The sequence below is a fragment of the uncultured Methanobrevibacter sp. genome (assembly GCF_902788255.1).
GTDB lineage: Archaea > Methanobacteriota > Methanobacteria > Methanobacteriales > Methanobacteriaceae > Methanocatella.
In genome coordinates, this window is the sequence record NZ_CADAJR010000024.1 from 1 (window position 1) to 57,671 (window position 57,671).

At 32.9% G+C, this 57,671-nt stretch carries 69 protein-coding genes; 60 read left to right on the forward strand and 9 right to left on the reverse strand.

Annotated features, from left to right (window positions below):
* Nucleotides 1–274: 274 nt before the first annotated feature.
* The 3 genes from QZV03_RS07355 to QZV03_RS07365 all read left to right on the forward strand — a co-directional run bounded on the left by QZV03_RS07355 (nt 275) and on the right by QZV03_RS07365 (nt 2,364).
* On the forward strand, nt 275–1,225 hold the full coding sequence (locus QZV03_RS07355; protein ID WP_296875413.1) for an SAP domain-containing protein: 951 nt from the start codon (nt 275–277) through the stop codon (nt 1,223–1,225).
* 1 nt (nt 1,226) lies between these two features.
* Entirely contained in the window at nt 1,227–1,814 is a 588-nt protein-coding gene (locus tag QZV03_RS07360) for a DUF998 domain-containing protein (RefSeq protein WP_296875415.1), read from the forward strand.
* A gap of 301 nt (nt 1,815–2,115) precedes the next feature.
* Nucleotides 2,116–2,364 carry a hypothetical protein gene (locus tag QZV03_RS07365; protein WP_296875417.1) on the forward strand — a complete coding sequence of 83 codons (249 nt, stop codon included), beginning with the start codon at nt 2,116–2,118 and terminating at the stop codon, nt 2,362–2,364.
* Nucleotides 2,365–2,446: 82 nt separating this feature from the next.
* Here QZV03_RS07365 and QZV03_RS07370 read toward each other — a convergent pair whose 3' ends face one another.
* A complete protein-coding gene (locus QZV03_RS07370) occupies nt 2,447–3,127 on the reverse strand; it encodes a reductive dehalogenase domain-containing protein (protein ID WP_296875419.1) in 681 nt (226 codons plus the stop codon).
* Between the two features lie 100 nt (nt 3,128–3,227).
* On the opposite strand from QZV03_RS07370, the gene argB reads away from it, so the two are divergent.
* Nucleotides 3,228–4,091, forward strand: coding sequence for an acetylglutamate kinase (argB, locus tag QZV03_RS07375; protein WP_296875421.1), 864 nt, complete (start codon nt 3,228–3,230; stop codon nt 4,089–4,091).
* A gap of 21 nt (nt 4,092–4,112) precedes the next feature.
* Here argB and QZV03_RS07380 read toward each other — a convergent pair whose 3' ends face one another.
* Both QZV03_RS07380 and aksF read right to left on the reverse strand, forming a co-directional pair.
* A complete protein-coding gene (locus QZV03_RS07380; RefSeq protein WP_296875423.1) occupies nt 4,113–5,579 on the reverse strand; it encodes a class I adenylate-forming enzyme family protein in 1,467 nt (488 codons plus the stop codon).
* Entirely contained in the window at nt 5,580–6,569 is a 990-nt protein-coding gene (gene aksF, locus QZV03_RS07385) for a homoisocitrate dehydrogenase (RefSeq protein WP_296875425.1), read from the reverse strand.
* A 183-nt stretch (nt 6,570–6,752) separates the two neighbouring features.
* Between aksF and QZV03_RS07390 the strand changes: the two genes are divergently transcribed.
* A complete protein-coding gene (locus QZV03_RS07390; RefSeq protein ID WP_296875427.1) occupies nt 6,753–7,217 on the forward strand; it encodes a HEAT repeat domain-containing protein in 465 nt (154 codons plus the stop codon).
* 243 nt (nt 7,218–7,460) lie between these two features.
* On the opposite strand, the gene QZV03_RS07395 is transcribed toward QZV03_RS07390, so the two are convergent.
* Complete coding sequence (locus QZV03_RS07395; RefSeq protein WP_296875429.1) at nt 7,461–7,619, reverse strand: hypothetical protein; 159 nt, start codon at nt 7,617–7,619, stop codon at nt 7,461–7,463.
* A 72-nt stretch (nt 7,620–7,691) separates the two neighbouring features.
* On the opposite strand from QZV03_RS07395, the gene QZV03_RS07400 reads away from it, so the two are divergent.
* On the forward strand, nt 7,692–8,225 hold the full coding sequence (locus QZV03_RS07400; protein ID WP_296875431.1) for a flavodoxin family protein: 534 nt from the start codon (nt 7,692–7,694) through the stop codon (nt 8,223–8,225).
* 1 nt (nt 8,226) lies between these two features.
* Here the strand turns inward: QZV03_RS07400 and QZV03_RS07405 are convergent, their stop codons facing one another.
* From QZV03_RS07405 to QZV03_RS07415, 3 genes are read right to left on the reverse strand one after another with little or no spacing between them, the layout of a single operon-like run.
* Nucleotides 8,227–8,868: a hypothetical protein gene (locus QZV03_RS07405; protein ID WP_296875433.1), complete on the reverse strand. Its 642-nt coding sequence runs from the start codon at nt 8,866–8,868 to the stop codon at nt 8,227–8,229.
* Between the two features lie 30 nt (nt 8,869–8,898).
* Nucleotides 8,899–9,426: a TIGR00730 family Rossman fold protein gene (locus QZV03_RS07410; protein WP_296875435.1), complete on the reverse strand. Its 528-nt coding sequence runs from the start codon at nt 9,424–9,426 to the stop codon at nt 8,899–8,901.
* A gap of 10 nt (nt 9,427–9,436) precedes the next feature.
* Nucleotides 9,437–9,988 (reverse strand): DUF2115 domain-containing protein, encoded by a 552-nt coding sequence (locus QZV03_RS07415; RefSeq protein WP_296875438.1) that lies wholly within the window; start codon nt 9,986–9,988, stop codon nt 9,437–9,439.
* A 69-nt stretch (nt 9,989–10,057) separates the two neighbouring features.
* Here QZV03_RS07415 and QZV03_RS07420 point away from each other — a divergent pair, with 69 nt between their 5' ends.
* From QZV03_RS07420 to QZV03_RS07495, 16 genes are all read left to right on the forward strand, one after another.
* A complete protein-coding gene (locus QZV03_RS07420) occupies nt 10,058–10,702 on the forward strand; it encodes a hypothetical protein (RefSeq protein WP_296875440.1) in 645 nt (214 codons plus the stop codon).
* Nucleotides 10,703–10,767: 65 nt separating this feature from the next.
* Nucleotides 10,768–11,235, forward strand: a complete 468-nt coding sequence (locus QZV03_RS07425) for a hypothetical protein (protein ID WP_296875442.1) — start codon at nt 10,768–10,770, stop codon at nt 11,233–11,235.
* A 117-nt stretch (nt 11,236–11,352) separates the two neighbouring features.
* The gene (gene nikR, locus QZV03_RS07430) at nt 11,353–11,802 is read left to right on the forward strand and encodes a nickel-responsive transcriptional regulator NikR (RefSeq protein WP_296875444.1); all 450 of its coding nucleotides are present in this window, start codon (nt 11,353–11,355) and stop codon (nt 11,800–11,802) included.
* A 23-nt stretch (nt 11,803–11,825) separates the two neighbouring features.
* The gene (locus tag QZV03_RS07435; protein ID WP_296875446.1) at nt 11,826–12,593 is read left to right on the forward strand and encodes a methyltransferase domain-containing protein; all 768 of its coding nucleotides are present in this window, start codon (nt 11,826–11,828) and stop codon (nt 12,591–12,593) included.
* A gap of 66 nt (nt 12,594–12,659) precedes the next feature.
* Nucleotides 12,660–13,085, forward strand: coding sequence for a hydrogenase maturation peptidase HycI (gene hycI / locus QZV03_RS07440; RefSeq protein ID WP_342764233.1), 426 nt, complete (start codon nt 12,660–12,662; stop codon nt 13,083–13,085).
* Nucleotides 13,082–14,176: an acetyl-CoA carboxylase biotin carboxylase subunit family protein gene (locus QZV03_RS07445; RefSeq protein ID WP_296875450.1), complete on the forward strand. Its 1,095-nt coding sequence runs from the start codon at nt 13,082–13,084 to the stop codon at nt 14,174–14,176. The genes hycI and QZV03_RS07445 overlap by 4 nt, the downstream gene beginning before the upstream one ends.
* Before the next feature lie 64 nt (nt 14,177–14,240).
* Nucleotides 14,241–15,323, forward strand: coding sequence for a glycosyltransferase family 4 protein (locus QZV03_RS07450; RefSeq protein ID WP_296875452.1), 1,083 nt, complete (start codon nt 14,241–14,243; stop codon nt 15,321–15,323).
* 21 nt (nt 15,324–15,344) lie between these two features.
* Nucleotides 15,345–17,090: a Mur ligase family protein gene (locus QZV03_RS07455; RefSeq protein ID WP_296875454.1), complete on the forward strand. Its 1,746-nt coding sequence runs from the start codon at nt 15,345–15,347 to the stop codon at nt 17,088–17,090.
* 82 nt (nt 17,091–17,172) lie between these two features.
* Nucleotides 17,173–17,619 (forward strand): hypothetical protein, encoded by a 447-nt coding sequence (locus tag QZV03_RS07460; RefSeq protein WP_296875456.1) that lies wholly within the window; start codon nt 17,173–17,175, stop codon nt 17,617–17,619.
* Nucleotides 17,616–18,881: a hypothetical protein gene (locus QZV03_RS07465; protein WP_296875458.1), complete on the forward strand. Its 1,266-nt coding sequence runs from the start codon at nt 17,616–17,618 to the stop codon at nt 18,879–18,881. Before QZV03_RS07460 ends, QZV03_RS07465 begins: the two co-directional genes overlap by 4 nt.
* 4 nt (nt 18,882–18,885) lie before the next feature.
* Complete coding sequence (locus tag QZV03_RS07470) at nt 18,886–19,317, forward strand: DUF356 domain-containing protein (protein WP_296875460.1); 432 nt, start codon at nt 18,886–18,888, stop codon at nt 19,315–19,317.
* Nucleotides 19,318–19,638: 321 nt separating this feature from the next.
* Complete coding sequence (locus QZV03_RS07475; RefSeq protein WP_296875462.1) at nt 19,639–20,637, forward strand: hypothetical protein; 999 nt, start codon at nt 19,639–19,641, stop codon at nt 20,635–20,637.
* Between the two features lie 215 nt (nt 20,638–20,852).
* Entirely contained in the window at nt 20,853–21,686 is an 834-nt protein-coding gene (locus tag QZV03_RS07480; RefSeq protein ID WP_296875463.1) for a hypothetical protein, read from the forward strand.
* 6 nt (nt 21,687–21,692) lie between these two features.
* Nucleotides 21,693–21,953: a hypothetical protein gene (locus QZV03_RS07485; protein WP_296875465.1), complete on the forward strand. Its 261-nt coding sequence runs from the start codon at nt 21,693–21,695 to the stop codon at nt 21,951–21,953.
* A 16-nt stretch (nt 21,954–21,969) separates the two neighbouring features.
* Entirely contained in the window at nt 21,970–22,425 is a 456-nt protein-coding gene (locus QZV03_RS07490) for a hypothetical protein (protein WP_296875467.1), read from the forward strand.
* A gap of 176 nt (nt 22,426–22,601) precedes the next feature.
* Nucleotides 22,602–23,018, forward strand: a complete 417-nt coding sequence (locus QZV03_RS07495) for a hypothetical protein (protein WP_296875469.1) — start codon at nt 22,602–22,604, stop codon at nt 23,016–23,018.
* A gap of 248 nt (nt 23,019–23,266) precedes the next feature.
* Here the strand turns inward: QZV03_RS07495 and QZV03_RS07500 are convergent, their stop codons facing one another.
* Nucleotides 23,267–23,440 (reverse strand): hypothetical protein, encoded by a 174-nt coding sequence (locus QZV03_RS07500; protein ID WP_296875471.1) that lies wholly within the window; start codon nt 23,438–23,440, stop codon nt 23,267–23,269.
* Between the two features lie 177 nt (nt 23,441–23,617).
* On the opposite strand from QZV03_RS07500, the gene QZV03_RS07505 reads away from it, so the two are divergent.
* From QZV03_RS07505 to QZV03_RS07675, 35 genes are all read left to right on the forward strand, one after another.
* A complete protein-coding gene (locus QZV03_RS07505; RefSeq protein WP_296875473.1) occupies nt 23,618–23,836 on the forward strand; it encodes a hypothetical protein in 219 nt (72 codons plus the stop codon).
* Complete coding sequence (locus tag QZV03_RS07510) at nt 23,833–24,168, forward strand: hypothetical protein (protein ID WP_296875474.1); 336 nt, start codon at nt 23,833–23,835, stop codon at nt 24,166–24,168. The genes QZV03_RS07505 and QZV03_RS07510 overlap by 4 nt, the downstream gene beginning before the upstream one ends.
* On the forward strand, nt 24,165–24,566 hold the full coding sequence (locus QZV03_RS07515; protein WP_296875476.1) for a hypothetical protein: 402 nt from the start codon (nt 24,165–24,167) through the stop codon (nt 24,564–24,566). Before QZV03_RS07510 ends, QZV03_RS07515 begins: the two co-directional genes overlap by 4 nt.
* Before the next feature lies 1 nt (nt 24,567).
* Nucleotides 24,568–24,726 (forward strand): hypothetical protein, encoded by a 159-nt coding sequence (locus tag QZV03_RS07520; RefSeq protein ID WP_296875478.1) that lies wholly within the window; start codon nt 24,568–24,570, stop codon nt 24,724–24,726.
* Between the two features lie 5 nt (nt 24,727–24,731).
* On the forward strand, nt 24,732–25,595 hold the full coding sequence (locus QZV03_RS07525; RefSeq protein WP_296875480.1) for an AAA family ATPase: 864 nt from the start codon (nt 24,732–24,734) through the stop codon (nt 25,593–25,595).
* Between the two features lie 2 nt (nt 25,596–25,597).
* Nucleotides 25,598–25,843 carry a hypothetical protein gene (locus QZV03_RS07530; RefSeq protein WP_296875482.1) on the forward strand — a complete coding sequence of 82 codons (246 nt, stop codon included), beginning with the start codon at nt 25,598–25,600 and terminating at the stop codon, nt 25,841–25,843.
* Nucleotides 25,844–25,863: 20 nt separating this feature from the next.
* Nucleotides 25,864–26,370, forward strand: coding sequence for a hypothetical protein (locus QZV03_RS07535; protein WP_296875484.1), 507 nt, complete (start codon nt 25,864–25,866; stop codon nt 26,368–26,370).
* Between the two features lie 198 nt (nt 26,371–26,568).
* Nucleotides 26,569–27,129, forward strand: a complete 561-nt coding sequence (locus QZV03_RS07540) for a hypothetical protein (protein WP_296875486.1) — start codon at nt 26,569–26,571, stop codon at nt 27,127–27,129.
* Complete coding sequence (locus QZV03_RS07545) at nt 27,126–27,638, forward strand: hypothetical protein (RefSeq protein WP_296875487.1); 513 nt, start codon at nt 27,126–27,128, stop codon at nt 27,636–27,638. The genes QZV03_RS07540 and QZV03_RS07545 overlap by 4 nt, the downstream gene beginning before the upstream one ends.
* Before the next feature lie 136 nt (nt 27,639–27,774).
* Nucleotides 27,775–27,984, forward strand: a complete 210-nt coding sequence (locus QZV03_RS07550) for a hypothetical protein (protein ID WP_296875489.1) — start codon at nt 27,775–27,777, stop codon at nt 27,982–27,984.
* A gap of 5 nt (nt 27,985–27,989) precedes the next feature.
* Nucleotides 27,990–28,346, forward strand: coding sequence for an ASCH domain-containing protein (locus QZV03_RS07555; protein ID WP_296875491.1), 357 nt, complete (start codon nt 27,990–27,992; stop codon nt 28,344–28,346).
* Nucleotides 28,347–28,625: a hypothetical protein gene (locus QZV03_RS07560; protein WP_296875493.1), complete on the forward strand. Its 279-nt coding sequence runs from the start codon at nt 28,347–28,349 to the stop codon at nt 28,623–28,625.
* A 133-nt stretch (nt 28,626–28,758) separates the two neighbouring features.
* Nucleotides 28,759–28,950, forward strand: coding sequence for a hypothetical protein (locus tag QZV03_RS07565; protein WP_296875495.1), 192 nt, complete (start codon nt 28,759–28,761; stop codon nt 28,948–28,950).
* Nucleotides 28,951–29,109: 159 nt separating this feature from the next.
* On the forward strand, nt 29,110–29,400 hold the full coding sequence (locus QZV03_RS07570; protein ID WP_296875497.1) for a hypothetical protein: 291 nt from the start codon (nt 29,110–29,112) through the stop codon (nt 29,398–29,400).
* A 34-nt stretch (nt 29,401–29,434) separates the two neighbouring features.
* Nucleotides 29,435–29,737, forward strand: a complete 303-nt coding sequence (locus QZV03_RS07575; protein WP_296875499.1) for a hypothetical protein — start codon at nt 29,435–29,437, stop codon at nt 29,735–29,737.
* An 18-nt stretch (nt 29,738–29,755) separates the two neighbouring features.
* Nucleotides 29,756–30,079, forward strand: coding sequence for a hypothetical protein (locus QZV03_RS07580; protein WP_296875501.1), 324 nt, complete (start codon nt 29,756–29,758; stop codon nt 30,077–30,079).
* A gap of 530 nt (nt 30,080–30,609) precedes the next feature.
* Complete coding sequence (locus QZV03_RS07585; RefSeq protein WP_296875503.1) at nt 30,610–30,801, forward strand: hypothetical protein; 192 nt, start codon at nt 30,610–30,612, stop codon at nt 30,799–30,801.
* A complete protein-coding gene (locus QZV03_RS07590; protein WP_296875505.1) occupies nt 30,791–31,135 on the forward strand; it encodes a hypothetical protein in 345 nt (114 codons plus the stop codon). Before QZV03_RS07585 ends, QZV03_RS07590 begins: the two co-directional genes overlap by 11 nt.
* A gap of 15 nt (nt 31,136–31,150) precedes the next feature.
* The gene (locus QZV03_RS07595) at nt 31,151–31,672 is read left to right on the forward strand and encodes a hypothetical protein (protein WP_296875507.1); all 522 of its coding nucleotides are present in this window, start codon (nt 31,151–31,153) and stop codon (nt 31,670–31,672) included.
* Entirely contained in the window at nt 31,659–32,945 is a 1,287-nt protein-coding gene (locus QZV03_RS07600; RefSeq protein WP_296875509.1) for a PBSX family phage terminase large subunit, read from the forward strand. Before QZV03_RS07595 ends, QZV03_RS07600 begins: the two co-directional genes overlap by 14 nt.
* Nucleotides 32,946–32,951: 6 nt before the next feature.
* A complete protein-coding gene (locus tag QZV03_RS07605) occupies nt 32,952–34,394 on the forward strand; it encodes a phage portal protein (protein WP_296875511.1) in 1,443 nt (480 codons plus the stop codon).
* A 12-nt stretch (nt 34,395–34,406) separates the two neighbouring features.
* A complete protein-coding gene (locus QZV03_RS07610; protein WP_296875513.1) occupies nt 34,407–36,092 on the forward strand; it encodes a hypothetical protein in 1,686 nt (561 codons plus the stop codon).
* Nucleotides 36,093–36,096: 4 nt separating this feature from the next.
* Nucleotides 36,097–36,348 (forward strand): hypothetical protein, encoded by a 252-nt coding sequence (locus QZV03_RS07615; protein ID WP_296875515.1) that lies wholly within the window; start codon nt 36,097–36,099, stop codon nt 36,346–36,348.
* A gap of 347 nt (nt 36,349–36,695) precedes the next feature.
* A complete protein-coding gene (locus tag QZV03_RS07620; RefSeq protein ID WP_296875560.1) occupies nt 36,696–37,040 on the forward strand; it encodes an XkdF-like putative serine protease domain-containing protein in 345 nt (114 codons plus the stop codon).
* Between the two features lie 2 nt (nt 37,041–37,042).
* A complete protein-coding gene (locus QZV03_RS07625) occupies nt 37,043–37,735 on the forward strand; it encodes a hypothetical protein (RefSeq protein WP_296875517.1) in 693 nt (230 codons plus the stop codon).
* 47 nt (nt 37,736–37,782) lie between these two features.
* Nucleotides 37,783–38,787 carry a major capsid protein gene (locus QZV03_RS07630; RefSeq protein ID WP_296875518.1) on the forward strand — a complete coding sequence of 335 codons (1,005 nt, stop codon included), beginning with the start codon at nt 37,783–37,785 and terminating at the stop codon, nt 38,785–38,787.
* Complete coding sequence (locus tag QZV03_RS07635) at nt 38,769–39,062, forward strand: carboxypeptidase-like regulatory domain-containing protein (RefSeq protein WP_296875519.1); 294 nt, start codon at nt 38,769–38,771, stop codon at nt 39,060–39,062. Before QZV03_RS07630 ends, QZV03_RS07635 begins: the two co-directional genes overlap by 19 nt.
* 20 nt (nt 39,063–39,082) lie before the next feature.
* Nucleotides 39,083–39,448, forward strand: coding sequence for a hypothetical protein (locus QZV03_RS07640; protein WP_296875520.1), 366 nt, complete (start codon nt 39,083–39,085; stop codon nt 39,446–39,448).
* Nucleotides 39,449–39,454: 6 nt separating this feature from the next.
* Complete coding sequence (locus QZV03_RS07645; RefSeq protein WP_296875521.1) at nt 39,455–39,886, forward strand: hypothetical protein; 432 nt, start codon at nt 39,455–39,457, stop codon at nt 39,884–39,886.
* A 32-nt stretch (nt 39,887–39,918) separates the two neighbouring features.
* The gene (locus QZV03_RS07650; protein WP_296875522.1) at nt 39,919–40,440 is read left to right on the forward strand and encodes a hypothetical protein; all 522 of its coding nucleotides are present in this window, start codon (nt 39,919–39,921) and stop codon (nt 40,438–40,440) included.
* A gap of 4 nt (nt 40,441–40,444) precedes the next feature.
* Nucleotides 40,445–41,779 carry a carboxypeptidase-like regulatory domain-containing protein gene (locus tag QZV03_RS07655; RefSeq protein WP_296875523.1) on the forward strand — a complete coding sequence of 445 codons (1,335 nt, stop codon included), beginning with the start codon at nt 40,445–40,447 and terminating at the stop codon, nt 41,777–41,779.
* Between the two features lie 4 nt (nt 41,780–41,783).
* On the forward strand, nt 41,784–42,227 hold the full coding sequence (locus tag QZV03_RS07660; RefSeq protein WP_296875524.1) for a hypothetical protein: 444 nt from the start codon (nt 41,784–41,786) through the stop codon (nt 42,225–42,227).
* Between the two features lie 200 nt (nt 42,228–42,427).
* The gene (locus QZV03_RS07665; RefSeq protein WP_296875525.1) at nt 42,428–46,885 is read left to right on the forward strand and encodes a hypothetical protein; all 4,458 of its coding nucleotides are present in this window, start codon (nt 42,428–42,430) and stop codon (nt 46,883–46,885) included.
* Nucleotides 46,886–48,220, forward strand: a complete 1,335-nt coding sequence (locus QZV03_RS07670) for an Ig-like domain-containing protein (RefSeq protein ID WP_296875526.1) — start codon at nt 46,886–46,888, stop codon at nt 48,218–48,220.
* Between the two features lie 16 nt (nt 48,221–48,236).
* The gene (locus tag QZV03_RS07675; RefSeq protein ID WP_296875528.1) at nt 48,237–49,247 is read left to right on the forward strand and encodes a hypothetical protein; all 1,011 of its coding nucleotides are present in this window, start codon (nt 48,237–48,239) and stop codon (nt 49,245–49,247) included.
* Here the strand turns inward: QZV03_RS07675 and QZV03_RS07680 are convergent.
* Nucleotides 49,242–49,751: a hypothetical protein gene (locus QZV03_RS07680; protein ID WP_296875530.1), complete on the reverse strand. Its 510-nt coding sequence runs from the start codon at nt 49,749–49,751 to the stop codon at nt 49,242–49,244. The two genes, QZV03_RS07675 and QZV03_RS07680, sit on opposite strands and share 6 nt — an antisense overlap.
* Nucleotides 49,752–49,881: 130 nt before the next feature.
* Between QZV03_RS07680 and QZV03_RS07685 the strand changes: the two genes are divergently transcribed.
* From QZV03_RS07685 to QZV03_RS07695, 3 genes are read left to right on the forward strand one after another with little or no spacing between them, the layout of a single operon-like run.
* Nucleotides 49,882–53,244: a hypothetical protein gene (locus QZV03_RS07685; protein WP_296875531.1), complete on the forward strand. Its 3,363-nt coding sequence runs from the start codon at nt 49,882–49,884 to the stop codon at nt 53,242–53,244.
* A 5-nt stretch (nt 53,245–53,249) separates the two neighbouring features.
* Nucleotides 53,250–56,417 carry a hypothetical protein gene (locus QZV03_RS07690; RefSeq protein ID WP_296875533.1) on the forward strand — a complete coding sequence of 1,056 codons (3,168 nt, stop codon included), beginning with the start codon at nt 53,250–53,252 and terminating at the stop codon, nt 56,415–56,417.
* 9 nt (nt 56,418–56,426) lie between these two features.
* Nucleotides 56,427–57,107: a cysteine peptidase family C39 domain-containing protein gene (locus QZV03_RS07695; RefSeq protein WP_296875535.1), complete on the forward strand. Its 681-nt coding sequence runs from the start codon at nt 56,427–56,429 to the stop codon at nt 57,105–57,107.
* The last annotated feature ends 564 nt before the right edge of the window (nt 57,108–57,671 follow it).

The window sequence follows — 57,671 nt, forward strand, 5'->3', positions numbered from 1 at the left end:
GTGCCCCGGGGATTGCCTAGAAAGCACTCAATAAACGATTGAGCAAATAAACATGAAAAATCTAGGAATCCTCGCCTTCTTCAAGGCGAGGTTGTTCAAAGGCAAAGTATTAAATTAACTAAAAAAGATATATTACAAATGATGACGGTGACAGTTTTCGGAATTGTCGTTATCCTGATATTTATTTCAAACTTATATGCTTTCCTTATCGGAAGCTTAATTATAACATGCGGTAATTTTTTAGTATTGCTGAGCAAACAAAAAAGGTGTTTAAGTGAGTGAACAAAAACTAGAAGTATTTAACGTTTTAAATTTTTTAAATAGTGGTTATGAACTTGAAGATATATTGAATGAAGGTCAATTCGGAACATTTCCTTCCGCAAATGACTGCATAAGCTATTTGGTAAAAGAAGGATATCTTGAAGGTGATTTCAAACCGGTTAAAACTGATGATGATTCTAAAGAGGAAGTGACTGCTGAAGAAGTGTCCAAAAAATATACAGTAGTGGAACTGAAGGATATTTTAAGAGAAAACGGTTTAAAAGTATCCGGTAAAAAACAGGAATTGGTTGAAAGAGTATTGCCTGTATTTAATGGTGAAAACGACGCTTCAGAAGAATCCCAATCCTTAGATGACTTTGACAAATCCAATAATTTAACATTAACAGACAAGGCACAGGAATTCATAAATGAAAATGACTGGATGGATTTATACATGTTTGCTCTTGTAGCATTCAGATTTGAAGATTATGAAACATATGTGGCAAATTCATCTGAGGGCAAGATTGAAACAGCTTTGAAATTCTGTGATGAAATCATTTCAAGGGCATTGGTGAGAAATCAGTTCCTCGTATTTATTGATGCATTGTCTGCAAAGGCACACGTTTATGCATATGATGGAGATTATGATTCATTCCTCGATTACGACTTGCAAAGATACATTCTGGGATTAAACCCAATCGTAATGGATGCGCAAACCTATGCAACTTATGATGTGATCAATGAAGCTAATGTTTTAAATCTTAAAAATGTAACTGAAAAATTGGAAATGGGTAGCTTAAAGAAAAGATTTGATAAAATCTGGAATAAATCCCATATCAAACATACTTATGTACCTAAAAAGACTGCCTTTAAAACATTGCAAAAGGCAATCAACGGTGCCAACATTGAGGAGTTAAACTTTGATTTGAAAGAAAAATTCTTCAATAAACGATTCGGTATTTAAAATGAAGTCTAGAGTTGCGGGATTCGTATTTATAATTGGCAGTCTATTTTATATAGTCGCTGAAGCCGTTTCTGCAACTTTATTTAATGCTTCTTTTGTAAACACCTATCTGTTCCATACCATTTCCGAGTTGGGGATTCCAAATTCCAACTCTCCACTATTCTGGCTGATGGATGCCGCTTTTATTTTAATAGGTCTGGCTGTAATATTCAGTAATTTCTATAGTTTTAAGGATTTCATCTCAAAAAATAAGACCGTTTTTTACATTTTAACTTTGATAACTGGAATTGGGGTCATTATTGTAGGTCTGATACATGGAGGAAACCCGTTAACATCTGGTTATCACACCCTTGGAGCCGTAATGGCCATTTTGGGCGGAAACATTCTGATTGTCCTGGTGTCAAGGTCCATGGATGAATTTAGGAATTATCAAAAAGGGACTTTAGTTTTGGGAATACTCGGTTTGATTGCGTTTTGGGTAATGTTTTTCAATGTTCAAAGTATTTACATGCCTATCTTTGAAAGGCTTTCTGTGTATACCCTTATACTTTGGAGTTTTTTAACAGGCGTGTTCCTCGTCAAAGCCTAAACTTTCAAGATATATTTTCCTTGAATCTTACTTTATTTATTCGATGTAAATTTTATTTGCACTGTCATTTGCTATGGCGAAACTCTTCAATTCTTAAAAGATATTATTTAATTAAGGTTCCTCGTCAGTTAGATGTATCTCATTTTCAACAATATTCCAGATTATCTCATTTTTCTATGGTTTTCAGACATCTTGCCAAGACTTTTACCTATCAATGTGATTGGAAATGAGGGGCATTGTGTAGAAAAAAATTTATAAAAATATAAATAGTTGCTAAAATAACTATGATTAAGGTGATATTATGACCGAGTTAGATAAAGATGTAGAAAAACAAATTTTGTCTATAGTTGAAAAATATCAGAAAGAAGAAAACAAAAACTTGAATTACCTTATCACCGGTGATGAAATAACCTTTTTCTCACCAATATCCAATGGTAAGGAAATCAAAGTAGAGGATTTGCAAATTATTGCACATATCCTTGAAGGATCTTTTGAAGGAATTGAACTTGTCAACCAGGAATACAGGTTCAAATTTAAAATGGGCATCTAAATGCTCATTTTAATTCCTTTTCATATAAGTTTCTGGTAAAATTTCAATAAATAATGAACCTCTTTTTTAGCTTTTCTTAAAATCATATTGATCTTTTCAGATATTCCTGGGTCATTTTACACTCGAGCATGCATTTTGTGCATCCTAGCCCCGCTCTGTACTGGTCAATTATGTATTCGCTGCATGTTTCAATATCGATGATGTCTGAACGGTTTAATCTATCATTCCACTTTTGAGGGTTGATTGCATCAACAGGGCATGCATCCTGACAGTTTGTACACTCATCGCATTCCGAATCGGTAATTGGTGTGTCAAATTCAAGGGGCATGTCAGTCAGTATTCCTCCTAAGGCTATTGCTGAGCCATATTCGGGAGTCACAAGAAGTGCTGACCTTCCAATCCAGCCCATTCCTGATTTTGTAGCAATGGTTTTGTATGGAAGAATGCTTAAAAGTTTTTTCATGTCACATTCATTGCGGGTCATTGTAAGGCCAAATGCGTCATATCCGAGATTTTTAATATATTCCTCGCCTTTAAGTGAAATTTCAGTTAGTTTGTCAATCTGTGCATGAAAACATTTCCAGTATGATTGGAAATCCTCTTCTTTTAGAAATTCCATCGCTTCCAGAGGTAGCTTTAAAACAAGGCTTATTCCGTTGGGAAGGTCGATAAATTCGCTTGCAAGACCTTTGACATCAGCAAATCCCACTTTGCTGGCACCTAATTTTTTCAAGTAATTTTTAACATCATTCATCTCAGACATAATAATGATTATAATTTATGAATTATTTAAATGTAGAGTAATCTATTTCTGACTTAAAAGCTTATAAGTAATTAAATTAAATATTATGTTTAGTGATAAAATGAAAGATATTGATGTTTTAATTGAAGCTTTGCCATATATCAAAAAGTTTCATGATAAAAAGATTTTAATTAAATATGGTGGACATGCAATGGTGGATGATGAAGCAAAGTCCTCCACAGCTCGTGATACAGTTTTACTTAAATATGTTGGAATGAAACCATTGATTGTACATGGTGGAGGTCCGGAAATCTCAAGATCCATGGAAAAATTAGGAAAAGAATCCAAATTCATCAAGGGTTTGAGAGTAACTGATGAAGAAACCATGGAAATCATTGAAATGGTGCTTGTAGGAAAAATAAGTACCGAAATAGTATCAGAGCTCATCAAACATGATGGTGACGCAATCAGCTTGTCCGGTAAGGATTCAAGTTTGATATATGCTCATAAAAAAGGAGCAAGTAAAATCGATGAGGAACTGGTTGACTTGGGGCTTGTTGGTGAAGTCGACTGTGTAAACACTGATTTGCTTGAAATGTTTATAGATAATGATTATATTCCGGTCATATCTCCAGTAGGTATCGCTAAGGATGGAACAAGTTTGAATTTAAACGCTGATACTGCAGCCGGTGAAGTGGCAAGTGCTATTGATGCGGAAAAATTAATCATATTGACTGATGTTCCAGGTGTTTTAAGAGATCCTTCCGATTCGGATTCACTGATACAAAAAATTAGAATTTCAGAAGTTCCTGATTTAATAGAGCAGGGTATTATCACTGGTGGAATGATTCCAAAAATTGAAACATGTGTAAAGGCAATTGAAAATGGTGTTAAATCCTGTCACATCATTGATGGACGTAAAAAACATTCATTGCTTCTGGAAATCTTTACCACTAATGGCATTGGAACTATGATTTATAAATAATCATAGTCAACTCTTTTTTTTTTAATTTTTAAACATTTTTCTTAACTCTCTTCTTAGAAGTTTCCAACCGTTGACTCTTGGAAGTTCATCCAAATCATAGATTTCACGGGGAACCTTATATCTTGAGAGGTTTTCACGTGCATATTTTATTAATCCCTCAGCATCATTTTCATCTTCCCAGACAACTGCTGCAACAGGAATCTCTCCTCTGTGGCAGTCATTGACACTGAAGATGGCAATCTCTTTAACGGCAGGATATTTGATCAATACTTCTTCCACTTCTGTTGGGTAGATTTTCCATCCGCTCATTACAATCATGTCCTTTTTACGGTCGGTAATGAATAAACGGTTGTCGTCATCAAGATATCCTATATCTCCTGTCAAAAACCATCCGTCATCCAAAAAGGACGCTTTTGTTTTTTCTTCATTTCCCCAGTATCCTTTTGCAACTGCAGGTCCTCTAAGTGCAATTTCGCCCTGTTCATATTTAGGCAAAATTTTATCTGAATCCGCTTCATCAACGATTTTAACTTCTGAAAAACAAACCGGGTGTCCGACACTTTCAAAACGGTCAGCCTCACGATAGTCTTCAGGTCTGATGACGGTTCCGGTACCGATTACGATTGTTTCGGACAATCCATATGCGTTGATAATAGGTATTCTATAGGTTTGGTGGAAATCCTTCCATATTTTCTTGTGCAGAGGTCCTCCGCCTGAAATGATTTCCCTGACAGTCTTCAATTGCTTTTGTGCATTGATTGTTGTAAGTGAGTGTATTACCGGTGGCATTCCGGTAAGTACGGTTACCTTTTCATTTTCACATAATTCCAGGTATTTGTCCAATTCAAATCTTTCAATTAAAATATAATATGCTGCTGCTCTCAAGGCGGATATTGCCCAGGACAGACCTACATGCGCCATAGGATAGATTCCCAAAAACACGTCGTCCTGTTTTAATGTCAGCACATCACATTCGTTGTGTATTGCTGTGAAATAATTTCCATGGGTAAGCATAGCTCCTTTTGGTTGGCCTGTGGTTCCTGATGTGTATTGCAGTTGACATAAGTCGTCCCAGTCAGTGTTTTCGGCAGGCAGCACTTCACAGTTTTTGTATTGTGAAATATTTTTTGGAATGTAAGTGTCAATATCAATTGAAGGCGCTTCATCATCTGTAATCATCAATGTCGCTTTTGAATCGCTTATGATATATTCAAGTTCTGTTTTTGTCATTATTCTGTTTGTAGGAATTGCTATTGCACCGATTCTCCATATTGCAAACAATGACAGAAGATATTCTTCGGAGTTATTCAGATAAATCAATACACGATCTCCCTTTTGGATTCCCAAATCCTTTAATGTTCTTGCGATTTCAGAAACTATTGACAGCAGTTCTGAGGAATTGTATTTGTTTCCGTTTGATGGGTTGTAGAGAACGTTTTTGTCCAGTCTTTTTGAATTAGCGTCTAAGAATGTAGTAATGTTTAGCATTTAGATTAACTCCTTAACAATAGCTTTTGTGACATCCATTGTGCAGGCGTCTCCGCCTAAATCAGGGGTCCTGATTTTACAGTCGGCTATTACCTTTTCAACAGCATTTTTAATGTCATTGGAGGTTTCCCATTCTCCAAGGTAATCGAGCATCATTGCGGCTGACAGTATCATTGAACATGGGTTTGCAATGTTTTTTCCTGCAATGTCTGGTGCTGAACCGTGAACCGGTTCAAACAGTCCGTTGTGGTCTCCTATGTTTCCTGAAGGTGCAAGGCCTAATCCTCCAACCAGTCCTGCACTTTCATCTGAGATTATGTCTCCGAACAGGTTTGTTGAAACGATAACATCAAAATTTTGAGGTTGGGTAATCAGATACATTGCCATTGCATCAACATAGTAGTCTTCAGTTTTAATTTGAGGGTAATCCTTTGCGACTTTGTAGAAACTTTCCTTGAAAACACCGTCTGTCTTTTTCAATACGTTGCTTTTGTGGACACATGTCACCTTGCTCTGACCTCTTTTGATGCATAAATTGAATGCTGCCTTTGAAATTCTTTCAGAGGCGTTTCTTGTGATTACTCTTTCGGCAATCATCTTTTCGCTGTCTCCATATTCGTTCTGTGAGTACAGGCCTTCGGTGTTTTCACGCACGATTACAAAGTCTATGTCATCACGAATGCAGTTAACTCCCTTGTATGATTTTATAGGCCTTATGTTTGCATATACATTCAATGCTTTTCTTAGATTTATTATCGGACTTGGCTGTCCGGGGGTTGATGTTGATGCGCCGAACAAAACTGCATCGCTTTTGTTTGCTGTTTTAATTGTTTCTTCGGGAAGTGTTGTTCCATTTTTATTGAAACATTCAAAACCGGCTTCACCATATTCAAAACTAAATTCCAAATCCAATTTGTCAAGCATATATTCGCAAGCGGCCATTACCTCTTGGCCTATTCCATCTCCACTAATTATCGCAAGTTTGTACATTTAATTACCCATAAAATTTTTCGTATATTAATAATTTGTTTTCACTCTATATATGCAATTTTGTTTTTGCATTGAAATTTTGTTCGTATGTTATCGAAATACTTTTATAGTACCAAAGTTATAATTATATATTAATTACATAAATAAGGTTAGAATTCCTTATTGGATTTGTGAGGGATAAAAATGGAAAGAAGCATTGATGAATTAATACAATTATTAAATGATAAAGATGACTTTGTAGTTGAAGATGCTGTTGGAGAATTAGAATTAAGGGCTGATGAAGCACTTGATCCTTTAATTGAAGCATTATCCAGTAGAAAAAAACAAATCAGGTTAAATGCAGCAACACTTTTAGGAGCAATAAATGACCCTAAAGCAATTCCAGCATTAATCGACACATTACATGACAACAACAAATTGGTTAGAAGGGAAGCATCCACTTCACTTTCCCGTATGGGTGAACCTGCTGTAGAACCTTTAATTGAAATCCTAAACGATGAGGACTGGAAAATCAGAGGAGCTGCTGCATGGGCTTTAGGAAACCTTGGTGATGAAAAAGCTATTCCTGCACTTGAAAAACTGCTCGATGATGAAAGCGGTTTTGTAAAACAAGGTGCACAAAGTGCAATAAACTCTATTAATAAATAAGCACTTTGCTTATTTCTTTTTTTTAAATTTTAGATATAGTAAAAAATATATTTCTTTATATGAATTTTAATTTTCGTAAAGCCAATAGATATGTCATATATCTAATTTCATTATTCATTATTTCTCTTGGAGCCTCTCTTTCAATCAAGGCCAATTTGGGGACCTCTCCCCTGATTTGCATTCCTTATGTTTCAAGTTTGATATCAAATTTGAGTGTGGGGACAACAAGCTTCTTTTTTAACATTATTCTGATTGCAATTCAGGTAATCCTTTTAATACATTATAATCCTTTGGAACTTCAAATGTATGCCCTGAAACACTCACGTCTTCTGCGGCAATTGCTGTAATGCTGCAGGCTAAAACAAGCAGGGCTATTGAAATTGTTATTGTTTTGATTTTCATTTTAATCCCCCATTTGTGGTTAAAGTTATATTTTTTTCATTGTTAAATTATTATTCATTGTGAGGTGAAATCATGAAGATTTTGGTTATTAAGGGAAGTCCCAATAAGAAAGGCTCTTCAAATTTGCTTGCTGATAATTTCATCAAGGGAGCAACTGAAGCCGGTCACAGTGTCAGTGAGATTGATGCTGCGCATGCTGACATTTCACCATGTGTGGGATGTCTGAACTGTGGTTATGAGGGTGAGTGCATTTTGCATGATGATATGGATGAGTTCAGGGATTTGATTTTTGATTCCGATATGCTTGTTTTTGTAACTCCACTTTACTACTGGGGAATGACTGCACAGTTGAAAACATTGGTGGACAGGTTCTGCTCAAGGAATTTTTCCATTCAGCAAAGGCATTTCAAATCTGCACTTTTAAGCGTTGCATATAACAGTGATGACTGGACATTCGATTCATTGGAATCCCATTATGATACATTAATCCGCTATCTGAATCTTGAGGATAAGGGAAGAATCTTAGGTTATGGCTGTGGAACATTGTCAATGACTCAATATTCCAAATATCCGAAAGAGGCTTATGAATTTGGTAAAGGTTTGTGAATTATTTTAAAACTATTGTTTCATCAATCATTTCAATCAGGAGTTCATTGATCGGATTTTTTAGGGATAACGGATGTTCCTTTTGATAATCCCAACTGAATGGAAGCACTCTGAAACTTGACATGCACTGGTCTGTTGAGCGAAGTGCAAAATAGGCCTTGTATTCTCCATCAATAATATTTATCATCAAACCAGTATCTTCTGTACGTTCATGACCTGCAATGCCCTCTTCGGCATACACCTTAAATTTTTTCACACTATCTGCGGTAATCAGAACATGTTCCATCATATATTCCAATTCGTCTTCATCCAGATCGTAGTCGTCATATTCGATGATTTCATCGCAGTCTTCATCGGGCACCAGCAATCTGGATGTGGAATATGCCAGAGAGATGTAGATGCCGTCATGGTCCAGTGCCTTTGAGATGATGTCGAAATACAGATTGTCCAATGGCTGTGATTTGTACATGTTTCCCAAAATTTCAGGTACTGTATGTGTCAGGCCGCCATCCTCGATAACTGTGCAGTAAAAATGTTCTTCGCCAAGATAACCTGCAGTGGCTGCCTTTTCAATTGTCTTTTTAATGTCAATATTTTCTGCATTTTCTACTTTTTCGACAATTTGCAGTGTTTTTTCATTCATTTACATTCCCCAAAACATTTCATATAATCATTATTCAAGGTATTCAAAGATTTCGTCAATGCTTGTCGCTATTTTGAATGTCTCTGTTTGTTTGTATAGAAAACCATTTTCTTCCATTTCATCCAGCATTTTGAGCATGGTGTCATAGAAATGATTGATGTTAAAGATGATTATCGGTTTGTCATGCTGTTTTAATTTTTTAAGTGTTATTATTTCAAAAAATTCATCTAGGGTTCCTATGCCTCCTGGAGATATGATGAATGCATCTGATTTTTCCAGGAACTTGTTTTTTCTCTCATCCATTGTATCGACATAAACGAACTCGCTGCATATTTCACACAATGGTTCAAAGTCTCCAATCCATTCCGGTGCAATTCCTATTGATTTTCCGCCATTGTCATGAACTCCATGTGCACATGCGCCCATCATTCCGGTGTCTCCACCACCAAAAACAAGGGTATGGCCTTTCTGTGCCATGGTCAAACCTAATTTATAGACTTCATTTGTATATATCTCATCAATTTTTCTACTTCCGGATCCGTATAAACAAATATTCATCAAATCACCATTAAATGTCGGGGGTCTGTTCGGCAAGGCATAAATGGCATATTGCATTTATGTTGTCCTTCTGATTGTCCTTAACCGGACAGAAAAATTCACCGTTTTTTTCTTCAACAAACAAGCTGCCGGGAAATTCACTTCCAACAGGGTGTATAGGTTCTTCTAAAATGAATGTGGTGTATAATGCTGTAATGACATAAATCAATGGGAATTTATCCTCATCACTATCGGATAACCTTTCCTTTTCAAAAGTTCTCTCAAGCATGGGAAATGAGGTGTCGAAAGACTCCTTATCGATTTCAGTATCGTTGTAGTCTTCTTTTTCCTTAACCTCCTTCATTCTCATGATAAAATATTTTATGTATACTTTCAGGTATTTTTCACGATAGTTCTTTTGGACATATTCTCCATCTTTTCTCATACGTGCTGTAGCCATCATTAAATCCTGCACTGATATTATACGAGCATATTTTTTAAGTATTTCCAACAGTTCGTGTTTTTTAATTGCAGTATTTGATGATAATTCCTTAAGTTCGATTAATATGTCTTCAGCATCCATGGTTAAATTATGTTCATGAACAAATAAATACTTTTAATATGAATATCTAAATAGTAATAGGTTGATAGAATGGCTGATGAATTCATGGAAATTTCTAAAGAGGATATTGAAAGTGTTGAAAATGCACTTAAAGTTAATGCTGACTATAAATTAAAAAATACTACATTTTCCACTAAAACTTTTGAAAAGGCTCAGGATATAATTTTAATTCAATATGTGGCTAATGTAGAAAACGAACTGGTTTTCGCCACCAAGGAAGAAAACGGCAAATATTATATCTCAAACACTTTTGATTTATTCATTGACAATATTGTAAACGGCAATGTTTCAAGGGATGTTTTCCAATCCGTAAGCAGTTATTTCTGGGATGTCATTGAAAATGAAGATAAGGATTTTGAAGATGAAAAGGATGAACTGATAACTTTCTTACTTTTAACTGAAGAATATGATGAAGATGACTTGAAAAATGATTTGGATCCTGCAAAAATACGTGCCGACTATCAAAGCGACTATGATAAGATTTATTCTGATGAGTCCATGAATCGTGTTGAAAAAAGTTTGGCTGTAAAAGAATTGGTGCACATGTCCATCTGTCAGGTTGTTAACGATTTGGAATTGTTTTTCACAAGACCTGCCAATTTAACCCCTGAAGAAAATGCAGAAAAAAACAAACAGGAAGCTAAGGCACTGGAAAATGAAATGCAATTATCCTGATGCAAAAGATATAAGTAATATTAAAATAATAATTTGTATTATATAATTAATTGTCTGCTGATATAATGATTAACATTACTAGAAATGAAGAAGTGGTATTGGACCAAATAAAGATTTATGCTATTGAATATCCTGATGGAGTGCCTATCAAGATACTTCGTAAGGAATTGGGATTTCATGAGTATGATTTAGTTCAAATCCTGGAGGAACTTCAGGGTAAGGACTTGGTAATCTTTAAGGATAATAAAGCCCGCTTGTCCGATAGTGAAAAAGAAATAAACACTGTAAATTCTAGAAAGGACCTTGAAGAGTTGGAGTTAAACCAAAAGGAAAAGGATTCCCTTAAATTAATTCAGGAATTGGTGGACGATAAAAATCTTATTTCTAAATATACATTAGAAGGTCATTTGTTGTATGGAGATTTAAAATTAAGTAATTTTAGAATGTACCATATCATTTTGTCCCTTCAAAACAAAGGGCTATTAAAAACCATCGACAAGGATGATGGGGAATATTACCTTTTAGTTGAATAATATTTTTTACACTATTTTTAATATTGAAGTATTATTATTTTTCAAGTTAATCATAATATTTATATAATTTAAAAGATTATATAGTAATATAAATATTGAAATTATGATGTGTTTGTTATGATGAGAATTAGTATGTCTTTACCTAAAAAATTACTTGCTGATTTTGATGAAGTATTAAAAGAAAGAGGATACCAATCTCGTTCAAAAGGAATTCGTGATGCACTTCAAGATTATATTGTTAGATATCAATGGATGAATTCCATGGAAGGCCAAAGGATAGGTATTGTAACCATTATTTATGACCACCACTACACAGGAGTAATGGAAAGCCTCGCTGAAATCCAGCACAGTTTCAGAAATGAAATCAATACAAGTATGCACATTCACATGACTGATAAATACTGTATGGAAATCGTTGTAGTGAATGGTGATATTGTAGAGATACGTGATTTGACCGAAAGGATCATGAGACTTAAGGGTGTTGAACACGTAAAACTTACAAGTACTGCTAACGGAGAAGATTTTAAGGAACCTGGTCACTCACATGACCATTCTCACGCTCACTAAAATCTTTTTTTACTATTTTTTTTATGAAATTCAAAACCACTCCCTATCATCACGATTTATTAAAGGATACTGATAGGTTATCTGTTTTTTATGAAGCTATTGAGGAATATAATTCTGATTGCGGTTTGGCATATGATTTAGGATGCGGAAGCGGGATTCTGTCCTATTTTTTAAATGAAAAGTTTGATGAGGTTGTCTCCTTGGAAATTGAGAATAAGGCATTTCAATGCGCTGAGGAAAATCTGTCCGATTTTAAAAACGTTCAAGTGATCAATTCGAACGTACTGGACTATGAGTTTTCAAAGGAAGCAGACCTGATAGTATGTGAAATGCTTGATACTGCACTCATTGACGAGGAAGAAATTCCCGTGCTTAACTATGCAAAGAAATTCCTGAAACGGGATGGCAAAATCATTCCTCAGGGGATTATTAACACTGTCCAGATGGTGAATATGGAAAGGCATCATGTTCACTGGGATGAAGATGCAACATATGAGACATTGTCCGATGAGATTTCCTATTCCGAGTTTGACTTTTTAGATGAAATTTCACCTGAATTCAAAGCACAGATAAAATTGAAATCTAATAAGGACTCAACAGTAAATGGGTTGAAAATCACAACCTATACCAAGCTCAATGACAATATTATTGCAGGGCCACTGCCTATGCTAAACCCTCCATTGATGATTCCATTAGATGAAAAACATGTGAATGTAAATGACTTTATAGTTGTTGAGATAAAATATATAATGGGGGAAGGTATCGAAAGTATTGAAAGTAGATACCTGTAGGTGAAATTTATGTCTTTTAAGTCTCAATTAACAGATTTTCTAAACGATTGCGAGAAATTGATAATATTGGGAGTGGGCAATGAACTTAAAAGTGATGATGGCGTAGGGCCCTATATCATCAAAAGGCTGACTGAAGAGGTCACCCAAAATGAGGGTTTGATGTTCATTGATGCACAGACCGTTCCGGAAAATTTCACTGGAAAGATTAGAAAGGAAAATCCTACTCATGTGATTATTGTTGATGCCTGTCTGATGGATAAAAAACCTGGTGACATGCAAATTGTAGACAAATATGATTTTGCAAACATCGGCATTTCAACCCATTCCATGTCTTTGTCCTACTTTGTAAAGTATCTTGAAAAGGACACGGATTTTAAAATCATATTCGTAGGCATAGAGCCTGAAACTATGGATTGGGGTGATGAGCCAACATCCGAAGTTAAAAAGGCAGCATTTGAATTTATCGAATTATTAAAAGGAATTATATTATGAAGTTATTATTTATAGGTTCAAGATTATATGATGATTTAGATTGGTATGTGAAATCTAAGGGAATTGAAAGTATATTGACCGAGTCTAATGAAAATGCAATCAACCTGGATTTGCCGGATCAGGTATTTATAGTCCCCCGTGGAATGGACGGTCCAAAACAGGTTGCATTAATGCAGAATGTGGATGCAGTTGTGCCATTAATCGGTATTGACCCTCCATTGATTGATGTCGCTCATATGAAGGAGGAACTTGAGGAGGAGTTTGGAATACCTGTTATTGCAGCTAATGTACGTGCAGTTGAACTCACATCAAACAAGATCAAAACAAAGGAGTTTTACCAGGAAATTGGGGTTGTGACTCCAAAATATCAGATATTGAACAGTCCAAAAGATTTGGAAATTGATTTTCCTGTAGTGCTGAAGCAGGGTGAAGGACAGGGCGGAAAGGACATCATGGTTGCAAGTTCAATGGATGATGTTGATGAATATTTCAATCAATTTGACCAGGCATTATGCGAAGAGTTTATTGAAGGGGCCGAAATATCAATTGAGGTTTTAGGCTATAACGGTGAATTTGTGGCATTGCCTCCAATATATAAGGGTGAAACCACCCTGGAGGGAACCCATCCGTTAAACAAAACAAAAACCGGACCGTGTATGGTTGAAGGTTTGGACAATAATCTGATTCAACATGTTGCATATAAAGTTGCAAAGAATCTGGCTTCAGATGGAATTTTTGAAATGGATTTCATGTTTTCACGTAAAAACAATCAGCTATATGCCATTGAAGTAAATACCAGACCTAACGGTACAAGATATTTGACAACAGCTACTTGCGGAATAAATTCATTATGTGAATTGGTAAATATGGCATGTGGTGAGTTCAGTCTGGCTAATATCTCCGATAATCTGCAATATTATTACTCTACTGAAATTCCTGTGGGAAACTACAATGGACCGAATCCTAATGAACCGGTCAAGTCTTTTGAAGCCAATGATTTTATTGTTCATGGTCCTGAAGGATATCAGAGGATTACTGCAAGAGCGAAATCAAAAGAAGATCTTGAAAAGTTAATTCAAAAGTTGATATAGCTTTTGGTTATAAGTTATAATTATATAGTATTGTTGACAAATAACTATATAATTTAATAATTTATTGTGTGGTAAAATGACTAATATTGAAATGTTAATTCTTTTTTTAGTGACTATATGTGCTTCTATATTTTTCACATGGTATGTTAGAAGAATATTGTTGCAAGCAAAGATTACAGATAATCCTATAGTTAGTGAACATCGATTTAAAAGGGGTACTCCTACAATGGGAGGTATTGCATTTTTATTTACTATTTCCCTTATTATTGCACTTAATTTCAAGAATGGTCCAATAGTCATTGTGTGCTTTATGATGCTTATCGGTGGAATAGTTGGACTTGTCGATGATTTAATAGGACTTAAGGTAAAGGAAGTTCAAAAACTTGTAGTTAACGTTTCAAATGAAGTGATAACTTTAGGAAGATTGGAAGTTGAACCTAATGAAGAAGTTCGTGTTGCAACTCCAAAGGCAAAAGCTGAAGTTGAAGATTTGCTTAAAGATGGAAAAGTTGAAGTGATTGGAGAAGTTCCAATTAAGACAGAACCTGAGGAACTTGAAAAAATCATTTGTCAAATAGTTATAGGTTTATGTTTGGGAATAACTGGAGGAGTAACAACATTAGCCGGATTCCCATTAGGATGGTTGGCTGTTCCGGTATCTATTATAGCAATACTTGGTTGTATAAATTCAGTCAATCTTATCGATGGTATGGATGGTCTTGCAGCGGGAATTATAGCTATCGCATCACTTGCATGTTGTCTTTATGGAGATTTATTCGGACTGTCAAGCATTATTCCACCATTTTTAATTTTGGCGGGAATCTCTTTAGGATTTTTAGTGTTCAACAAATATCCTGCATCAATTTTCATGGGTGATACCGGATCATTTGTATTGGGAGTAGGTTATGCTTCAGCAGTATTGATTGGTGATATTCCGGTCTTTGGTGTTATTGCATTGGGTGTACCGATTCTGTCTGTAGTTGTAAGTTTACTGCATAGGGCACATATTATCAAATTGCCTGTGGAACCTTTACATCACACATTAAATCATTATGGTATGTCTGAAATTAAGATTGTTTTAACTTACTGGGGAACTACTGTTTTACTTTGTGCTGTAGGCATATTGGTAAAAATGTTCTTCTTCTAATTACTTTTTTTGGTGATTTTTATGGATATTCAAGAATTGGCCAGTTCTATAAATGGAAAACTTGTAGGAAACGATGATTTTTTCTCAATTGACGGATTTAGTGGGAAATTTACATTTTTGCATGATGCTCATACTGGAGATATTGTAATAAGGGAATGGGTTGATGAAACTGGTGTTGAAATGGCTTTCAATCAGAATATTGCCTGTTTGATAACACCTGAACCTAGAGGAAATGCTATTGAAACCGCAAACAGATTGGATTTTCCAATGATTATTATTGATGACATTGAACTTGCAAGGGAATATGTTTTGCAGCATACCAAACCTGATACCGGGGTAGATTTCTGTGATTTGGTAAAAGCTGTTGAAGGTAAAGTTATAGGTAACGACGAGTTCTTTTCCATTGACGGATTCACCGGAAAATTCACATTTTTAAATGATGCTCATACAGGGGATATTGTAATTAGGCACTGGATTAATGGAACCGGTATTGAAATGGCTTTCAATCAGAATATCGCATGTCTCATAACACAAAATCCAAAGGATGGTGCAATTGAAGAGGCTGAAAGACTAAACTTCCCGTTAATCATCACAGACAAGATTGAACTGGCTAATGCCTATGCGCTTTCACATACAATAAAGAAATTCTCACCCGCTTCCACTAATATAGTAATTACCGGAACAAACGGGAAATCTACAACATCACATTTAATTTATCATATATTGAACAATGCGGGTTATCATGTATTGACAAATACTGACAGTGAATCAGAATTCAATACACTAATTGATCCTATGGTGTCCAAACTGATTTCGGACGAAGTGGAAAAAAACGGCAAACTTGATTATCTTGTCATAGAGGTGTCTGAAGTGCAGGGTTGGCTTGAAAAGCTGATGGAGAATCATGCCGCATTGATGAGTAATGCAATTGAGCCAAAAGTTGGCGTAATAACAAACATTGCAATGGACCATATCGGTCTTGTAAACTCCATAGATGATGTATTTGATGAGATAAAGGCTGTTCCGGAAGCTATTGGTGATGGAATAACTGTATTGAATTATGATGACGGGCTTGTAAGAAAGCTTGAAGCCAAAAATCCGTTTTATACATCAATGTCCAGACAATCTATGGACAATGGCGTTTACTTTGACGATGATGCGATAATATATGACGGCAATGTGATAATGACAATTGATGAGCTGCCGTTTACTGGTAGCCATTTCATCCAAAACATTCTGTCTGCCATTGGAGCATGCATCTCTTTGAATATTGATATGGATAAGATTGTTGATGGGGTTAAAACCTACAAGGCATTGAATAGAAGATTTGCAAAACTGCATGATGAACCATTGATTTTTGATGATTTTGCACATAATCCTGATGGAATAAAAGCAACAATATCTGAAACCCTCAAATTACTTCCAGAAAATCAGAAATTGCATGTTGCCTGTGCAATAAGGGGTTCAAGAGGTGTTGAAATCAATCAGCTGAATGTTGATGCAATTGTTGAATCTATGAACGACAACATTGAGCTGTACCTGTCTTCAAGCAATGATGTGGTAAATGATTTGAACTTTGTTGAAGATGATGAAAGGGAAGTGTTCTTCAATACTTTGAATGAAAATCATGTAGAATATATGCATTTTGATAATTTAAAGGACTGTTTGAGTGAAGTTTACCAGAATGCGGATAAAAAAGATATTATTTTATTAATTGGTGCTCAGGGAATGGATCCTGCTGAGTCACTTTTATCAGACATTATATAAATTTAAATATCATATTGATTTAATATAATAAATGTATAAATCTATTCTTTTTAAAAGAATAATGTACTAAGAGGATATAAACATGTTTATAAAGATTAGAAGAGACACATTAATTATTTTATTATTAGCGTTTATTTTAATTCTTTGTGGTCGTTTAATCACTTATGTGGCATTTGCTTCATCAGATGATATAACTGATGGTACTCCTATTTCTGGGGTAATTATAAAAGGTAATGATATTGTTCCGGTAGATACTATCCGATCTAATGTTATGCAAGCTGGTTTTAGGGATGGTAGTGTAATTTACGGAGATATTTTAAAAACTTCCAAAAGGGAAGTTTCACTGCAGGATGCGATACAAACGGCTCAAGAATTTGCAACACGGTCGACTGTGCCTGGTACATCCGTTCAGCCTATTACCGCTGCAGATGTGCAGGTGGATAAGAATACCGGTGTTGTAACAGTAACTGTTATTGAAGACTTTTCTTCTGTTGAATTGAAGAATCAAACTACTGGGGTGACTGGATGAAAGTAAAGCCATTCCATATGTTAATTGTATTTTTAATAATATTTCTAATGACTATGAGTAGCGTTGCAGCTACCTGTAACATTATAGTCATTACTGACCCGTCTGGAAACGATCCGAATGGTGCAGCTGCTGGAAGTATGTCATTTGCGGAAAACATGTTTCAGTCAACATTCTTAATGTCTAAGAACAATCATTTTGCGGTACTCTCCGGGGGTACAGGTAGTTCAGATACAAGGCTGGATTCCATTATTGATGCTGTTGCTAATCTTGAAAATAATGCATCTACCGCTTCTGCCGCATCTCTTGCTTCACAATTTAAGGGGGCCCGTCTGTTAGTTGGGGGTCCTAATATTGGAGCCGCAATTGGTGGGTCTTTCAATGCTTATGTGATTACTGTGGATGATGCAAGTAATGATATTAAGGTTACTCCTTACTCCAGTGGTGTAGCTACCCTACAGCCTGGTCAAAAAGGAGCAATTATTCACTTAAGGAACACTGCTGGAAACCCATTATATGGTACTGCAGATACTGTAAGGAAAGAAACTGCAATGAACATAGGTAAAATGATTAGGGACGGATATCCTGCTACCACAATTCTTTCAGAAGCAATGGGAGAAGTTGCTCGTGATTCTGGAGAAAAATACGGTGGTGGTGGAGTCAATTTAATTTCAGGTATTTCAACTGATGATATGTTTGTTCCTAAGGACATGAATCAGACCGGTTATCCTATGGATGAGGAATATTCGAAGGTCTGTGATGATTGTGGATGGGCTATGGGTTATCCTGCGGCTGAAGCCAATGACCGTTGTCCAATATGTGGCAGCGAGTTAAGAATCGTGCATGCATATGAGGCGTTAGGTTCTGCGTTAACTATTAGCCAAAATGCGGTAAGTGTTTCTACTTATGGAAGTGACAAGCCTGGATTGGCATCCACTACTTCAGAAATTGTTGAAGCATCCGTTGCAAAATATGGATACGATGCATCTTCAATTGCAGGTTCAATCAACAGAGGTATTAACAACGGACTTTTAATGGGAGTTGACCATGTCGAACCTAAAGACATCAATGTTAAACAGGGTTCCAAAGCGGTCGGTGTTTATTACACTGCACTTCCAGGAGACAGGTCCGCTCCGGCATGGGACTTGCCAATTGATGGAAACATATTAAATATCTTAGGAAGTATTCAGACTGCTGTAGGTATTATCCTGATATTGTTAGTGGTATTCAGGTCAAGATTATTGAAATCTTTCCAGAACAGGTGATAATGTGGCTTTAATATTAATCAGAGGAGAAAATAACTCAAAATTATTCAGTGCAATTGCTGATATGGAAAGACATGGCAATTTGAATTTAACCACCAAACCTAAGGTGGTTGATCCTGCATTTGCCGATTCACTTGTTGAAGGAATTCTAAATTCAAAACTTAGAACAAAATCTAATGTGGCCACTGCATTTTTCGTAAAGGAGGATACTACCTTAAGCATCATGCAGGTTAAAAAGATTCATCCTCCGGCACACGTTGTGGTTGTCAGTGATGAATATGGTGCATATTCCAAGTTGGAATATGTATTAAACAAATCTCCTAAATTAAAAGGATATCATTCCAATAAAGCTATTAATGATGGGATGATTGATTATAAAATAAATAAAAAAGAAAGGCACATAAGAAATGATAAATTGAATAGCTATGTAAAATAAGTTTCATAAAATTGTAAGGGCTATAAAAAAATAATAGTTTTCAAATGCTCTCTCGCTCAACATTAATTTATAGCGAGGAACCAAATAAATATGAAAAATATGAGTACCGAATCCTTACTGCAAACTTATTTCATAGAACGAAACAGCTCTAAAAATACACAAAGAATATATCGTCAAGTTGTGAAAATATTTGAAGAGCACACAGGTAAAACATTACCTGAAATCCTAGAGATTGCTGAAGTTGAAGAACAAAAAGTAAAGTGGACCAAATCCACTTTATACTATTTTTTAATAAGTTTTAGAAAATACTTATACGATAATTTGCAACCATCTACAGCACAGATGAAATTCACTGTTATTAAAACAATTATTAAATATTTTGATATTACTGTGTTGCCTTTAAAATCATTCAGTACCAAAAAATACCATAAGGTGGAATTAACTCCTGAAGACATTATCACACAAGATGAATTACAAACCTGTGTTAATGTTAAAAATCCTTTAGTCAAGGCAATTGCAACATTCATGTCCAGTAGTGGATGTTCTTTAATTGATACCTTCAACTTAACTATTTATGACTATGTTTATTCTACCAGGGAATATCATAATCTACCCTGTGATGATTCCAAGTATATTCATGAGATCTTGGATGTGTTGAATAGTCGTAAAGATATTGTACCGGTATTTGAGAAATTAAGGAGGCAGAAAACTGGTGTGCAGTATACTACTTTTTGCAGTCCTGAAGCGGTAATCTCTATTAACAATTATTTAATATACCGTGAGAAAAAGGAACATGAAAGTATGGGTAGGTATAATAAGAAGCATCCGGATAATCCTAAATTTTATCCTGGTCTGCAATTAACTGATCAGTTATTTAAAGGTAGTCATGGGAGTATTGAAAGAATGTTCCGGCAGGTTAATGAGGCTGTGGGTTTGGGTAAGGCTGGTAATTATGTTAAGTTTGCTCCTCATATGATGAGGCGTTATCATACCAGTCAGTTATATGCTGCTGGCTTAAGTGAGTATGAGATTAATTTGTTGCAGGGTCGTAAAACTCATGATGTTATTCATACAAGTTATTTGCGTGTTAAAGTCGAGGATTTGAAAGAGAAGTATATTAAGGCTTTGCCGTTCCTTGTTGTGGATGATGTTTATCGTGTTAAAACGGAGTTGGAAGTTGTTAGGGATGAGAATAAGGAGTTGAAGGAGGCTAATTTGAAGTATAAAGAAGTTGTGGATAGTATTGATGAGCGTATTGAGAGTAAGATTCAGGAGGCTATGGATAGTAAGGATGATGTGTTTGATGATCTGTTTTCGTGATTGTGTTTTTATGTGTTTGGTTATTGTTTAAAGTGTTTTGTTGAACGGTGATTTTTCAAACACATTGTGCTTCATTTTTTACTACTGAACAAACAAGCAATTATATTATTATAATATTGAACAATAGTATTTTAAATTAAAAATTAAATGAATAGAAACATTTATAAATATTTTCAACAATAAATAAAACTAACCAAAAAGGAGTGTAGAAAAAATTGTATTATAATTTATATGATGATTATAAAAAATTTGAAAGAATCGCAAAGAATTATGCGGAAGGATCTACTAAGTTGGATTTAAGTGATGAAAGATTTATAGCCCCAACCACTATGTTGCCTTTACTGTGTTTTGCAGGAGAAAAGAACATAGAAACTTTTCTAGTTAATTCAAATACTGAAGAATATATCAAAAGAATACTGAATAGAAAAGAAACAAGTACAACCGTACCTTATCAGATATTGCCTTTCTCCGAAAAAGAAAGACAAGACCATGAATTAAGCTTAAAAATTACTCAAAAAATAGATTCAGGATATGGGGGTCATTATACATTATTACATTTATTTTCGGAATTAACTAATAATATTTATAATCATACTCCATTTGAAGAAGAATTGGCTAGTCAAGGTTTCACTTATGCACAAGAATATCCCCATCCTCAAAAGTTAGATATTTCGGTTATGGATGATGGATTGGGTATACCTGGGAGATTTAAAAAATCTGGAATACCTTTTGAAGATGATTGTCATGCTATAGAAATAGCGATTAGTAACAATTCCACAGTATCTGATGATAAAGATGAAAGAGGTAATGGTTTATGGTCCACACTTAGATTAGTAGTTGAAGCAAATAAAGGTCAAGCATTAATTGTTTCAGGTACTGGTTGTTTACATATTCGAGGAAAAAATAGGTATAAATATTATCTATTAGATAACAAAAATATATTTAAAGGTACTTTAATCTCATTAAGATTAAATCATGATGAAGTTCAAAATTATTATGATTGGATAGAATTTTATAAAGGAAATCCGTATACATATGAAAGGAGGTAGTTAAAGTTGACAGAAACAGTTGTAATAAAAGACAAAATTAATTCATCATTGGAAATGAATTCGGCAGCTGTTGAATTCTTAGATGATGTTGATAAAATTAATGATAAAGATATTTTAATTGATTTTACTGGTGTTGTTTTTGTTAGTCGATCATTTGCACAATCGTACTTCACTAAGAAAAATAAACTAAATAAAAATATCAGTGAAATTAATATTTCTGAAGAGGTAAAACCCTTAATGGAAATGATTCAAAAAAAATTTGAATGAGAGTGTGATTAAAAATATGAATGATGATGTTTACATAAATGACTTAAAACAATCATATGAAATTATCAATAATACTAATACTGAAATAGATAATAAATCATTATCAATGATTGTTATAATAGGTGCAATGATAACTATACAATTATCATTTCTACTACCAACATTTAAAAATAATCCAACAGGAACCAGTATTTGTATCTGGGCATCTGTAGTTTATATTGTATCCATTTTATTATTCACTATTTCACTAATCAGTAGAAGATTTAAATATTATCCTGATATGGAAAGTATTATTGATAATTATGAATGTGACATATCTGAGTCAGAGTATATTACTTCCACTATTGGGATGTATGGATCCACAAATAAGTATAATTTGGAAGTAATAAATTTTAAAGGAATAATTAGTAGAATTGGATTTATTGCATTTATAATTGCAATTGGATTAACATTAATCTCAGTAATAATATAATTTTTGATAAAGCATGTCGGATAATAAAAAAGAAGAGAATAAAAAAAGAGAATTCCCAGAAGTTACACGAGATAACTTTGTAATAAAATCATTAGATTTAAAACATAATAAATTGATTAAAAAACTAGATGAAAAATAATGTTTGTAAAAAAAAGAATATGGGGTAGATGGGTTAAATGGAACTTAAAAAAATTATTTTAATAATTGGAATTATATGTGTAATCATTATCGGTGTAGGATATTTATATACTGCTAATAATCATAATGATAATTCTACACAAATCAATAATACTACTAATATTACAAAAAACATTACTAATACTACAAATAATACATTAAATAATTCTAATTCAGATGATGATGAAAAAGCATCTTCTAGTAAAAGTGAATCCGTAAATAATGAACCGGAATCCAGTTCTAAGAGTTATGTTGAAAAATGGGATGAATCTCAGCAAGGTGATGATGATTGGGCGTATACTCATGATCAACCTGTAAAAAAAGGAGATGATGGTAAAGAATATAAAAGAGTTTATGATGAAGACTCTGGAAAAAGTAGTTGGCAATCAACGGATTCAAGTGATTATGAAAATTGAATTGTTTCAAAAAATAATATTATGATGAATAAACATTAGAAATTGTTTGTAAAAAAAGAGTGTGGGGTCGTGGAAGTTGCAGCTTCTCACCCACAAACTCTGGCTACAAAAAAATAGTTCACCAGGAAAGTGATTAAAATTTTAGTAACCAATATTATATTAGAGAATAAGAATTATTTAATACTTACTAATTTTATAAAAATGGTATGTACTTTAAAAAAGATGGGAGTAATGGTTGGTAAAGGTATTTATTCTTCTGTTTTCTTTAATGTTACTGTTACTCCATTTGAATCTACTTCAGCAACCCAATCTACTAAGTCTCCTCTATTTAATTGTAATAAATCAACAATTGTTTCTGGAATTCCTACTCTTAATGAGTTGCCTCCTGCTGTTCCAATTTTACTTTGTTTTATAATCATCATATCACATACTTTATATTTGATTACTAATATATTTGATTTTAAACTACTTAAATGTTACCTTTATAATTACTTAATAAAAACATTTATATAGTAGATAATTCTACTATTATATATAGAAATTATCTCTGTGTTGCAGCACAGTAGATAATTCTAATATTATACCAGGAAAGTGTTAAAATGCTAAATAAGGAAATAGTTGAGTTGGATCATGTTCCAACTGAAGGAAAAAACACTGATAATTTAACTCGAAAAGCTAAATTATTAGAAGAAAGATTTTATAAAAAATCGCCTAAAGAGCAAAAATTGTTCTTCAGAAATGTAGTAGTGCAAAGTGCAGAACTAAAAGCATATCGTGAAGAAATCTCCTCCTTAAAAGAAGGAGGTGATTCTTTATGACTGAATCATACTTTACAGAAAATCAAAAAATGTACATTTCCAATTTCCCAAAATGGAATTTTGATGAATGTTACCGTATTCAAGAAATACTCCATGATAAAGGATATTTCATGAACTGTGTGCTTCGTGTAGGTTGTGACCGCAAATATCATGACGCATGGCAAGTGGAACGTGAAGATGTACCTCGTTTAGTTGAACAATTATTCCGCCAAAGACTTGTAGTGGAAGTCCAGGCTGAAGGTCATGGCAAAGCAAGTATAAATTTTGTCTATGATTATCATGCTGACACTATTATCTCTGCGGTGAAAAGGTTTTGGAGGAATAAAAAATGAGTCTTGAAACAACTAAAATGAACCTCCGTAGCCGTATTAAATCTTTGAATCGTAAAAGGAGTAAAGTTGCTTGTAAAATGGCAGAGGCTGTGGGTATCACAGGAGATTTTTTCAGTGATGAGTTGCCTTTTGATGATCCAAGAATTAGTAGTGTGGATGTTGAAAAATATGATGATCTTTGTAAAAAGATTTATGATGCTACTTGGGAGTTAGATCGTCTTGAATATATTGATGACCCTGAACTTCATGAAGCTCGTAAAAAGACTTTTACTTTTATTAATTCATTATCTTTAGAAGCAACTCTCTTATTCTTAAAGAGTAGGGGATGTTCTTCTACTTTTGATTTAATTGAAAAAGTGAAAGAAAATCCTAATATTATTCCTGAATGGGGGGTTTAATTTGAGTTTATTATTTGAAGATAAGGAAGCTCCTAAAAGATTAGGGAAAAAGGAAACTTTCAATGTACCATTAGATATTATTATTTATGGTTCTTTGATTTGTGGTAGTGGAATTTTACTCATGAGTGTATTTATGGGTATGTTTGTAGCAGGAGTCTGATAAGTATGGTTCTTAAATTTAAGGATAGGGAAAGTCCTAAAAATAGGTTAAAAATTCATGTCTGTGGGTTAACTGGTTGTGGTAAATCCACTTTTGCTGAGGAATATTGTAAACAAGCTGGTTTAAATCCTATTGTTGTAGATATTGATGATACTAATTATAGTACTCAAGCTAATCCTGATGTGGATTTTATTGGTAATGATAGGCAAATCTTTACTAAAATTTGTAATCTTTTGGATGAGATTAATAAAACTGATTTTGACACTATTATTTATGATGGATGGGATAGTAGTATGGAGAAAATTACTCCGAAAGAAAAGGATGGTAATCCATTTTATCATTTAAGTGTCCGTAAACAAAGATGTGAAATGATTATGAATAGGTTATTGAATTCTGGTAAGCATCTTATTTTTATTGGGCAAGTGGATACTAAAATTGTTGATGACCCTAAAAATAAACCATCTTATCCAGTTAAAGTTATGAATAATTGTGTTAATGTGAGTTATTTCTGTTATGTTACTAAAGATGGTGAATTTCTTTATGATATTATGAAGAATCGTTTTGGTGACCGTTTAAGTGGGTTGAATGTTTTTGAACCTATCCCTTATATTGTAAAACAGGAAAAAGTGGAGCCTATTGTTCAAAAACCTAAAAAGGACAAACTTGTTGAGAATAATGTTGATGAAAGTGAGAATCTTGCGGTTCCTCGTTTGATTCAAGAATGTGTGGATGCATTAGTTCGTAATGGTAGGATTCCTACTAATGATGTGGTGCGTATTTGTATTGAGGATAGGTGTAAGGACCAGGAGGAACATGATTTGTGTATGAAGTGGTTGGATGAAAATATTAATCTTGGGGGCATTTCTTAAAAATGTCCTCTAAAATTTTTATTAAATTTGCAGATAAAGAGGGTGTGCAGTTTGAAGTGCATTCTGATTCTGGTGAAGTGTATATGGTTACTTGGGATTTTGATAATGGATGGATGTGCGATTGTAAAGGCTGTTTGTTAGGTAAGCATCTTTGTAAGCATATTTGTGCTTGTATTAATTATATGAATTTTGTGAATATGGCCTTGCTTAATGATCATCATGTTTTTAAGGGTGAGGTGAGTGTATGAATATGAATGGTGAGTTTCCTATGGATCAACGTGTTAGTATTCGTTTGCATATTAGTGAGAAAAAGCAAGCTCAGGATTTACCTTTCACTTACAGGGAGATTTTTATGTATGGGTTACGGGCGTTGTCTCATGAGGAAACTATGTTGAAATTTAGCATTGGTAGTCTTGAGGAGACTTTAGCTGAGAAGGAGGCTGAGGTGCATAGTTTGAAGGCTTTGGTTTCTGCGAAGAAAAATAGGTTGAGGATGATTGCTCCTCATGAGTTGGATGAGTCTACTTTGCGTAGTATGTTGGTTGATTCTGCTAGGGAGTATGCAGTGTCTATTTTTAATCGTCATGGTGAGCATTCTCTTAGGAGTATTGAGAGTGGTGTTGCGAAGTCTAGTATTCGTTCTGAGGGGCGTGAGTTAGGTTATGATGGTGAGAAGTTTTTGGTTGAGGTGAAGAATTATCTTGAGGATTTGTGTCAGACATTGGTGTCTGACAGTTCAGGTGATGAGAATGAAATGTATGACAAGGATGTCTGACATTTCAAATTGTAAGTATTATTCAAATGTCGGACAGGCACTGTGTCGGTATGACATTTGGTTAAGTTAGTTAAATTCTATTGTCGGACAGTATTGTCTGACATTTGAAAGGGGATTATTATTATTAATTATTATTATTAATAATTCTTTTTCAATATCAATGATATCATATAACAATGTTATAAAGAGGTTAAAAAAATGAATTCTACAATATTAGAATTGGAACAACAAGACATTGAATTACAACTACGAGCAATTCAATTGAAACGAAAACAATTAGAAATTGAACGAGAGAAATTAAACAAAAAATATTCCAAACCTAAAGCTGAAGATAATCCAAAGAGTTTTAATAATCTCACAATCCCTCATAAAAAAGAGGAATTGTACCTTCATTACAGCAATTATGTGAAAGATAATCATATTAACATTACTGATGTTTGCCCAGATGGATCTATTATGATTCGCCATGGTAAAGATTCATGTACCATTTCCAAAAAATATTCCATGAGATCATTATCTTGGATTAAACAGAAATTACCTGTTTGGGTAAATCTTCAAAGGGAAACTAATCATTTTTGGGATAAGATTGCGAATAAGTATTCACGTAAATTCTTACCTAAAGGTGAAAGCATCTCCCGTACTACTATGAAGAAATTATGTTACTTTGTGGATTCAGGTAATGCAGAAGTTTGGTTTGAGAAATATGATTATTTAAAAGGTAAAGGAAAACAAGTTACATTGGAAGGAGGAGTTTTATGAGTAATACAAAACTATTAGCAGACACTAGACATTTATTAGTATCATTAAGTGGTTTAAAAGCATTCGATAATCTTGCTGAAGGAGTCACTAGTAATGATAGTCATGTTAGTGTAAATATATCTGAGTTAATACCATTGGATTTCAGTAATGAAATACAACTAATTGATGAGGCATTAAAAGTCGATGATAGTATTGATGATAGTATAATGGGTAATTTATGTGAATGGTCTAGTTTGGTTACTGAGGTCTCTGTTAAAGAAGTTGATTTATTCAATAAAAAAGAAGCGTATAATGCTTTAAGTGAGGAGATTATAGCAAGTACTGATTTTAAGGCATTATATGGTAAGAATAATGAGAGTATTCGTAAACAACATTGTCGTGAAGAATTATCTGAGGAGTATAATGAGATTAAAAAATTAGAGTTTGGTATTGATTATTGTAAAAGACGCATTAGTTTTTTAAAGTCATTGATACGTGTTAAAACTGTAAGTATGGAGATTAAAGAATGAAGTATTATTTAATTTACTTCTTTCTTTTTCTTATTTTAATAATGGTGTATGTTGGTGGATTTTTGAATGAAAAAAGAAAGGAACGTAAAAGTAAGAGGGATTTTAAACGACGTCAAGAAAAATATGGGAAGATGATATGATGAGTTTAATGACTATTGAACAGATTGTTAAAAAGATAATGGGTGGAAATTGTAGGTATAAATTAAATTTGCCTAAAAAACAATTCCTGGTCGAATCAGATGATCCTATTTCTCAAGAGGATATTGATAAGATTTGTGATGAGGTTATGGCTTTTGAATCTTTAAGAAGTTTTGATGGAAAAGTAGTATTTTTTAATTATTGGTGATATGGATGGAATTAGAACAGGTTAAGTTTAACAAAAAATGGATTACTCCAATTCGCAACGGAAATAAAACTCAAACAATGAGAACCCCTGAAAAAAGAATTGAAACTCCAGTTGGTAAAATCATAGCTGCAATATTCCCAGGAACATTAAATGTCATAGCATTACTCATCACAAAAAAAGGGTATAAATCATTTAAAAATATTAATGATGCTGATGCTCAACGTGAAGGATTTCATCGTGCTTTTGAATTGAAAGAAGAATTATTGAGTATTTATCCATATTTGGAAGATTATAACAGAGTTTACTATTATCAATTCAGAGTGGTGGCTCAGATAAAAGATGAAAATGCAAGGGTGATTTGAATGAGTGATAAAAAATGGTTTTTAAATACTGATGTTATTGAAGGTACTGATATTTGTGAGGAAGGAATTCCTCATACTAATAGAAGTATTGTCAATATTTTAAATAGATATGAAAGAAATTTGAATGAGTTGAAAACTAAAACTCAAAGGTTAGAACAAGATAGAGAAACCCTATTTAAATTTAAAGCTGAATTAAGGGAAGCTATTAAAAATGAACGTACTCATCTTGGTCATAATGCATTGGTTAATTTAGCAAGTAATTTAGGAGTGGAGTTATGATTAGTAGTGATTGTAAAGATTGTCCATTCTTGGATGAGGATAATAAAAGATATCCATGTAAACTTGATTATCCTATACGCTGCAATATATTGTACTCTTATGTTAATGAACATAATTGGAGGCATGGTTTATTATGAGTGATATTATTAAAGTGAGAAAAAGTCAATCATATAATGGTTGCTGGATAGATTTGTTTAGTTTTTGTCCTTATGAGGGTCCAAAGCCAGGTTTGCATATTACTTTTAAAACTCCTGATTTTGAATATAATATGAGTAAAGAGGACTTTAAAAAGTTTAGGAAGATGGTTAATGAGGTGACTGTATGATTACTGAGTATCATTGTTGTTGTGATTGTAAACAGAGTATAGATGTTCCAGGTCGTAAACCTGATAGTTTTGAAACTGGTTGTTTGGATAAAAGAGGAAAACCGAATAAATCTGGTGGTTTATGCAGGTGTGAATACTTCATAAGGAGATGATTTTTTTATGAGGTTTGAAGATTGTAAATTTAAAGGTAAACATGAAATCCGAACAGATGTCACTAAGGAGATTATTATTGCCTGTCGTGAAAGTATACCTGTGTTCAATGAATTAAATATTTTCACGGTTCAGGATTATATTCATTTATTATTGGATGAATCCGAGTATAATGTTAAAGGACATTATTTTTATGAAAGGTCCACTAATATTAGAATCCCGTTAAAAGTATTTAAGATTGTTGCAATAGAATATATTTTAGAGCATCTTGATGATTTCAAGTTAAAATATCCTGGTTGAACATCCCTTTAAATTTTTAATTTGAGTGATGTTATTGAAAAAAATTAAAGATGATCCACAAACAAGATTCTGGGTAACTACCTGTAAATATTGTGGATCAACTTTTATCAAATTCCAAAATGCTACTAAATATTGTAGTGATAAATGCCGAGATTACAGTACTCTTGAGCATACTGAAAAACGTGTACGTAAACATCGTAAAAAACACAGGTCGCAAACAGATAGTTATTGGGGATTGGGCAGTGGTTACTTGCACGGAACCCCAAAAAATGATTTTAAAGAGGAACGCAAAGCAATAATGATGGAACGCAGACGATTAAAACTACCGGCAAAATAATAAAAAGGAGGATTATTTTTGAACGTTCATGAAAAAATGTCTAATTTAATTAAATCTCCTAAGGTTCGTAAATTTGATGATTCACTTTCAGAGGATATCTTTAATTATATTCATTCAGAAATTATTCCAAAATATGATGATTTAACTGATTGTCATATGTATAAGTTGCCTCAAGAAATAAATGCTGATTATGAATATATCTTTAAATTAAAACATCCCTTATTTAAACAGGAAAGTGAAACATTAACTAATAACATATATGAAGATATTTCTGATTATTGTGATAAGATTAATGAACCTTATTACATTTTAAAAATTTTGATTATATTAAGTGAAATTTAACATTTCACACATTTACTTTTTTTCTATTTCGTTACAGTGATTTTTGAAGGTGAGGAATTTCATATTTTATAAAAATTTTTTTCAGTATAAAAATTCCTGAAAATAATTGTTTGTAAAAAAAAGAGATTCTGGGTACGTAAAAAACTTCATTTGCGATAAAAGTGATTAAAACAATAATAAGGTCATTAAATAAAAGTGAAAGATAATAAATCTGCCATAATTAAAAATATTCTCTTTTTACTTTTATTCCTCCTAATTAAACACTAAAAAATATTGTAAACACGTTTTAAAAAAGGGATAATTTACTAAAAAAATTTTAAGATTCTTCACCTTTTTCAAATAAAAAAACTCTACGTCGAATACTAAAAGCGACTTCGTTACAATCGAAAGGGGGTTTAAATCCCCCATTCATCACTCTAATGTAGGTAAACTGTCTAACCAAAACTACAATCTCCAAAGTAGATTAAATAGTGGGTTCAAATCCCACTACCTACACCATATAAAAAACTTAAAAAAAAGGTGATTAACAAATGGAATTTGATAACATTTCAATTTTAATTATAGGATTATTACTCGGTGGAATGTTTAGTTTATATCTTGGAATGGAAAACATTGCATCAGCAATTTTCGGTGGTTTAATAGGATACTTAGCAAAAGACCCAATTAAAACACTCTTGAATCATAGCGACACCCAAGATGAGAGTGTTGAAGATGACATCTAAAACCTTAACTAAAAAAATACCTTACCAGAGGACAGTGTGGGTGACAGGATTTGCAAAAACAATAAGCAGCACCACATTAATAACCCTAGGAATAGGATTACTACTCGATGGATTAACCAACCATTTAAAATGGAAAGGATACAACCACACAGAATTAACAGTAGGAATATTATCATTAATAATGGGAGTAGTAATCGTGATACTAATAGACTTATGGAAAGATAAAAAGAAAAAAGAAGAACTTGAAATAATCGACAAAACAATCAACGAAAAAGCAGAAAAAATAGCTGAAAGAAAAATACTCGAAGCAATGTCTAAACTAGACAAAAAATAACAAATTGGTGAGTATATGGGAGAAATTTGGGAAGAACCACAAACAGATGAAAAAGGCAAAGAAACTGCCAGAGCATTTGAAGTGTTCAATCAGTACCTAAACTCTCCCAAACCTAGAACATTACCTAAATTTTTAAGATGGATTGAAAAAAACCCCTCTGAGACCAATTCAAAACCCCCTAAAAAATGGACTGTTGATGAATGGTCCAAGAGATGGCACTGGAAAGAAAGAGCTGAAGCTTATGATGTGAATAATGTTGAACGTATTCGTAACCAGAATAAAGTTTTAGTTGATGATGCATTCGGGGGTCAAGTTAGAACTATTCTTGATCAACTTAATGATTTGGATGATGAAAGAGATTCTATTTATGTTTCTGATTTGGATGAGGATAAAAAAGCTAGGGCTTTGAAGCGTAATAGTGAGAATAAAGCTATTCTCATGAAAGAGTTGCGTTTAATTATGGGTATGACTACTGATAATAATAAGTCTGTTGTTGAACATAATGGTTTAAGAAGGTTGGCTGATGCGTTCAAGTAAACAATATTGGGAGTGGGGGGAGACAAGTCCCAAAAGTAAAGATTTCTTCAATAATAGTAATGCTTGGATTAATATTGCACATGGGGCTGTCCGTTCAAGTAAAACAATTACTTGCAGTGCAAGATGGTTAAAATTTTTAAGTGAAAGTCCTCATGATGAATTTTTAATGAGCAGTAAAACTATCAGTACACTTAAACGTAATGTTTTAACTAATTTTTTTAAGATGTTAAATACTGAAGACATATGGTATCATCATGACAGGTATGAGAATATACTATATGTTGAAGATAAAACAATCTACTTGATGGGTTTTAATGATGAGGGAGCTACTGATGTTGTTGCAGGAATGACCGTGGGTGGATGGTATGGTGATGAGTTAACCCGTAACCCTAAGTCCACTATTGAGATGGCTATAAGTAGGTGCAGTTTACCTGGAGCAAAAATGTTCCTAAACATGAACCCTTCCAACCCATATCATTTTATTTTCACTGATTATATCAACAATAAAGAATTAATAGAAAAAGGTACTGTTAAAGTATGGAATTTCTTATTAGAAGATAATCCTAACTTACCTAAACAATATGTTGAAGAATTAATCAGAGTAAACAAGAAAAACCCATTATTTTACAAAAGAAATATCCTTGGCCAATGGGTTATTGCCGAAGGAGCTATCTATGACATGTTTGATACTGATGTTCATGTATACAATAATCAAGTAAAAATGGATGACATTAACATCTGCTGTGATTATGGAGTCAGCACTGTCACTACATTTGGAGTAATGGGTATTAAAAAAGACCTCGAATTTGGAAATAAATATTATTTAATGGATGAAACTTACTATGACCGAGAGATAAAAGGAGTAGCCCAATCAGATGAGGATAGAATAGAAGATATACTCGTTTTGCAAGATAAGTATCATCTAAATAAAAACAATACTCTGTATTTGCCTCATGATGCAGCAAGTTTAAAAGCAGCTGCTAAAAAAGATAAAAGGGTACTCTTGAAAGTCAGAACCTATGCTCCAGATACTTATGAAGATATAACCACTATCCAAAACTTATTTGCTACTAATCGTTTTTTTATCAATCAAAGTTGCACGAATAGCATTACTCAAGCTCAAAGTTATTGTTGGGATACTAAAGCTCAACAACGGGGAGAGGATCGGCCACTCAAAGTTGATGATCATTGTCCGGATATGTGGCGTGGAGGAATACTAGGGCCTATGAAGAAAAGAGGTGCAGTATTAAGAAAAAGAAAAGCAAGGAGTTAAAAGAATATGAAAGTTGTAACTAATCAATTTTTAAAACAAGCCGTAATTAAAAGTGTGCTTAATGAATATGATATTCGTTCACAGGAATTAAGTAAAGATGAATTGCAATATGGGGATGAAATAATCAAACCGCCATATGATCCATTCAAATTAAACATACTACGTGAAGTATCTGGTTTACATGATATTTGCATTACCACTAAATGTGAAGATGCAATATTCAACGGCAAAAAAATCATCAACAATAAAGGTGGAGATATTCCTCCTGATTTGGAAGAATTTTTAAATGATTTTAATTTTGATGAGGAAGTTGAGAAATTTGCGGATGATGTAGAAACATTTGGTTATGCTGGTTTGGAAATACTTCGTGAAGGAAACAAAATTAAAAGTGTCAATCATATCAGTAGTTTGTATTTGCGAATGTGTAAGGATAAGAAACGTGTTGTTAATCAGATTAATAGTGTGAAAACTTACTTTAAAGTATATGACCCAACTAATATGGAAGTTTTAAATAAAAAGACTGGAACATTTAATGAAGGTATAACTCCCGATACTATTGCTAATGAAATCTTATGGTTTAACACTCATTCTTCAGAATCTAAAGTTTATGGTAAACCTAAATATGTTTCAGAGATTCCAGCTATTGTCACTGATAATGCTATTGTGGAATATCAACAATCACATTTCAGAACACGGGGTGTGCCTAACTATATCATTACTATTAGTGGGAACATTGAAGAAAATGAAGATTATAGTATGGATGATTTTGAAAAGGATCTTGAGAAAGAATTCAAGGATGTTACTAATGAACCTGGGACTGCAATGGTTTTAACAATTCCGAGTGAAGATAATAATTTAAATGTTAATGTTCATAAAATTGGAGAGGAGAAAAAAGAAGGTAGTTTTCTTGAATTAGCTGAAAGCATAGGGGATAGGATACGCCGTATTCATCGTGTGCCTCGTGAAAGACTTGGGGATAGTGAAGGTTCTGGAGTAGGGAGTAATCGTACTGAAATGTTATTAAAAAATTATAGTAAATCTACTGTGGGAACTTTACAAAAAAGAATTGCTAATGTCATCAACAAGACTATTATCAAATATGAATTCCAGAAAACTTACATTATTATTGAGTATAATCCTGTTAATTTTGAAGAGGAAGATAATATTCTTGAAAGAGGTATTAAATTACTTCAAAATGGTGCTATGACTTTAGGAGAATTTGTTAATAGGTTTGGTGAGCCTTTTGGTTTGAATATGGAATCTGATGATGAGTATTATGAGGCAAGGTTTATGAATAATCAAAGTCTTGATACTGTGCTGTATGGTAATGATCCTATTGATTCTGAAGGCAAGTTGAATAAGTTAATTGATGATTTTGATGAGGACATGAAGGGTATTAATGAACCTATTGATGATGATTTAGATGATGAATATCCTTTAGAAGAATAACTCTCTATAAAAATGTACACTAATCAACAAAGAATATTATATGCAAAGCAATTAAAAAGATTACATGAATTATATGTAGTTAAAAGTAATATTCACTTAACCTATAAATATAAAAATCAAAATAAAGCTATTGCTAATGCTCAATCCTTGCAAGACAAAATAATCAATGCCATTATTGATGATGCAGTATATGGTAACAGTGATAAGATAAGAAACATTGATTCCACTATCCAAGAGTTAATGACTACTACCTTGGAAAATGAACGTAAACGTATACATCACAAAGATGACAGGTATGTTGACCGTGCAGTAGAGTTGAATGCTGAAAAATACAGTCAAATATTGAGTAATCGTATTAACAGGGAAGCTATTAAATTAGAGCAGAAAATTGAATCTGAAATGCATAGCGGATTACATGATGGATTAAGTGAACATGAAACCCGTAAAGCATTAAAAGACAAATACGGAAACACTGCTAAAGCAAGAATCAAAAATATAATTAAAGATAGTGTACATACCAATGAATCCAACATAGGATGGATAAATGCTTTAAATGAAGGATACTCATATAAAGTTTGGATGAATGGTCAAGGAAAAGGTAAAGTCCGAGCATGGCATCGAGCCAAACTTATTGCACCAGTACCAATTGATGAATACTTTGACATATATGGTAGTTATCATGCACAAGCAATGTATCCGGGAGATTTATATGCTGGAGCAGAAAATGTTGCTAATTGCAGATGCTGGTTAAGATATACGAACAGAAGACCTGAAGGCTTAGGGGAAAAGAAAACAGTCTTCAATATACCTCAAACATCATACTTGAACACATCAAATAATACAAGCAAAAACACATTTAATGAAAAGGTAAAACTAAAACCAATAGAAACAATCAAGACAACTATATCACATACTACTAAAAAAGTAACTTCCAAGATAAAAAACATTGGACAAAAATTAACAGGAAAATTCCGAAAACAAAAAGTACATTCCAAAAAACATGATCCAAAAAAGAAAACACAAAAATCAAATTCTGGATTTAATAATTTAAATCCAAAAAATGATCCAAAATTGAATAAACATGCTCCAAAAAATAAAAATGAGGCTCCAAGGACAATAGAACAAATTAGGGAGGATATTCTAAATGATAAATCATTCACGAAATTCATTGATGAAATATTGCATCATAATAATAAAACAAAAGGAAAATTAATTGAATATTTAACTATCATCGATAAATCTCATAAAATTTTAAAAAGATTTATCAAAGGAATTAATGGGCATGTTAAAATACCAAAGAGATTTAAAAATAAGAAACTTCATATGACCATCCATAATCATATGGATGGGGCAGTTATTCCATCTTATGGGGATATGAATAATAATTTAAAACATGATGTCAAGTATGGAATTATCACTGCTGAAACAAGATTTGGAGTAATCAAATATAATACGGAGTTATCATTATCTCAAAAAAAGATTGTATTGGCGATTCATTCAACTTTTGAAGTCATGATTTTTGATGATTTTGAGAGGATTGAATCTAAAAAGATTAAGGATATTGAAAGAGGAAGTGAAGAGTATGATAAGTTATTTTATAAGTTTGTTTCTCGAAATATCAATAAATATGTGGATGAGTTTAATGCTAGACTAAAAGTTTATAATATTGAAATTACATATATTAATATAAAAAGGTGATTTGATGGATGAAATGTTTGACATTGGGATTAAAGCATCTAATTTTAAACATCTTAAAGAATTATATCATTTAGAAGATATTTCAAAGGAAGATAAACTTAAGTATCAGCAAATGTTAGAAGAAAAGAATCCTGATGTTTATGAACAAGTTTTAAATTTAAAAAAGAGATTGGAATCTGAGATTACTAATATTAAAGAAGTAATTTTGGACGGTGCAGATCCAATCATTAATGATGATTTACTTACCAATGTTTAGTTTTTCTTATTTTTTATTCTTATTTTGTTCATTAGTAAACCTTAAATTCTCGTGGTTTTTGTGTTTAGTGTTTAAAATTTAATTCTAATTTTTATCGTATTGTTCATAATTAGTAACTATTTTTCATATTAACCTTATTTTTTAAAATTTTACCTCTTTTTCTAATTCGTTACAGTGTCTTTTGAAGGAGGAAGGAAAAAAATATTTTATTTTTAAATATGGTTTTTTTCTATTTCCCAAAAAATATTATCACTTAACCTGAAGTTTTTTTCTTTTCTTCTTTATTTCTACACTCTCTCATCTTTCAAATAGAGATAATATAAAAAGAAACGTAGGTATTGAATCGTATGATTATCAAAGGTCCTATTCTCATACCTGGAGTTCCAGACCAATCAGGTGACATACTTGATGAAGAAACTATCCGTAAAGCAGCTATAATCATTGCCCGTAATGGAGTACTTATTGATGTTCAGCATACTCTAAGGAATGTGGGTAAGATACTTGAATTATATGTGCTTGATGCTCCTACTCCATGGATGACTGGTTCATTACCTAAAGGAACTGTCATGGTGAGTATTGATGTTCATGATGAGGATATTCAACAAGGAATACGTGATCATAAATTAAATGGTTTCAGTATTCTTGCAGCTCCCACTAGGTATATGGATGAATTAGATAGGGGGATTACATAAGTATGAGTCTTGAATTTAAAGATATTGGTGAATGGACTCCTTCAGCAATCAGTATTGTTGATGTACCATATCATCCTTTAGCTTATTTTGAAGTGTATGAGAATGATGAAGAATTTGTGAAAAAATTTAAAGAAAATAAGGTGAAATCTATGTCAAATAATCAGAATAGTCAAGAAGGCAATGTAACTATGAGTGAAGGCTTTTTTGAAGGTTTGTTAAATAGGGTAGTTGGTAAAAGTAATCCTGAACCTCAAGCAAATCCTGCACCTGCACCACAACAAAGTAATGGTGAAAGTGAAGTTACTAATGCGGAAATTTTAGCTGAAATTCAAAAACAGAATGAAAGAATAACTGCATTAGAAAATGGTCAAAACCAAAACCAGAATCAAGGTCCAAGTCAAGGTGGAGAGGATCCAACTCAAAATAATGACTCTGAACAAAATGAGAAAAACAATGAGCAAAATAATAATGGGGAAACCAATCCTCAAAATGGAACAGATCCAACTCCTCAAACTGTGGAATTACCATTAAATCCAGATGGAACATTAAACCTTGAAGACGGTGCTGTTGCAAAATATCTTCCAAGGGGAACTGGAAACAGTCAATCCATCGATGTAGACCTTAATCGTGGAACTCCTTCCGATAAATCCTTGAATGAAAGGTCTGGAAGAAATGCAAATGGTATGAGTTGGTAAAAATAAGAGAATTTATTTTAAATTAAAGCTTAAAAGGTGAATTAATCATGGCATTAACAATGGTTGAAAATGAAATTAAAAAAAGTGTTAATTTAGGTAAAAAATTCGTTATTAAGTTTGTAGATATTGGACAAGGTGAAGGTAAACTTAATGATGGTGTTTTACAAGCAGAAAAAGCAGATACTTATCTTCAACACTTGGATGAGCAAGCAGTATTCTTGAATAGAACTAAAAGAATTTTATCTACTAATCATAAAAGACAGTTAGATAAAATGGAATTGAAAGTAGAATTAGAAGCTGGAAGAATTGAAGGTGTGCCTCAAACCTTATCTGATTCCCAAGACCCGAATTTCTCAAGCAGATTCTTCAATGCTGAAGAATTAAGAGCATTAACTGGTTTACATACTACTGTAATGAAAGACAGTATTGAAGGTGCAGGTTTCATGAATACTTTAACTAATAGATTTGCAGTAGCAAACGGTTTGGCATTAGAAAGAATCCTTATTTATGGAGATAAATCTTCCAATGAAAATGTTAAATCTGGATATAAAGTAATTGATGGTATTTGTAAAAAGATAGGTACTGATGCAGATATTAAAAATGAAACAGTTGATTTAACTGCTGAAGATTCCAGTCCAGTTCAGGAATTCCTTAGATTTTTAGACTTGTTCCCAGATGTGTACAAAGTGGATGGTGGAATGGCTTGTTTTGCACCATACAAATTTGTAAGTGCAGTACGTAGGGATCTTGTAACTAATCATTACAGGTATAATATTGATGCATCTATCAGTCAAGATGGGGTTCCAATGCTTGAAAATGTTCCATTAATTAGTGTACCTCAGTTCAGTGTTCCGACTAATGGTTTCACTAAAAAACCAATTATTCTTACACATAAAGAAAATATCCAATGGTTAGCAGACCCAGATGATATTCTTGTACAATCAGCATTTAACCTCCGTTCCAATACATGGGATATTGCTTCCACAATGTACAATGATATCAACTTTGAACAGGAAGATGCTTCTGCCCTTGCATGGTTAAAGGAAGCATAATCCCTTCAGTTACTCCTGAACCAGTAACACATAACATTTCAGTATCTGTAACTGATGGAACAGATCCAATTGAAAATGTTGATGTAATATTAGAAGACTCTAATGAAACTCAATATACTGGTAAAACAGGTAGTGCTGGAGGGTGCACAATAAGTAATGTTCCAGAAGGAACATATAGTGTAGTTGCAACTGCAACAGGTTATAATGAATACACTGGAACATTAACTGTAGATGAAAATACTAGCACACTTGCAATTACTTTAACAGCAACATAATAAAAAGGAGGATTTTAGTCTTGTCATATTGTACTGTAAAAGATGTAACAAAAATATCTGGAATCAAACCTAAAAATTTAGGTTACAAAGATAAAGAAGAGGAATTTGAACAGTTAATCACTGAATGGATTTCACAAAGTGAAAGTTTAATTAATTCCTATTGTCATAAAAAATGGGAAGAGGAAACTCCTGAAGCTATTAAGAATATTTGTGCACGTTTAACAAGTAACATTATAGCTTTTCATTTGTCACGTGGTGAAAATCCAATTAAAAAAGTCAATGATTACACTACTAAAATTTATTCAAGTGAAGTCTTTACAGATGATTTAAAACAAGACTTAAAACCTTTTAAGAAATCATCCCGAATAAAAGTATTTAAAATCTGATCAATTATGGTTACTATTCATATTAAAGTTGATGCATCTAATGTTCATGTAAGTGAAAATGGTGTTGCTTTTAAGAATAAATTGTTGGATCAACTCAGTAAAAATACTAAAACTTTATTGGAAAAGAATACTCCAAGACACTCTGGTCATGGTGCTAGTAATTACAAGATTGTTAAATCTACTGATAAACATGAAGTAATTAATAATGCACATTATTTGGTCTTCCCAAATGATGGTACTGGAATTTATGGTCCACGTCATGCACCTATACGGCCTAAAAGAGCAAAAGTATTACACTTCCATTGGAGAGGTAGGGAATGGTTTCTTAAATCTGTTAAAGGTCAAAAACCTAAAAAATTCGTGGAAAGGAGTATGACGGAAGTAATCCGGTCTATTGAAAGTGCAGTGATAATTGCTAAAAAAGGAACATTAGAATAAAAGTGACTCTATTTATTTAAGGTGGAAAAGATATGTTGAATATTATTGAAGGTCCTGAAGCAGTAACTCTAATGGTTAAACAATGTATTATGAATGAGTTAACTGAAGATGGAATATTGTCTGATGTTGAAACTTTCATACCTTCTTATCGTTCTGATGACAAAATTGAAGAACCATGCATTTGGTTATTTGAACAGAAAACCACTCCTGTAAATGGTGAGGGAAGGTTAACCGGTAACTTGAAATTACAAACTCCTTTTGAATTTTATTGTATAGTTTATGATGAAGATGACATAGAACAATCTGAATTGAAAGGTAAAAATCTTGCTGCTAGAATAGCAGCATGTATTGCTAAAAATCATATTAGGTTAATTAACGATTATGAAATTCAAGGTTTAAGACCAGTATTTGAGGAATTAACTCCAGTGGGATTTGTTGAAGATGAAGAACTTGGAGAAAAAGTACCTATAACAAAATTAAGAATTAATTTTATTTACAATGTGGATTGGAAAATATGTTGTCAATTTAATAAAAAAATGAATGATGGTGAATAGAAATATGGTAGATCGTGGATTTGGATTAGCATTAGAAGACCCTCAACATTACGGTGAGGTATTATCCACTACAGATTTTAACGAATCTGACTTGGATTGGTGGAGTGAAGCAGATTCAGCTGACTTCAAATTAAATGATAAACCAGTTACTAAATCTGGTTCAAGTAGAATGAATAAACGTTCACGTGCAGGAATTATCAAACCAACTGGAAGCACAAGTGCCGATGCAGATTTGCAAAGGTTTGCATGGTATTTCCGAGCATACTTAGATGAATATAAATACACTCATGGCTCTGGAGATGTGCATACTCATGAGTTCTGGGGCAGTGAAAATAAAAAACTCCAATCATTTAGAGCAGTTTATGTAGCAGATCAACTCAAAAAATATATCTTTGGATTGCTTTGTGATGGATTAAAATTTGAAGTATCAGATGAATCCATGAGTGTATCTGTGGATTGGATTTATAAAACAGAACATGCTGGAATAATTGGCAGAAACGGTGAAACATTCACCAAACCAGAAGAATTAATCAATGATTTATTTGTAATGTTCTATGATATCTTCTTAGATTTAGATGGTAAACCAATGGAAGGTATTGGAACTAACTTATCCTTTGAAGGTAAAAACAATCTTGCTTCAGATAAAACTGTAGGCTTTGGTTCAAGAGCTCCGCAAGGCCAAGCTTTAGCTCAAAAAAGAGAAAACACTCCAAGTGTAACAATTGGTTTAACTGAAGATACCATCGAATCAATTATCAAAGCGGAATATGGTAAAGTTGGTGAATTTGAACCAGGTGACAGTGGTGCATATGAACCTTCAAGATGTACAATTTTAGAGATCCCATTTGGAATAACTGTTCGCATGTGCGAATATCCTGATTTGATGATGAGAATATTATTCCCAATGTGCACTTTAGCTGTTGAATACGATATGTCTGGTGCAGATAGTATTGATGCAACTATCAGTATGGAAACTTTAGGTTCTAATGAAATCACCTTGGAAGATGGTGAGACAAAAGTTCAAACTGATATGTATGTATTATTAAAAAATAATCAAACTGAATTAGGTGTTGATGATTCTCCCATAGGTGAGGAAAATCCTGAAACAGTAAGTATTAGTGTATCAGTAAATGATGGGGAAAATCCAGTATCTGGAGCAACAGTAAGCATTGATGAAATCACATCAACTACTGGAAGTGCAGGAGGATGCACATTAAACAATGTTCCAACAGGCAGTCAAACAATCACAGTCACTGCCGATGGATTTGAAGAATACTCCCAAACAATCAATGTTTCAAGTGAAACTACAGAATTAACAATAACATTAACAGAGGTGTAAAATTATGGCATTATTATCTATATCTGAAATTTTAAATGGAAAAGATGACTTTCAAGAACATTATATTGAGTCTCTTGGTGGTGAAATTTGTTTAAGGCCTTTAACCAGTGGGGAATGGGATAGGATAGATGAAATCAAACAAAAAGATTTGGGTGATTACACTATCAATGAAAAAACAGTCACTAAAAAGAAAAGAAGAGTTAAAGGTGAAATGGAATCACGTGCTAAATTTAATATTAATGCTTCCAGTAAAGCTACTAAAAAAGCAATGTATGAGGCAATTAGATTAAGTACTGATAATGAGGGTAATCCTGAAAAATGGAAACTTGAAGATATTAAACGTTTACACAAAAATGAAATCACTGAAATTTATGAAAAAATTGAAGAGATTTCTGGCGTAGATGAGGAGGATATTGAAGATGTAGAAGACTTTCCTGAAAACGGATGAAGGAAAAAATATTATATGGCTTGATTACTGTGGCTATCATTTAGCAGACAAGCAAAATGATTTAACACCACTTCAAGCATACTTCATCAGTAAAGGTAGACATGAACTATATCGGGAGATGAATAAAGTAAAAGAATAAAAAAAACTCTTTTTTTTATTCATCTCCTTTTTTTATAAAACAAATTTATATGGGAGGTGAAATGAGGATGGTATCCAAACAAGTCATAAAAGTAATAATCGAAGCAGAAGAAACCATAAGTAAAGCAGCAAAACAAGCAGAAAAAGCCATCAAAGACATGGGAACCAGTGGAAAACAAAGCATGGATGGAATAAATCAAGCTTCACGAACTGCACAACAAACCATGTCAAGAATGGAAAAATTCGTGAAAACAGTACAAACCAAATTTGATAGTCTGCGAAAAAGTGGATCCAATGCATTCGACAAAATCAAACAAAAAGTTGGAAACGCAGTCAACAGCATAGGCCGAATCACAAATGTTTCAAGTACTGCTTCCAAAGCAATGGAACGAATCAAAGGAGTATCGGATTCGGTTAAAAATAAAATATCATCATTAGGTTCATCTAGTCAAAAAACATTTTCTGAAGTAACTAACAGTGAACAAAAAGCATTAGGTCAATTACAACAACTAGGTACTGAAGCAGTGGTTGTAGCTTCAAATATTAATAATGATTTTATACCTGTAAAAGGAACCATAGTCGGTACTGGAAATGTATTTGATACACTAAAAAATAAAATTGTTGAATTTAGTGGAATAGCAAAAAACTCCATATCTGGAGCATTTAAAAATAGTATAACTGGTGCAAAAAATAAATTACGCACTTTAATTCCAAGTATCGATTCAATTAAAAAGAAACTTAAAGAATTAACCACTGCATCCCGTAATTCTGGAGCAGGATTAGGATTCCTTAGAAGTGCAGCAAGCATGACTGTAGGGATGATTGGGTATGATCTAGTTAATGCATTCACACAATCTGCAAGAGCAAATATTAATGCTCAAGCAAAAATTGATGCATTCGGTAATAGACTTCAGATGTCTGGTTCTAAATTAGACTCATTTAAATCTGATTTAAGCAGTTTACAAAGTGAATTCAGAAAAGTAGATATGGATGCTATTGGTGCTTCAGCATTAGAGATGGGTGTAAAATTTGGCCTAGCTAGTGATGACATGACTGAATTGTCAAGAACTGTTGCCATTGCATCATCTGCATTTGTGAGTGAAGGAAGAACACAAGAAGATGCTATTCTTGCAGTGTCCGATGCATTAGATGGTCAAATGAAAAGGATGTTGGAGTTGGGTATTGATGAACAAAAACTCATTGATAATGGTTTTAATGGAAACTATGAAGATAAAAATAATCTTCTCCAAGCATTGAATAGCACATTAAGTACAATGGGTTTTGAAGAAACCGCAAGGCAAGTAAAAACTTTAGATGATGCGTATGCTGCAATATCTGTTAGTGGTGGGCAATTATTGTCCTCAATATTAGTTCCATTAACTCCTTATTTGGTTGCGATTTCTAGTGCATTTTATGATTGTGTTATCCAAGCTAAAGCTTTCATCAAATCAATACAAGAGGCATGGAATAACATGCCTGATTGGCAAAAAGATGCTATTGCTATCGGGTTAATAGCGGGAGCAATACTTTTATTTATAGGATATCTTGGTGGGTTGCCAGGCATCTTAATGCGTATTGTTTCATTATTGGCTCCAATTATAAGTACCATTTCTGCTATTAATTTACCTCTCATTGCTATTGTTGCGATAATAGGAGCTATTGTTTACGCAGTATATGAAGTGGGCAAAGCTTTTGGTTGGTGGACGGATGTTGGTTCAATGTTGGCTGCCATAACTGATGGAGTAATGCGTCTTTGGAATGCATTTATTAATCATCCTGATGTTCAAGGTGCCTTGTCTGCAATTAGTGGTGCTTTAAGTTGGTTGGCTGATGGTCTTGCATGGGCAGGTCAACAAGTTCTTAATTTCTTTGGAGTAAGTACCGGTAGTGATTGGGATATTGTTTCCAGTATTATCCATGGAATTGGTGATGCTTGGAATGGACTTAAAGGAGCAATCGGATGGGTAGTAAGTACCGCTACTAGTATATGGAATGCATTTAATAATGTAATGAATGTATTAGGTCCATTTGGTAATTCATTATTGATGCTTGCAGGTCCTGTAGGGGCGGTTGTTGCAATTCTCAGAACAATAATCTGTATATTATTAGGTTGTAGTCCAGGTATTGTTCCTGCTTTGGAAAAAGTACTTGAAGTATTTGGTGTTGTTTGGAATGCTATTGTATCATTATTAGCGGGTATTATTCCTAGTGTTTTAACTGCTATCCAACCAGTATTGAATATATTAACATTAATTGCTAATTTCTTGTTAACCACATTCCAGTTTGCATGGCAAACAATGATATTAGTCTTCATGACTGTCTGGAATCACTTGCAGGTAATTATTCAAATATTCAGTCAGTTCTTAAGTGGTCAAATCACATTAAGTGCAATGCTTACTCAAATATGGCAAGTTATCAAAGCAATGTTCTTCTCAGTATTGACAATTATAATTACTCGAGTGGCTTCATTTTCCAAAAGTTTGGTGTCACGTGCCATAAGTGCTGCTAGAGGATTTGTCAATGCAATCATATCTCGGGTATCAAGTCTTCCGGGAAGAGTATATTCCTACCTCATAAGTGTTGCTAGTAGAATTATTAGTGCCGGTGCAAGTTGGGTAAGTAATGGAATTAGTACTGCTTCAAATCTGGTGTCTGGTGTAATCAATCGTGTTCAACAATTACCTGGAAAAGTTTACACAGAATTCATGAACATTGGCTCCAGAATAATGAGTGCCGGTTCAGACCTCATTAACAAGGCTAAAAATATTGGTAAAAACATTGTTGATGGATTACTTGGAGCAATGGGTATTCACTCACCAGGTATTATTCAAACTAAAGTTGTCACAGAATTCAAGGACATGGTTGGTGGAATTGGAGATCAAATTAAACCTGCCGGTGAAATCGCTAAAGAATTCGGTGAAACCATAGTGGATGAATTTGGAAATCCAACACTTGCTGCCGACACCAGTCTAGTTCAAGATTTAGATGCTCCCGATATGAACATGAATGTTGGAGTAGATACAAGTCAATTAACAACTGCAAATCAAGATGTCATTAACCAATATGATAATCTTGCAAGTATGACTGGTTTAAGCTTACAAAATATGGTCTCCCAAGACCGTACTGCATTCGCTAATATACAGGCTAATGACTCTGCTCAAATGAGTAATATTACTAATACTGTTGGAAATAAAATGCGTCAAATGACCAATAGTGTTAAAACAAATATGAACAGTATTGTTGCTAAAAACAAACAGGGTTTCGTTTCAGCTAAAAACAATACAACTACTCAATTAAACAATATGGTTAACAAGACCAAGACAGCTAACAGTAAAATGATTAACAGTTGGAAAGGAATGAGTAATGATGTCATAAGCTTTGCAGGTAAAATCAAAACTCGATCAAGTCAACACTTTGACCAATTAGGAAGTAAAATAGGATCATTCTATCGTAAACTTCAAAACCCTGGAGGATTTGGAGCAGGACCAGCAAGTCCAAGTGGCAGAGTTTCAACTGTAAAACGTTCAGGTAACAATGGATTCCGCAGCATAGCAAACGCAATTAGAAATGCTCAATTACCTCAATACATGAGTCTAGGTGAAATAAGAAGAAATCCTTTAGTTTCTAATATAGATATTGGTTCCTATATCACAGCTGGAAAAAATAATCTATTTAAAGTATCAGACCTTGTACAATCAGGTAACATTAAAATTCCAGTTGGATTTGAAGATCCAAGAAACAAGGGTGCAGGAGGTTGGTTGGATAATGTGGGAACACATGTCAATAAAATCAAATCCACTGCCAATAATTGGAGCATGAAAGGACCTAAAATCATAGGTAAATATGCAACCAGTATTGGATTCAAAGTAAAAGACTTTGAAAATAGTGTTCCTAAAATTGACTTTGCTACATTCAAAAAGATGGCAGAGGATGTATTCAGTCAATGTCATTACAGTTTCTACTATGACTCAAATAAGTATGGTAACTGGATGACTGCATTCCAACATGGGGACATGAACTGTAGTGATTCATCAGATGCCCTCATTGCATTCGCACATGCATGTGGTTTACCTGCCTACAAAGTTCATGGACATTGGAATAAATTCGGTCATTTCTGGGCAAATGTGGCAGGACGTAAAATGGATACAACCGGATGGATGAACCAAAGAAACTGGACTCCAAGTGCAAGTCATGCCGGTCCTGCACCAAAAGGATTAACCTTTGGTGAATTTGTAGATGCAATCAAACAAACAAATGAATCTGAACCAACAACTGTAAACGATAATGATGATGTGGAAATCAATGGAAAAGTAACAGTTGAACATATACACAGATTCATCGATTTACCTGATTCAATCTCAGCAGAAGAAGTGGCAAGATTAATCAATGAAGCACCAGAAGATGATAATTGGTTAATCAAACTAATCAAATTATTAGTTAAAGACCGCAACTTCCAGAACTTGGATTTGAAAGAAAAATTAAAAATAGAAAGAAAAAATAAACGTGCAAGAGGAATCTAAATGGTTGAAAAAATAACCATAAAACCAACAAAGGTTAGAGGACAGGGAAATGTCCTCGAACCTAAAACTATAGAAAATTATAAAGAATTAAATTGCGAAATAGAATCAGTAGAAGAATCAACAGTTAATGTTAATGTCTTTAAATTAACTCCATTATTTTTTGAGTTAGGGTTTACTGATAATTCAAACAATAATATCACTGAATTTTACTCAAACACTCAAATAAATGTAGAAGCAAGTGTAAGGTACTCAAACAGTAATGTTGTTACTAGTGATGAACGATTAACAAATCAATTATTAGGATTAACTCTTGATGGTCAACGATTAGTAAGTCGCTATGTTGATTCTCAAGGATATTGGAGACAAAAATATAATATTGGAAGATTATCTCCAGGAATACATGAATTTTATTTGGACTTCAAAGGTATAGTAAGTCAAATCTTTAAGGTAAATGTCTTAAAAAGTATCGGATCTATTACATTAACAAGCAATAAATCTGAAACTTACCTCGGTGAAAATATTACTTGGACTGCAAATGTGAAAGATGATGATGGTACACCTTTGCCTGAAAAGACGGTTATATTCTTTAATAGTAGCACTGGTGAGATTTTAAGCACAAAACAAACAGATAATAATGGAGAATGTACATTCACACATGCAGAAACAGGTATTGTTTCTGCATTAGGATACCGTTCAATTAATATACGGGCTACATGTACTGATGTAAATTCTAATATCATAACAGGCACTTACTGGAATCATAATGCTCAATCTGTATCATGTGAAATTGACAAAACTGAATCTTATGTTGGCGAACCAATATATCTGCAAGTAACATTTTATGACCATTTCAACAATATTGTAGATGGGACAGTATGTATCGATGGAGCAAACTCCAATGAATATTCTATCGAAGAAAAGAATCACAAATCATATATAACATATACTCCACAATCCAAAGGAACCAAGTCCTTAAAACTATACCTCTGTGGTTTCTCATATAACATATACACCAATAAAGAAATTGTTGTAAATGCATACGATGCATCGTTAACAATCAATACTCCAGAATGGATACCTTATGGAGGGTCTTTGGCGATTGAATCAACACTATTAAAAGATCAACAACCTCAAAATGAGAATTTAAAATTATATGTTAATAATGAATTTAAAGCCACCATTAATAGTCAAGGGATTTATGATTATGAAGGATTACCTAAAGGAACTAATACTATTAAAATAGTACTTGACGTCCCAAAATATGAATATACTGAAGTAACAAAAACAGTTTACTGTGGAGCAACAGTCACAATTGACAATGTAACTAAAAATTAAAAAAGGAGGAATAAATATGGCAAATAGTGAAGACACCCCAATTACCCCAAATTATGTTACTGTATCAGGAAGAGTAACCCCAATCGATGGAATTTACCGAGAAAAGATTCCGGTCAAAATATCTCAAGAAGAAGGAATGGAAGAAACATTATATACTGATAGTGAGGGTTATTATGAAGGAACAATACTTCTTGGCTCATCAAATGACATTATAGCAAAAGTAGGTAATGATAAAGCAATATGGAAACTCATTGATGGAATTGTATTAAGTTCAGATAAACAAATCATTAGTTATAATGGAGGGAACAATCCTGAATGTGCAACTATTACAGCTCAATTAACAAAAAATAACTCTAATGTTAACATATCGGGGGAGAATATAACGTTTGAAATAAGAAAAAAATCTGATGATTCTCTTGTTGAAACTTTAACCGCTACTACTGATAGTTCTGGAATTGCTACTGTATCTTACTACGGAAAGGGTGCAGGAGATATTTATATTAAAGCAAGTTGCATGTTTGTATCCAAAAGATACGATGTTCATGATTGCTTGTGGGGTACTGATGGGTCAAGTGTTGGAAGTCTTGAAGTTGGTTCAGGTGTCAGTTGTACCAGTAATGGAGATTATATTACTATTACAACCAATACAAGTGGAGAAAAGTATGTTAAATTGCCAGTAAACCTTCCATCAGAGTTTGAATTTACTACCGAAATCGCAGAGAATGGTAATATCAATTATATTGCTTGGCAAATCCACAATGGTCAATATTACGGATATGGTGCAGGAACTAATGGTGCAGGAACTAATGGTGCAGTTAGAATTAGTGGAAGTTCAGTAAACAACAATTATAGTTGGACAAAAGGACACATCTTAAAGATTATTCGCCAAAATGGAACAGTAAGTGTTTATTACGATAATACTTTACTAACATCAAATAATATTGACTTTACTGGCTACGATATAGGTTTCTACACCAATCAAGGAAGAGTACAACACTTGAAAAACATAATGCTCAAACCATTATAATGGTTTAACTTTAATATTCTTTATTTGACCTGAATTTGACCCATTCCAAGCATCAAAACCTACTCCTAATTGGGTGGGATTCCAGGGTGTTGTAAATGTTGCTGCGAATACATCATCAAAATAAAGAGTGTATTGTCCGTTTTCTTTTATAATTTTAATATTTTGCCACTCATTATATTTTTTTGTCGCTCCACTATCAAATGGATAATCAGTAAAATTTCCATTCGTAATTACTCTAACATATGATCCTAGTATCTGAACATAATTACCATTATAATGGGTTGTGGTGGTTGCAACAATTGGCACAATGGTATAATTAATGTGATACACATCAAAACTTAAAATCCATTCATTTGTGTTATCAAATCCTTTTACATATCCACTTTTACCGCTTAAAATACCACCAGAACAAGTAATTGAACCTCTACTGAAATTACCAGTCGGTTCAGTACCATCAAGTTTAAATGCTTTTTTACAATCTTCTATAATGTAGTTTTCTGTCACAATTATTGGATTACTACTAAAACATTTTATATATAAATCTCCCGTACCTTTTCCGTAGAAATATACAGCGAAAAATTAATTCGTTACAGTGTATTTTGAATAGGAATTTTTATTATAGGAGCTGTTATTTTTGACTGTTACAAAGGAATATTATACTAAAGGGACAATTGAATACACTACTGGAAAATATTCTGGAAATTTTGAATATGGTTCTGTATCTGGATTGAATAATTTAAAAAAATATGATAGTATTGCAAAATTAAATGTAGGTAAAGATACTGCAACTAAAAATAGGCCCGCTGCATTAACATTAAGACAATTTGGAATATCTTTACCTACGGGGGCAGAAATAACTAATGTGATTGTTGAATATGCTCATCGTAAAGTAAAAGGATCTAACCAGAAAAAAGCCCCTAATGTCCTTGCTCCAACTATTGCTCTTCGAGGTTTTGGAAGTGGAAAAAATCCTTCCACAACAGGGATTGCTCCAACCACTTCTATGAAAAATAGATCCGTCACATTTAATTTTAAACCAACTAAATCCCAAGTTGAATCTTCAAATTTCGGAGTTCATATTAGTTATCCTAAAAATAAAAACGATGCTTCAGGATATATTGAATTGAAATATATTAGAATTAAAATCAATTATGTTGCTCCGAAGTTTCAAATAAGTTTAACTCCAAGTAAAAATTCTTTGGAAGTAGGTGAAAGATGTAATATTGTTCCAACAATAAGCAATATCAATGGAACTAATTATAAACCAATAATTAATATTTCTTTAGAGGAAGCTCCAAATGTAACATTTGAAAAAACTGTTGAAGGAATAATCTCCATATCAAATAATAAAATTCAATGGAACCCTCAGATTTCTTCAAGCAAAAGAAGTGATCATGGAGGATTCAGTGTTTATTGTTCAACCTCAGGAGTGAAAACAATCAAAATGAGCTTTTCGTTGAATGGGGTAACTTATTCTGCTAAATGTAGTTTTACAGTAAATCCTCCGAAAACTCCTGAAAATACCTCACAAGATGATGAAAGTCCTGCTGGAGATACAGATATTACAAATGGGATAAAATTAATCACTAATAATTTAAAAGTTACACAGGAAGAAGCATTTTATCTTACTATCACTGTTAAGGATATTTTAAATTATAATGATGCACAAGTATTTAGCTTTAGTTTAAGGGATCCTGTAACTAATGAGGAGATTGATGGACTTGATGAATTGTTTGATTTTTACATTAATGAAACTCATTTAATTGACAAGGGACTTGATTCTAATTGGATTGTAGATGAATATATGTTTTCAGATTCTCCGAGTTATCCTAAGGAGTTAAACATTTCTCCAAAGTTATTTGACGGGAATAGTCTGATACTAAAAGTTATACCTAATTCTGTTGGAAGATATGTTATATGTATAAATGGACCAAATGATGAGGGAGACCCTGTAGCTTACTCTGTAAATAAGATTTCTGTTATTCCAAAGCAATCAGATTTATCTGTTCCAATGATTACACTTTTCAAAATTGAAGGGGATGAGGAATTAAATAGGTTAGGGGATGAAATTCAGTATTTTGTTAAATCTATGTTACAAGTTACTACAGAAAATGAGTATGTTCCAGATTGGTATAAAAATTTCAGAATAGGAGTATTCAACAATATGATTGAAGAAAACACTATTTCTAGATTAGATTATACTAGTACGGATGATAAAATAGAAATAATTATAAATCCACCATATGATTTAAATGAAGGGTATTCATTATCTATAAATCCATCTGAAACATTATATCTAATAGAAAATAGTGATGATACCTCTGAAGAGGTTGAAGCTGAAGTGTTGGGGAAAGATATTGATAATGAAATACAGGTTTCAGAGTTAAATTTATGTTGTAATCAAGATTCCTTTGATATGACTGTGAAATTAGAAGAAAATGATCAGATTATTTGGAGCCAATTATATCATATTGAATTAAATAAAGATAATTTTGAAGAGATGAAAGAAGTTATTATTGATGAGAATGATTATGATAATTTAACTTTAGAGGATATTTTTAATCATGCAGAATATTGGAGTTCTGAATTATCATCTCCTAATACTTTTGAAGAGAAAACTGTTGATTTTATGTATAATTCCAAATATCCATTATACATACTTTTTGTTGGAGATTATATTGAAGGTGACCCTTTAGGAAATCTATTTTCATTTACCCAACCTATTTTATATGAACAAGATGATTCCATGGCGTATAATCCCCAAATATATTTGCCTACGCCAATTGCTGCAATTCTTGAAGATGATGAACTTGTAACTTTAGAATTGCCGTCTTCAAGCATATCCAATCCTTTCACGGTATATAATTTAGATGTGGGTGAGGATTTTGAAACTGGGGATCACCTTGCAATTAGGGGGTTGATTATTTCAATGGATGTTGATTATTCTGATGATCTTATTTTAACTGCTAAATTAAAATCTCCAAAAGGCAAACCTGGTACTCGTAGTTTTGTTATTTCGGGTATGAATACTGAAAATGAAGATAATATTCCTAATCAAATTATTCTTGGAGGAAGTTTTGAATTATGGGGATTTAATATAAGTGATATGGTTGAACTAGGTGAATGGGAATTGGAAATACAAGTTGATAATCCGTATTTCATTGATGATGGGGTTTCAACTTTAATATTTAAAAATTTATCCTTTGCATTTTATTATATTACATTTCAAGATGATTTAATTATAGCTAAAATTAATGGAGAAGATTCTAGACATTATGGTATGTTCATACAGAATGTTGATGTTCCTGACGGATTAAATTCAATTGTTAAATTTCATGAGATTGAAGGTTCTGATTTTAATAAGGCTTATAGAATGAATATTGATAAAAAAGAAATTACTTTAGAATTTTCTGTGGAAGGATGTACAATATTTGAAACTACTGAACTTATTAAAGAAATTGCTAAATTATTTGTTAATCGCAGGGATAATATGGATGAACCTATCCCTAATAGTATTGAATTTAATAATAGACCTGGAGAGCATTGGGATTATATTTTAGAGGATGTTTTTGATACGGATGTGGATAGTGTTAATTATGATACGAAAGTTAAATTAACTATTCCTGATGGTACCTCATGGGCAAATAATGATACGGTCACTAGCATTACCGGATATAATAATAGTATTACAGGAGTAAATCCAATAATAGAAGTGTCCCCCACATCAGAGTTCATTGAATTAACCGAAACAATCACTAATCAAAGATTCAGCTTAAAATATGATAATTACAAAGAAGATGATGTAATTATAATTGATTGTGTTAATAGAGAAGCTACATTAAAACAATATGATTCTGATGGTAAAATTATCTATAAAGATATTTCTGGAGATGTAGATTATAACGCTGATTGGTTTATCTTACCAATAGGAGAATTTTATTTTGACACTCATGGAACATGCAGTCGGTGTATTATTACCTACACTCAAAGGGGATGAGATAAATGGTTTTAAAAGTAGTGTTATTGGATAATAATGAAAAGTTCATCAAATTTTTAGACCCTGATTTGATTCAGTTAGATGAAACAATGGAACAATACCAGTTAAGCACTATTTCAGTGAATTATAAAATTGATAATCATGAAACAGCTAAACAATTATTTAAAGTAGGTAATAAAATTTGGGTTAATGGTGATGACTCACTTAAAGACTGTTTATATGTTATTCCAGAATCTTTAAAAGAAGATTTTTTCAGTGAAAACAGTGTTGAATTTGAAGCGGAGGATGTTTTAACTGAATTAAATTTCGCACCTTTATTCACTCATACTATCATTACTTCGGATAACGGATTTGATATTGATAATAAAGGTGCTGTTACAGTTAATAGGCAAGCATTGGAATCCTGGTTTGGTAATTATTTCAATATTGGAGTTATTCAAAATTGTTTAAATGAATATCTTCAAAAAATTGCTCCTGTAGGAACAATGACTTTAATGGAATTACTTCGTTATATTGAAGAGGAAACAAGTAATGTTTTTGTTACAAGATATGAAAAAGACAAAAATTCAAATGTAATTCATAGGTATCTTGATTTTCTTAATCCTTCATCAAAAAAAGATTCTTGGAATTTAAGTTTTGAATATCATGTTCCTCAGGAATATGATGCTTCCGATACTAATCAGATACAAAGTTTACATGAAGATTTTGATGAACCTGCACAAACAATACATGATGAATCGTTAGATGAGGGGGATGCAGTTTCATTTGAAAATGATGACCTTAAATTAGTGGATGTCACTAATTTTAAATTGAATATAATTGAAGATGAGGAAATTTTAGAATCATTATCTGCTTCAGAAATCGGGTTATTTGGTAGAAGTGAAGAATATACATTTGATTTAAATTATTCAGAAGATGAAAACAAAAATGGTACTTTGAATGTTCATGTTATTGGTTATTCATATGATGAAAATCTTGCAAGTAATCCTAATGCCACAACACACATGAGCGAAACTGATAATAAACTCGCTCAAGATTATAACATAACTTTAGGTCATGAAGTTACAATACAATTGTACAATCCTGTTGATAATATTATTGAGCATGAGCAAACCATTAATCCTATTTTAAATAAAACTGTTGGAGATGTGTTAGATTTAGGATTTAATGTAGAAAATATTACTTTTGAAACAGATGAATCCGACACTTATAAAGCAGTGGCTCCTATAATTTCATTATCAGATGAATCTGGAACTAATTCATTAAACAAATCAGACATTGGAAAAATTATCAATAAATGGATTGATTTAAGTATTGAAAAAGGCCAAATTGTTCCAATGATTGTTCAAAGACAATCATTAACAACTGCACAAAAAAACGCATTAGGTGCTTCCAACTTAGAAAATAATTATTTTACCCGACCTTTAAAACCTAATGATTCTACAGATTCTAATGAACCCACATTTGAATATTTAATAGGTACTGCTTATTGGAAAGCACCTTTCTCAAAAATTAAGGATGAAATATATGTTACTGATGATGAGGATACTGGTGTGGAATATGATCAAATAGCGGGGAGGCCAGATCTGGGTTTGGATATGATGGAAACTGCAACTCCAAAATTATGTACTGTTGAAACATCTGATGAAGATGTATATGCTATATTCAATGATGTGTGCATGAAACTTAAAGATAAAAGGTTTCCTGAATTAAATATTGAAGTTGATGTTAAAAATTTCAATAAAGATAAAAGTAATAGTTATGATATCTTCGATAAAGTATATGTTAAATTACCTCGCTGCGATGAGTTAGTCATTGCAACAGTTAACAAAACCGTGAAAAATGCATACGACATAGGAGAGAATAAAGTTGAATTATCCAATTACAGTAACACTATCAAAGCATCCCCTGCAAGAACCATGATTGATGGAGAGAACATTAGTTTTAATTATCCGAAAAATGTAGTTTGGGGGGTTAATCTAATAAATATGGAAAATCAATCAGATACAATTAATAAACTGATTACATTTACATTATTTAAACAAGATGAAAATGGAACATCCTCTATCGTAAAATCATATAATCTAGAAACAGATAATAATGGACATGCCTCTTTAACCCTTTCTTCCGAACCTGGAAACTATCAAATGCAAGTTAACTTTGGAGGAGATGCAGAATTAGCTCCATCAAATGCAACATTTGACATTAACATATATGGAGACATAGTTAAAAATAATACAAGTGCAGGTTCCTCCTCTGCTTCTAAAAAGAGTAAAAATAAAACAAAAACTAAAAAAAGTTATTACAGTAAATATGGAGTATCTCCAGATGAAAAGGCCATACTTGCTATTGGTAAAGCATCCACTAAAAATGAAAAGAAAAAATATGGTACTAAAAAATTTTGGAAAGTGAAGCTCATTCGTAAATGTCATTGTGGATCCACTAAACTACATTGGGGATGGGACTGGGGTTCAAAATTCAGAGGAAAAACTGAAAGTGGAAGTAGTACCGGTCGAATAATTTGTGATAAATGTGGGGCAAGTTATACTATATTCGGGGAAGGAGGAAAACATGATTTAACAAGAATCGATGCTCCAGCCAAATCTTCAAAAACAGAAGCAAAAACCCTGAAAAAAGGAAAATACTTATATGATAAATGGACAGTTACAGTAAAACCTAAAAAAGTCAGTGGAAACAAAGGAGGAACAATAAACAGATCCAATCCTTCTAAAACTCAATCTGGCCAAGTTGATAATGAAGTTAAAAAAACAGCTAAAAAAATAGTTAAAAATAGAACTGGTGTTAAAGCAGCTAAACGAATCGCAAAATGGATTGTGGAGAATATTAAAACAGAAGATAGAAAAGGATTCTATCAATCACCTGCAAAAACACTAAAACGACATAAAGGTAATGACTGTTGCAAAACGGACCTACTCATGCACATGCTAGATGCCGTTGGAGTAATGAGTGAAGGTATCGCATGTTATTATGTTCATGTCCATAAAAAAACTAAAAAGAAAGGAACATTAAGACATGTATTCTGTAAAATAAATGGAAAATGGGTCGACCCTATGAAAAAACATCCATGGGGTCATTATAAAACAGGGTATGGAGCAGTTAAAAAAGCTGAAATTAAAAGATACCCATATCTTCCTTTCTCAAGAAAATATTAGATGATTTTTATGACTAGATTTATGAATGATGTCATCGTTAAGGCATCTAAAACAATACAAAAAAGTATACGTGAAGGCAAAGGTTTACCTGATAAAATATCCATGAAAGACAGTAACAGTAAAACACATAATTTATCTAAAAAAGAATATGCAGGACTATTTGAATCCCGTAATGTGTTTATTCTTAAACATGGAAGAGTTCCCAATTATGTGACTAAAAACAGTACTGCTAACAATCCTTTAGTTATGGATTATCAAGATTCAAGTGTAACCTGTGGGCCAACAAGTCTTAGTATGGCGGCTCAAATGTTGTATGGTAACACTAGTGAATCAGCATTTAAAAAAGCATGTAATACTGATTCAAATGGTACTAGTCCTGACGAACTTGTTGCAGGTGCTAAAAAATTAGGATATAAAGTAACAAAAATTGGTAGAAATAGTAGTGCTGTTAAAAATAGTTTGAAACTTGGAAAACCTGTAGTTGCACATATTGAAACTGGAGGGGGAACTAAACCTAAGTGTCTTGGATTTTTGAATAATTATGGTCATTACATTTTAATCTATGCGGTTAGTGGAGATTATTATTTGGTGGCTGATCCAACTAAAGGTATTAAAAAATGTGCTTTTAGTCAAATCAATAAAGCAACCAATGGTAGGTCTATACATTATTATAGTGTAAGTCCATTATAAAATGTGGTTGATGTAGGTTTTAACATTCCATCTTTAGAGTAATAGAGAATATGAAATAAGGATGTAAAAATGTTTATTATCCAAGTTAATATTTTGTTAAAATCTATGATTCGTTTAATAAAATGGAAGGAATATATTTTTTTTCCTTTTATTAAATGATTTATTGGGAATAAAGAGAAAAAAAGAACCTAATTATGGGGTACGAATCCCTGTAGAAAAATAACCTTTATTCCAATCATTATACTCAATGATTTTTATTCGACAAACTTAAGACCTTAAAATAAGGTTCTACATTATGTTCATAAGAACATATAGATTATGAGTTCAGCAGTGATTGCTGCGGAAATATGCACCAATAATGCTAGAATCTGCATAGTCTATCCTCCTTAGCGGAGCCGTAGTGAAAATATTTGTTCGCCAAATAATTTAACTCCTAAGTTTATAAAAGAGGGTTCTATTTTTAATTAAATAATATCTTTGATAAAACAAGTATATAAAAATTCATTAAATGTAATTGTCATAAAAAATAAGTAGTTTAATGCAATAACATTAATGCTATTGTAT

Bases quoted from the DNA above. Each gene is read 5' to 3' on its own strand.
- QZV03_RS07380 (WP_296875423.1), bottom strand. From the start codon at position 5,579: ATGCTAAACATTACTACATTCTTAGACGCTAATTCAAAAAGACTGGAC.
- QZV03_RS07675 (WP_296875528.1), top strand. From the start codon at position 48,237: ATGGCAAATAGTGAAGACACCCCAATTACCCCAAATTATGTTACTGTA.
- QZV03_RS07665 (WP_296875525.1), top strand. From the start codon at position 42,428: ATGAGGATGGTATCCAAACAAGTCATAAAAGTAATAATCGAAGCAGAA.
- QZV03_RS07530 (WP_296875482.1), top strand. From the start codon at position 25,598: ATGTCCTCTAAAATTTTTATTAAATTTGCAGATAAAGAGGGTGTGCAG.
- QZV03_RS07425 (WP_296875442.1), top strand. From the start codon at position 10,768: ATGATTAACATTACTAGAAATGAAGAAGTGGTATTGGACCAAATAAAG.
- QZV03_RS07505 (WP_296875473.1), top strand. From the start codon at position 23,618: ATGCTAAATAAGGAAATAGTTGAGTTGGATCATGTTCCAACTGAAGGA.
- QZV03_RS07510 (WP_296875474.1), top strand. From the start codon at position 23,833: ATGACTGAATCATACTTTACAGAAAATCAAAAAATGTACATTTCCAAT.
- QZV03_RS07635 (WP_296875519.1), top strand. From the start codon at position 38,769: ATGGTTAAAGGAAGCATAATCCCTTCAGTTACTCCTGAACCAGTAACA.
- nikR (WP_296875444.1), top strand. From the start codon at position 11,353: ATGATGAGAATTAGTATGTCTTTACCTAAAAAATTACTTGCTGATTTT.
- QZV03_RS07370 (WP_296875419.1), bottom strand. From the start codon at position 3,127: ATGTCTGAGATGAATGATGTTAAAAATTACTTGAAAAAATTAGGTGCC.
- QZV03_RS07645 (WP_296875521.1), top strand. From the start codon at position 39,455: ATGGTTACTATTCATATTAAAGTTGATGCATCTAATGTTCATGTAAGT.
- QZV03_RS07550 (WP_296875489.1), top strand. From the start codon at position 27,775: ATGATGAGTTTAATGACTATTGAACAGATTGTTAAAAAGATAATGGGT.
- QZV03_RS07540 (WP_296875486.1), top strand. From the start codon at position 26,569: ATGAATTCTACAATATTAGAATTGGAACAACAAGACATTGAATTACAA.
- QZV03_RS07455 (WP_296875454.1), top strand. From the start codon at position 15,345: ATGGATATTCAAGAATTGGCCAGTTCTATAAATGGAAAACTTGTAGGA.
- QZV03_RS07600 (WP_296875509.1), top strand. From the start codon at position 31,659: ATGCGTTCAAGTAAACAATATTGGGAGTGGGGGGAGACAAGTCCCAAA.
- QZV03_RS07405 (WP_296875433.1), bottom strand. From the start codon at position 8,868: ATGAATGAAAAAACACTGCAAATTGTCGAAAAAGTAGAAAATGCAGAA.
- QZV03_RS07395 (WP_296875429.1), bottom strand. From the start codon at position 7,619: ATGAAAATCAAAACAATAACAATTTCAATAGCCCTGCTTGTTTTAGCC.
- QZV03_RS07690 (WP_296875533.1), top strand. From the start codon at position 53,250: ATGGTTTTAAAAGTAGTGTTATTGGATAATAATGAAAAGTTCATCAAA.
- QZV03_RS07590 (WP_296875505.1), top strand. From the start codon at position 30,791: ATGACATCTAAAACCTTAACTAAAAAAATACCTTACCAGAGGACAGTG.
- QZV03_RS07605 (WP_296875511.1), top strand. From the start codon at position 32,952: ATGAAAGTTGTAACTAATCAATTTTTAAAACAAGCCGTAATTAAAAGT.
- QZV03_RS07555 (WP_296875491.1), top strand. From the start codon at position 27,990: ATGGAATTAGAACAGGTTAAGTTTAACAAAAAATGGATTACTCCAATT.
- QZV03_RS07415 (WP_296875438.1), bottom strand. From the start codon at position 9,988: ATGGATGCTGAAGACATATTAATCGAACTTAAGGAATTATCATCAAAT.
- QZV03_RS07445 (WP_296875450.1), top strand. From the start codon at position 13,082: ATGAAGTTATTATTTATAGGTTCAAGATTATATGATGATTTAGATTGG.
- QZV03_RS07360 (WP_296875415.1), top strand. From the start codon at position 1,227: ATGAAGTCTAGAGTTGCGGGATTCGTATTTATAATTGGCAGTCTATTT.
- QZV03_RS07500 (WP_296875471.1), bottom strand. From the start codon at position 23,440: ATGATGATTATAAAACAAAGTAAAATTGGAACAGCAGGAGGCAACTCA.
- QZV03_RS07400 (WP_296875431.1), top strand. From the start codon at position 7,692: ATGAAGATTTTGGTTATTAAGGGAAGTCCCAATAAGAAAGGCTCTTCA.
- QZV03_RS07560 (WP_296875493.1), top strand. From the start codon at position 28,347: ATGAGTGATAAAAAATGGTTTTTAAATACTGATGTTATTGAAGGTACT.
- QZV03_RS07670 (WP_296875526.1), top strand. From the start codon at position 46,886: ATGGTTGAAAAAATAACCATAAAACCAACAAAGGTTAGAGGACAGGGA.
- QZV03_RS07390 (WP_296875427.1), top strand. From the start codon at position 6,753: ATGGAAAGAAGCATTGATGAATTAATACAATTATTAAATGATAAAGAT.
- QZV03_RS07515 (WP_296875476.1), top strand. From the start codon at position 24,165: ATGAGTCTTGAAACAACTAAAATGAACCTCCGTAGCCGTATTAAATCT.
- QZV03_RS07595 (WP_296875507.1), top strand. From the start codon at position 31,151: ATGGGAGAAATTTGGGAAGAACCACAAACAGATGAAAAAGGCAAAGAA.
- QZV03_RS07610 (WP_296875513.1), top strand. From the start codon at position 34,407: ATGTACACTAATCAACAAAGAATATTATATGCAAAGCAATTAAAAAGA.
- QZV03_RS07650 (WP_296875522.1), top strand. From the start codon at position 39,919: ATGTTGAATATTATTGAAGGTCCTGAAGCAGTAACTCTAATGGTTAAA.
- aksF (WP_296875425.1), bottom strand. From the start codon at position 6,569: ATGTACAAACTTGCGATAATTAGTGGAGATGGAATAGGCCAAGAGGTA.
- QZV03_RS07545 (WP_296875487.1), top strand. From the start codon at position 27,126: ATGAGTAATACAAAACTATTAGCAGACACTAGACATTTATTAGTATCA.
- QZV03_RS07655 (WP_296875523.1), top strand. From the start codon at position 40,445: ATGGTAGATCGTGGATTTGGATTAGCATTAGAAGACCCTCAACATTAC.
- QZV03_RS07620 (WP_296875560.1), top strand. From the start codon at position 36,696: ATGATTATCAAAGGTCCTATTCTCATACCTGGAGTTCCAGACCAATCA.
- QZV03_RS07585 (WP_296875503.1), top strand. From the start codon at position 30,610: ATGGAATTTGATAACATTTCAATTTTAATTATAGGATTATTACTCGGT.
- QZV03_RS07660 (WP_296875524.1), top strand. From the start codon at position 41,784: ATGGCATTATTATCTATATCTGAAATTTTAAATGGAAAAGATGACTTT.
- QZV03_RS07695 (WP_296875535.1), top strand. From the start codon at position 56,427: ATGACTAGATTTATGAATGATGTCATCGTTAAGGCATCTAAAACAATA.
- QZV03_RS07365 (WP_296875417.1), top strand. From the start codon at position 2,116: ATGACCGAGTTAGATAAAGATGTAGAAAAACAAATTTTGTCTATAGTT.
- QZV03_RS07570 (WP_296875497.1), top strand. From the start codon at position 29,110: ATGAGGTTTGAAGATTGTAAATTTAAAGGTAAACATGAAATCCGAACA.
- QZV03_RS07625 (WP_296875517.1), top strand. From the start codon at position 37,043: ATGAGTCTTGAATTTAAAGATATTGGTGAATGGACTCCTTCAGCAATC.
- QZV03_RS07420 (WP_296875440.1), top strand. From the start codon at position 10,058: ATGGCTGATGAATTCATGGAAATTTCTAAAGAGGATATTGAAAGTGTT.
- QZV03_RS07495 (WP_296875469.1), top strand. From the start codon at position 22,602: ATGGAACTTAAAAAAATTATTTTAATAATTGGAATTATATGTGTAATC.
- QZV03_RS07410 (WP_296875435.1), bottom strand. From the start codon at position 9,426: ATGAATATTTGTTTATACGGATCCGGAAGTAGAAAAATTGATGAGATA.
- QZV03_RS07535 (WP_296875484.1), top strand. From the start codon at position 25,864: ATGGATCAACGTGTTAGTATTCGTTTGCATATTAGTGAGAAAAAGCAA.
- QZV03_RS07565 (WP_296875495.1), top strand. From the start codon at position 28,759: ATGAGTGATATTATTAAAGTGAGAAAAAGTCAATCATATAATGGTTGC.
- QZV03_RS07465 (WP_296875458.1), top strand. From the start codon at position 17,616: ATGAAAGTAAAGCCATTCCATATGTTAATTGTATTTTTAATAATATTT.
- QZV03_RS07490 (WP_296875467.1), top strand. From the start codon at position 21,970: ATGAATGATGATGTTTACATAAATGACTTAAAACAATCATATGAAATT.
- QZV03_RS07630 (WP_296875518.1), top strand. From the start codon at position 37,783: ATGGCATTAACAATGGTTGAAAATGAAATTAAAAAAAGTGTTAATTTA.
- QZV03_RS07435 (WP_296875446.1), top strand. From the start codon at position 11,826: ATGAAATTCAAAACCACTCCCTATCATCACGATTTATTAAAGGATACT.
- argB (WP_296875421.1), top strand. From the start codon at position 3,228: ATGAAAGATATTGATGTTTTAATTGAAGCTTTGCCATATATCAAAAAG.
- QZV03_RS07525 (WP_296875480.1), top strand. From the start codon at position 24,732: ATGGTTCTTAAATTTAAGGATAGGGAAAGTCCTAAAAATAGGTTAAAA.
- QZV03_RS07460 (WP_296875456.1), top strand. From the start codon at position 17,173: ATGTTTATAAAGATTAGAAGAGACACATTAATTATTTTATTATTAGCG.
- QZV03_RS07615 (WP_296875515.1), top strand. From the start codon at position 36,097: ATGGATGAAATGTTTGACATTGGGATTAAAGCATCTAATTTTAAACAT.